Raw genomic sequence first — 57,671 nt, forward strand, 5'->3', positions numbered from 1 at the left:
TATTTCGATGAAAGGTACAACCATAACTATCCGTAAGTTCTTTGAAGAGAAACTAACAGAGAAAGATTTAATTGCATTTAAAAGCATAACACCAGAAGCGGCTCAATTTCTCGAAAAGGCTGTTAAAGCAAAAGCTAATATTATTGTTTCAGGAGGAACGAGCTCAGGGAAAACAACTATATTAAATATTGTTTCTAATTTTGTTCCTGGTGGAGAACGTATTCTTACAATTGAAGATTCAGCCGAACTAAAATTAAGTAATGCACATGTTGTAAAAATGGAAGCGAGAGTTGCGAATGCAGAAGGAAAAGGAGAAATCACTATTCGGGCTTTAGTGAAGGCTGCTCTTCGTATGGCACCAAAACGAATTGTTGTTGGTGAGGTTCGTGATGGAACTGCATTTGACTTATTACAAGCAATGAATACCGGTCATGATGGTTCGATGGCTACCGTTCATGCGAATGACCCAGATGCATGTATTAGTCGTTTGGAAGCATTAGTGTTAATGGCAGGAACAGATATGCCTTCTAGAGCAATTAGAAAAAATATTGCAAATGCTGTAGATATAATTGTGCAAACTACTAAATTAAGTGATGGTTCTCGTAAAATTACACATATTACAGAAGTGACAAATTATGATGAAGAAAAAGATATTGTTAGTACAAAAGATATTTATAAATTCAAAAAAACAGGTGTTGATAAAAACGGAAAGTTTGCTGGAAAAATTGAATTTACAGGACATATTGCGAGTAAATATTTGCAAGATAAATTTGAAATGAACAATTTAAATTTCTATGAAGCGGTTGGTTTAGAAAAACCTGAAGTATATTTTGAATAATCTAAATAAAAAACTTGATTTATTCAGATTTTGGATTATATTGTTAACAGTTAAAAGAAGGAGGGGAAATAAAAATGAAAAAATTATTTACTAAGTTTTTCAAAGAAGAAGATGGTGCGACTATCGTAGAGTATGTAATTATGCTTTCTATAGTAGCTGCAATAGTTTTATTTGCATTTCCAAGTTTACGAAAAAGTATTACAGATTGGATAGCTGGAGCATTCAAGGATACAGGAAAAGGAATAACCGGTGCTCATGAAGACTATATCTGTCCAGATGGAACAAAAACTGCTGATTTAGCTACATGTAAATAAGTCTAATTAATAAATAAAACTATCGTAAAGGGGAGGTTTGAAATGGAAAAAATATTATTTTTTTCCTTGCTCCCAATTCTCATCATTTCGAGCATTTGGGATATTTATAGAAATAAAAAAATCCCAAATGCTCTTATTTTGTTAGGAATAATTTTGGGGTATACCTATTCATTTGTTCATGAGGGTTGGAGAGGATTGTTAATTTCTATATTAACATCTTTAGTGGTGTTGATTCTCGGCGTATTTCTTTTATGGGGGACGATTGCTGCCGGAGATGTAAAGTTATTAATAGTCATAGCTACATATATTGGATTATTGGGTGCTGGAAAAGTGCTATTATGTTCGTTTTTTATTGGGTCGATATTTTTTATACTTTTCAAGTGGAAACGTTTAACGCAATCCTTGAAAATGGTTGTAAATTTTGCATTTTACTTTGTGCCAATACGAATGTATAGCAAAGAGAAAGCCGTTGCATTTTCCCCTTTCATAACAATTGCTTATATTTTAGTAGTATTTATTTGAATTTTATAAGAGAGGAGGAGTTTGAAATGAAAGCCACTAGTAGTGCCTTTAAAAAAATAACTAAATGGAAAATAGGTCAAGCTCGACAAAAGGGTTCTATATTAGTTGAATTCATAATGGCTGTACCAGTCTTCTTTATAATACTTTGGGGAATTTTAAATCTTATGACCTATTTATTAGCTGCATCCCAACTAAACCAAGCAGCATATGAAGGGGCTCGGTCAATATCGAAAGAACTGAGAGGATATGAAGGGAAAGATATAGAATCGCAAGCAGACATGAATAGAATTAAAAAAGAAATTAATTTAGTAGTAAGACAAAATAAATTTCTATTATCCGGTGTACCAGGAAAAGAACCTGTGATTGCTTATACAAAAAGTGAATGCAATAAATTATTTGCACCGAACGATTATAGTACACGAAATAAAAATATTTTTTGTGCATACATAGAAGGATATGATGCGGGTTCAGGAAAGAGTCATCAAAAAGTGGTAGTACAATTAAGAAGTGAATTTCAATTCATAGGTTCGTTTATTAAAAACATGGGAGACTTTATTCAAGTGAATGCGAGTTCGGTTGCGCCAATAGAATTATCAGATAGATTAAAGTATGTTGATTACTAAAGGGGGGAGAAGATGTTTAGAAATTTTGGGAAAGTGTATCGAAACGAAAAAGGTAATTTTACAATTTTTACATTGTTTATTATAGTGGGAATTGTAATATTGGCTGGATTATTTATAAATACTTCAATTACATTTTTAAATATCAATTTTTCTAAAAAAGCATTAGATGAAGCCACAAGAAGTAGAGCTATGGCAGTAGATATCCCTCTTAAAGAAGAGATTGGAGTAATTGAAGTCATACACTCTCCACATACTGGAAGCAGGGGTCTTTATAAAGAAACGGAAAGACCTACTGTTGATTATTTGGGAAAGGATATCCCTTGTAATGGAACAAAAGTATGTGGTGGATATGTTTCCACAGAATATGCAGATGCAGTAAATTATGCGGAAATCTATGCGAAAAATAATATGATTGATTCAGTAAATAACTATATTGGTAATAGTGTAAAAGACCAACCATTAGTATCTATCACACCTAAAAATATCTGTTTTGATGTGCAACCACTACCGAAAGATGAAGATTATGTGGAATTTGCTTGCCCCATAAAGACAAATAGCGGAAAAACCTATACAGTAACAAAAAAAGTGAAGGTCAAAGGGTATAATGACCCTGAACTCCTTAACAATTTTAATGATGACACCTTAACTGGGAACAATACAAAAGTAAGAGTTAATAATGTTGTTTTTGGAGCTGCTGTTATTGAACCTATTGAAAAGTATAGGAGTTATCTGTATAGATTAGGTTTTAAGCCGGATAAAACAGAAACATTTATTTATAGTATTGCATATCCACAAATTGATAGATGTTATGGTGATTTCTGTTAAAAAACGTCGTTTATTAAGGCGTTTTTTTTATTTTTTTAAAATAAATCCAGATTCTGAATTTGGTTGAAATGCAAATTCAGAAAATATATAATGAGAATACCAAAAGAGAGGTGGTTTGTTTAATGGAGATTAGAATTAAAAATCGACCTTTAACATACCATGAAAAAATGAAATTTCATGAAAATCATCAAGAGGTTATGAGAGCATATGAATACTATACAAAAAGAAGATTTATGCGTTTTGATGTAATAGTTTTAGAGGGACTAATTAAGGTGGCGGCTCCTGCCCAAATTATTTCTATTATAAAACAATATAGTGAACATCATAAATACTCAAAAAACTTCACGTTCTTTGGTTATATTGAACCTATTGTAAAGAACCAATTTAGAAACAAACGGGGAGGAAAGAAGCAGTGAGTGATAAAGAGGAAATACGCGGGGAAGTACGAAATATTTTTGATAAAATCTTTAAAACACCTTACCTTATGACAGAAGATGAAGAAGGAGAAGGTTTTGTACAAACTACATGCCCTTATAAGACTTGTGATGGTCGAGGAACACTTACGATATATGTAAATGGATATCGTAAAGCAAAAAATTGTCGTTGTTATGAAGATGAAATTTTGAGACGAAAACTAAAAAACTCTAACTTGGATGATTCGTTATGGAATCAAAAATTAAACCTTTCGAATTTAGAAGGAATCATTCTTCATCCAATCCAGAATCCTCCTGAACGTGAGCTACAATTAACTAAACAAGGTAAACCGAAAGCTGTACAAGAACCTGAAACTCCAGAAGAACATGTATATCGCGCCTATCAGCATATACAAATGCCAAATGGATTAGAAGCTTTTATACATACATACGTAAGAAAAACATTGGAATACATAAACGAAAATCCCATTCAACAGGTAAAAAACTTAATGTTATTAGGTGATACTGGACGTGGAAAAACCTTCACTGCAAGTATGATTGGAAAAGAGTATTTACTAAACAAGAAAAAAGCCTATTTTACTACTATGAAAACACTTGTAGCTGATGTAATGAAAAAAGAGAAAGACATTGAAAGCATTGTTTCTGATGTTGATTTGTTAATTATTGATGAATTAGGTTATGAGTACCATACTGATAGTGGTTGGGCAGTAACGCAAATTAAAGAATTCCTTCGAACTCGCTATAATAAAAAGCTTCCTGTTGTCTGTACCACAAACAAATATCCAATAGAAATTGAGAATTTATATGATAAATCTCTTATGAGTCTATTTCACGGAACATATTTTATGGTGTACGTTGATAACAAACAAGATGGAGATTATCGTTATCAAATCGCAGATAACTCTTTATCTGATTTCGGCTTAGAACTACCACAAGGGCAGCAGGGAGGTAACAACAATGACTAATGTGATAGATAATAATCAAGAGGTTAAGGAACAAAGTGCAGAAGAAATTACAGCTGCTGTATCGAATGTCCCACCTTTAAGTGTTAGTGAACAAATGAAGATTTATGAAAAAAAGGTTATCGCTTCTATTCTTCATAACAAAGAAGTAAAACAATATGTATTGGATAACAATATCGATTATCGTTTCTTTCCGGTTTATGAAAAAATAATGAAAATCTTTAATTCACTAGCGAATGGTACAGTGGAACCTAGTATAGAATTGGTTGTAACACAACTGAATCTCTCTACTGAACGTGAAAAAGAAATGTTGCTCGATATGTTGGAAGAATTAAAGAATTACATAATCGACTTAGAAGAAGTAAAAGTTTATTTGCAAATGCTGAAAAAACAATACAAAATTCGACGCTATTATTCTTTTGCATTAGACCTTCAAGAAATGGTTGAAAAAGAGAAAATTAACCCGTTAAATTCAGAATTTGATGAATTAGATAAAGAAATTGATTTTCGTTTTTCTAAACTATTAGAAGAATATTCAAAGTCGGACCGAATTGATATGGGTGCGTCCCAGGGTTATGAAATGCTCGTGGAAGATATGAATGATAGTTTGCATTCTGAAAGTAAGCAAGTAGTAACAACGGGTTACGAAGAAATTGACCGCATATATAATGGTGGAAACTTGAAAGGTACATATACTATCATTGCAGCAAGACCGGCAATGGGTAAGACGGTCTTTATGTTAAATGAAGCGATTGAAGCTGCAAAAGCAGGTACTAAGTGTATTTTTATCTCTATTGAGATGAACCAAATCCAATGTTTCCAACGTATAATTGCAAAAATTGCTGGAATTGATTCTGGGAAGTTACAACAACCAAAAGAAATGACTCCAGAAGATTGGAAAAGACTTCGCCAAGCTGCTACGGATATTGTGGAATTATTGGATGGAAAGCTGTGGATTATCGAAGTAACAGAACTAAACAATCAACGTATGCGTCGTATTATTCAAGAGTATAAGAAAAAGTATACGATAGATTCAGTATATGTAGACTATGTACAAATTATGAGTACAGATAAAGGTAATAAACCTGAACTTGAGAGTGAGTACGCAAATATCTCTGAAGGTATTCGTAAAGTTGCAAAATCTGAAAATGTTTCTATTACGGTAGGAAGTCAGTTAAGTCGTGGTATCGAAAGTCGTGAAGATAAACGACCAAAAATGAGTGATTTACGTAACTCAGGTGCATTCGAGCAAGATGCTGCTCGTGTAATTGGATTATATAGAGATGAATACTATTATCCAGAAACTACAGAAGAACCAGGAATTTTAGAATATATCATTCTAAAAAATCGTTTTGGTTCATCAAACACCAAGGTGAAGTTTAAATATAATATTCACCAACAAGATATTTTCCCTAGTGCAGCATAGTGTTTTATAAAAATATGATTTTTTACATGTTATGAAAAAATCAATAATAAGGAGAAAAAATATGGAGTTTAATAAAGAGTTACGAATGGAGATTATGGATGGGATGCTTAGTTATAATAATGTACCATCTCTAATGGAAACTTATAATATTGAAAAAGAAGCGGCTATAACTATGGTTCAAACGTCGAGAAAATTGGTAGGTCTTCCTATTGATGAAGATTGACTATGAATCTAATTGTATATAAACATAGGAGTTACGTTCAGTTGGTTTCTATGAAGTTAAAAAAGCGCCTTTATTAAGGTGCTTTTTTACATACTTTTAATTTCTTAAATCAATATTAAGGTAATTAAAGGCGTCTCCTAATGTCAAAAATTCTCCTGGTTCTTCGTTGCCGTTAATGAATACCCTGAATACTCGTTCTTCAATATCAAATAATCCTATTTCATCTTTGTGATATTTCATTTTAACAATAATATTCTCATTGTTCTTTTTGAAGGCATAACCAAAATGATGGGTATTGGATGGACAATAAACTATTTCTTGTTCTTCAAAGAAAAATGGTAGATTATCCATTTCGGGAGCTTCCAAGTAAATTTTAAAATTTACTTTTTCTACAGAACATTCAAGTAATGAAGCAATTTTTGTAGATAGGTAGGCACCTTTTTGGATTAAATCTGTTTTGATAGTAGTGTCAAAAGCAAAACTCATTGAAATTCCTCCTTGGCAATGCTGTATTTGTATGTATTATATCATAGTTACAAATTATTCCATGTTTTAAGATTAAAAATATTAAAAGTAGGTTTCGATGGACTTTTTCATAAATTATTATATGATAGAGACTGTAAACATTTTTTATTAACAGGAGTGTGTGTAAATTTTATGGTTGGTCTGAGGATGTTCTTTGTAGGTTTACTTATTTTAGCGACTGCCTTTTTCGTAGCAGCAGAATTTGCTTTTTTAAGGGTGAGAAGCAGTAAGATAGACCAGTTAATCCTTGAAGGAAACAAAAGAGCTTTGATGGTTCAGAAAGTACAGTCAAACTTAGATGGTTATTTATCTGCATGTCAATTAGGAATTACGGTTACAGCATTGGGATTAGGTTGGTTAGGTGAGCCTACTATGGCGCTAATATTGGACCCATTATTAAAACATTTTGGGTTATCAGGTGCTTTGTCTCATACGTTGTCAATCATTTTTGCGTTTTCATTTATTACATTCTTACATGTAGTAGCAGGAGAATTAGCGCCTAAGACATTAGCGATTCAAAAAGCAGAGAAAATCAGTTTACTTTTGGCGGCACCAATGATTGGATTTTATCGCATTATGTACCCATTTATTTGGGCATTGAACAGTTCATCTTCTTGGGTAATTGGATTATTTGGTTTAAAACCTACTAATGAACATGAAGAAGTGCATTCAGAAGAGGAATTAAGGATTATTCTTTCTGAAAGTTACCAAAGTGGTGAAATAAACCAAGCTGAATACAAATATGTAAATAGAATCTTTAATTTTGATGAATTATTAGCAAGAGAAATAATGGTTCCTCGCGTTGATATGAAAGTTATTGATGTGAATGACGATTTAGAAAAAATTATTAAGACAATAGGAGTGGAACAATATACAAGATATCCAGTCATAAATAATGACAAGGATGAAGTAATTGGGATGCTTCATGTAAAAGAATTATTCTTCCATTATGTGAAAAATAAAAATTTGGATTTAAAGAAAGTAATTCGTCCAGTTTTAACAGTTCAGGAAACCATTCCGGTAAAAGATTTGTTAAAGAAAATGCAGATTAAACGTATTCCTTTTGCTCTTTTAAAAGATGAGTATGGAGGTACTTCTGGATTAGTAACCATCGAAGATATATTAGAAGAAATCGTTGGGGAAATTCGTGATGAATTTGATAATGAAGAAAAACCTGAAGTGGTAATACATAATGAAACAGAAATAACGGTAGCGAATAATGTATTGATTTCACAAGTAAATGACCTGTTACACGTTTCTATAAACAATGAAGAAGTAGATACAATCGGTGGTTGGTTATATGTTCATAATTCAGGATTGTCGGTAAATAATAAATATGAATTTGAAAATATAACATTTACCGTTATAGAAAAAAGTAAGAATCGATATGAACGCATACGTATTAAGGTAGTTCATGAAGAATAGTTAAAAAATAAGAACAAGTAACCAAAAGTTACTTGTTCTTATTTTATTTACGTGTTAGTTGGAAATAATGAAAAGAGGTTATTTTAACAACAGAAATGAAATACCTATATACTTGAAAGAAAAAAAGTAATTTTCAAAGTAAACAAGGAGTGGATAAAATGAATAAAAAACATATCTTAATTGCGTCATTCGTAATGGTTAGTGTTACGTTTTCTGGTTGTTCTAAACAACAAAAAGATGCTTCCGAAAAAACAGAACAAACGCCTACTAAACAAGCTACAAAGGTATCGCAAGGAATAGTTGCTGGGAAAATTGAACCAAGTTTGAAAACATTAAAAAATGGTGGCTATAATTTTGAATATACATTGAAAAATCAAACCGAAAAGGTGAAAGAATTTACTTTCTCCAGTGGACAAAAAATTGATTACATTTTAAAAGATGAGAATGGAAATAAAATAAAACAATTCTCTGAAGGTATGATGTTTACGCAAGCCATAGAAAAAGTAAGTTTGGTGCAGGGGGAAGAAAAGGTGTTCGGCATTATAGAATTAGGAAACTTGAAAAAAGGGACATATCAGTTAGAAGTATGGTTAACAGCTCAAGGAAATGACGATTTTAAAATAGTTAAAACAATTAATGTGGATTAGTATTATAAAATAGAATAAAACATCTATTAAAGATAAAAAATTAAGGGAATCTTTTCAGAAATACCTTGTTTTAATTCAGAATATCATGTACGATAAAGATAGTTATTTTTGTACGTTATAATTCCAAAAAGAAGATAGTCTTCTATGGATTTTGAATCTTAAAGAATGTGTAACGCAAGAATAGTAATATAAATTGGATAATATCCACACAGGGGGAAAAGAGCATGTTAGAAGGTAAAGTAAAATGGTTTAATGCAGAAAAAGGTTTCGGTTTTATCGAAGTAGAAGGTCATGAAGATGTATTCGTTCACTTCTCTGCTATCCAAGGTGACGGTTTTAAATCATTAGAAGAAGGTCAAACAGTTACATTTGAAATCGTTGAAGGCGCTCGTGGAGCACAAGCAGCAAACGTTCAAAAGTAATAATATAAGGACTCCCCATAACAGGGAGTCTTTTTTTGTTGTCTTTTAATATATAAAGAAAAATATAAGTTCAATTCCTTTTTTGTTTTGATTCACCATTCATTAGGTTTTTCTATAATTTTTTTTAATATATATAATATTGTAAGGAAGCCATAGAGAAAATGAAAAAGTTAAAGGGATGAGTTAACCTAATAATGATATGGAAGGGAATTAAAACTTATGTTGACGCAAATAAGAGGGCAATATCTACAGTTAAATAGAAAAACAGCAGAAAAAGAACTAGAAGAACTGTTTAGAGAGATGTTTATTCAAAAATATCAATTCAATCTTCAATTCTCGATTAAAATAGAAGAAGTTATTGAAATTTTATCAACCAATATAGCTATTCATATACCTTATAATAATGAGTCCGTTCGCAAGGAGTGGGAACAGATTTGGGATTCCTTAATGGAAGATTATTATGATAAATTTGACCATGAAGTGTATGGATTTGAAATTGGTTTCGAAGAACTTAAATATGAATTACCAAAAATCTTGCTTGAAGAGATAACAGGTCTAAGATTTGAAAATATTAAAAGAGAAGACGAATACGTTAATATAGAGTTTATTTAGATAAATAATATTAAAAAGAACAAGTCATCGATGACTTGTTCTTTTTTGTAAACTTGGTTTGCTATGTAAAAATAAAATACTTCTTATTCAATAATGTGGTGGGAACAAGAGAAATCTAACAGCTTTCACCGCCTTTTGTAAGGCTACGGGTCTATCCCTTTCGGGCATCAGGGTCACTGGTTTATTTCTCGCCTAATCTAGCCCCTTGTTCAGCTCCCACTTGGGTATTATATCAAAAAAAGATAAAGAATTTTAGAAAATAACATTTATTATTTTGTTTCTTCATTATTTTTCAAACCAAAATAAAACAAATGAGCCTTCTCCAACATGTGCAGAAATAACAGGGCTTAAATCACCAATTTCAACTTGGATTGAACTATTAATGTCTAATACTTTCTCTTTGAATTCATTGGCTTTATTAATATGATTTGCATGACATATAGATACACCATATACGTTTTTAGAATCACAAGATTCTTTAAATATTTCTAAAATACGTTTTTCTGCTTTTTTTAAAGTTCTAACCTTTTCATAAGGAACCAATGAACCATCATCGAATCCTAAGATTGGTTTGATTTGAAGTAAATTTCCTAAAAGTAAGCCTAATCCAGAAACGCGACCACCTTTATTTAATTGTTCTAGACTTCCAACTATAGCGTAACCTTTCACTGTAGATGCCATAGTGTTCAAGTGATTTGTGATTTCATCTATTGTTTTACCTTCGTTTTCAAGGCGGATTCCTTCAAGCATCATGAATTCTAGTGCTTTTGCACCAATCTTTGAATCAATATGGACCATTGGGAATTCCGCCATCTCAGCTGCCATAATGGATGTATTAAATGTTCCGCTTACTTTAGAAGTAACATGAATGGCAATGCCCATTTCGTATTCTTCTTTCAATTTTGTATATAATTCTACAAACTCACCAATGGCAGGCTGACTGGTGGTTGGTGATTTATCACTTTTATTTAATAGGTCATAAAATTCGTCATATGTTAAGTCCTCACCATCTCTATATTGTTTGTTATCAAAAATAATAGAAAGGGGAACGATATGGATACCATATCGTTCAGACAGTTCGGGTGAAATACAAGAAACACTATCAGTAATCCATGCTATTTTCTTTTTTGTCATATTAATTTCCTCCAGGTAATGAAAAGGCAATGAGAATACGAAATGTATGTAAGTATTCTATTCTACTTTTCACTTTTAATTTGTTTAATTAGTTCTTTGTTCATAGAAAAAGTAACATCAATTACTGCTTCTTTTTCATCTTCGTTCTTTTCTACAATAAATCCAGCTAATTCTTTTTGTTCTAAAATATTTCTGAATTTCTTTTCATCTAATCCGCCTTGAACAACAGGATTATAGATAAATACTTGGTCATGTGTTGAACCTAAACGCTGTACACGCCCATTCCTTTGGTCATACTTAGAAAATGAATCTGGTAGTGTATAATTCATAAGGTGTTTTCCTGACTGTAAATTAACCCCATAATTTCCAGCATCAGTCATAATTATGACACGTGCATTATCATAGTTTTGGAAAAACCAAGCTGATTTTGTTCTTGAATTGCACTCTTTTAAAAAGGGGCAATTAATGCAGTCTAGTTTTCCAGATTCTTCTCCAGCTTTCTCAATTGCATTTTTCCATTTACAACCTTTAGGCGTTTCGCCTGTGTACATCATAATTCCAAAGTCCATTGGTTTTTGTGAATTTTTCTCTTTTGCAAGTTTCTTTGAAATTTCGGTTATCTCGCGTCTTAGGATTTGTGTCATACGCTCAAAGCGAGAAAAAATAACTATCTTTTGGTCCGTATCTCGCATAATTTCTTCTACTTTATCTAGTGACCATTTCAGTTTAGGTGGTGTACTGAATGCTTTGTTGTTTCCTAAACGTTTCATAGCTAATTGTTTAGCCCAAGGGGATTTACTCATTAAAAGTAGCTCCGGATGGTCGCATACTTCTAGCATGTAAAGAAGAATTTCATTCGTTTTATTATCAATTTTTTCTGCGTCTTCTGGTGTTTTAATCTTTTTCTTTTGTTCTTCTAAGGCTAACAGTTCCTTCTTTAAATCGTTGTATAATGCTTTTTGTTCCGGGCTCCAATCTAATACGGTACATGAAGCATGACCAACCATCTTCGGAAGTTCATCTGATACATCGTCTGTTGTTCTTCGTAACATATAAGGTGCAACCAATTGACGTAGTATCCCTATGTTTTTAACGCCTACGACCATTTTCTCTCGATTCCATTTCGTAAAAGGATTCCAACTAATAATCAAAAATCTATCTTCAAACAATTTTCTTCTAGTTTCAAAGTCTATGCTTTCGTGTGAAAAGATATTAGGAGAAATATAATCCATTAATTGAAAGATATTTTGAAGGTCTTTTTCAATAGGTGTACCTGTCATAAGAAGGCGATATTCAGGCTGTATATGACGTATAGCTATACTTGTTAGAGTATCCGGATTTTTCATTCTATGAGATTCATCGATGACTACCATGTCGTAATCATTTTCAAGTATGTATTTTAAATCTATATAATCTCCTTTTTCTTGCTTCGTTTTTTGTCTTTTCTTTTTATCAGTCTTTTTACTTGTTGCGTCATCGTCTGATGGTTGTGCTTTTTCTCTTTGTATTAATAATTCGTAATTAATTACAGTGTAAAAGGGCTGTTCCTCTTTAACTTTTTCGTACAATTTAAGTCTCTTTTTCTTAGTTCCTTCTATAATAACTGCTTTTTCTTTGGTGAATTTTTGTATCTCTTGTCCCCATTGCATTTTTAAAGTGGCAGGACAAATTACTAAACACTTTTTAACTTTTCCCATTTGTTTTAAATAACCACTTATCGCTAAAGCTTCAATTGTTTTTCCTAGACCCATTGTATCTGCTAATAATCCGCCATATATTTGAGCTCTTTTTCCTTTTGGAGTAACTGCCCAAGCTACTGCAACCTTTTGGAAATCATAAGGATTAATTGTCATATAGGGAGTTTCAATGTTAGAAGGGATACGAGATAAAACATCTTCAAGTGTTTCTTCTGTCACTTCTAGTTGTTGTTTATCTTCGTTCATTTCTTCGGGGCTTTTCCAAAGAATTTTTCCATGTAGGAGTTTATTTAATTCCTTTATTTGGCTGGCGGGAACAACCCATTTATATTCTACGATTTCTCCATATACGGCACCATCAATTTGATTAAGTGCATAGGATATTTGAGGTTCATGGATAAAGTCCAAAATAAAATAATTCTCTTCTTTATTAAACAAAATTTGAATTTCGGAATCAGATTGAGTTAATGTAAGTTCCATGATGATACAGGTAAACCCCGTAATCCCCCTTTCAAAAGGTTAAATTTAGTTATCCGTAATGTGTATATAATCAATGTATAATGTGTATTGAATCGTTATAGATTGCTTATATAAAACGTTTATACTTTTATATTTGATAATAGAAAAATGCTTGCATTTTTACTTAGTATTTAAAAAAAATATGGAATTTCCTTAGATGCTTAAAGGTTTTATAAGGTTTCATTGTAAATAAAAAGCAAAATATAATTGATGTTTTAATGGGGGAATTAAAGTGAAAAAGGTGGTAAAAAGATTAAAAAAACCATTGATTGGGGTTATGTCCCTAGTTGTGTTGGCAACAGCACCGTCTGCTGCTTTAGCAGAAAAGGCAGACACTCATGCTAAGAAAAAAGTAAAAGCAGCAGAAGTTGTTAAAAAACCTGAATTACCTATAGAATCAGGGGCAGCTTTTTTGTATGATATGAATTTGAAAAAAGTCATATATGAAAAAAATGCTGATGATGTTATAAAAACTGCAAGTTTAGCGAAAGTTATGACTTTATTTCTAGCAAGTGACGCTTTAGCTTCTGGAGAAGTAAAAGAGAACGATAAAGTCCTAGTTAGTGAGAAATCTTGGAAAACTGGCGGAAGTAGGATGTTTCTTGAAGTTGGAAGAGAAGTTCCTTTTGGAGAAGCTTTTAAAGGGGTTGCAGTTGTTAGTGGTAATGATGCTGCGGTAGCAATTGCTGAACATTTAGCTGGTTCTACGGATGAATTCGTAAAGAGAATGAATGAAAAAGCTAAAAAATTAAAAATGACACATACACATTTCCGTTCGGTAAATGGTCTACCTGATGGGGACGAAGATGATACTTCAACGCCAAGAGACTTAGGGAATATGACTATTAAGTATTTAACAAAATATCCAGGTAACTTAAAGATACATAGCTTACAAGAATTTTCTTTTGATACAGGTAGAGGCGTTATTACTCAAAAAAATAGAAATCCTTTGTTAGGTGAATACAAAGGTGCTGATGGTTTAAAAACGGGTTGGATTGATGAGCATTATAATTTAATTGGAACAGCGGAAAAAGGCGGAGTACGATTAGTTTTCGTAACCATGAAGGGCGCAAACGAAAAAATTAGAGCAAAAGATGCTAAAACTTTATTGGATTATGGATTTAATCAATACAAAAAATATGTATTAAACAAAAAAGGAGAAAAAGTTGCAACCTTACCTGTTTATAAGGCTAGTGAAGATAAAAAAGCAGAGGTTGTAATGAAAAATGATGATGAAGTTGTTATTCATAGCTCTCAATTAAAAGGGAAAAAAACGGTAAAAGAAAAATTAGTTCTACCTGATTATATTAACGCTGGAAAAGGTATGAAAGCAGGAGAGGTAATAGGTAAAAAACAATATTTCATTGGAAAGAAACTTATACATGAATCCGACATTGTGTTAAAAGAAGGTATAGAAAAAGGGAATTGGTGGCAAAAAGCACTAGACTCTATTCTCTTATCAGGAATGTGGATAGTAGGTCTTTTTAAATAATGATAATAGGAGAAGGTGATAATACGATTGCGTGTTATCACCTTTTTCGTTTGTTTTCTTGAGTCCAATCTTTGATTATGTTAAAATCTGCGAAACTTCCAAGGAGGTGAAATATAAAGGTTGAAAAGGTTAAATTTAAAAAATAAATTAATATATATATCTTTTTACTTAACAGTTTCTTATGTGTTTATTTTCTCCCTACTATTTAATTTCTTTAATTTTAAAGAAAAACCGGATGCAACTATAGGACTTGGCTTTATATTATTGTTATTTGTGAATATTTTATTTGTATTATTCATAAATGATTTAGTAATTAAAGATATCGATAAATTAAAAGACAAATTGCATAAAGTAGGAAAGGGGAAAATGAATGAGGTGTTCGACACAAAAAGAAAAGATGAAATTGGTGAAATTTTTTCTGAAGTAGAAAAGATTATGAAAAACCACTTAGAAATGATAGAAAAGGTAAAAAATAATTCGGACACAATTGATGAATCCTCTAAAAATGTTAAATTATTAATTATTGAAAACAAAGATATTATCGAACAATTATCTAAAAACATTGATGTTGTAAGAATAGGGACAAATGACCAAATTAGAGGGATAGAGGAGATAGAAGTCTCTATTGAAGAAATGGTTATGGGTATTAATCGCATTAACACTACTGTTGTTGAAGTATCTAATAACGCTGGGCAGTCAGTTAATGAAGCATTAAAAGGAAATAACGCATTAGAAAAGGTAGTTATACAAATGGATGATATTCGTAAAAACTCTGAAAAATCAATGACTACCATTACAGTTTTAGGAGACCAGATTAAAGAAATTCAAAAAATTGTAGATGTTATCCGTTCCATATCTTCTCGTACAAACCTACTGGCTTTAAATGCAACGATAGAAGCTGAAAGAGCAGGAGAAAATGGTGAAGGTTTTATAGTTGTTGCTGAAGAAATTAAGGACCTAGCTGTGAAATCTACAGAATCTACTGTTCAAATTGAAAAAATAGCAAGAAATATTATGGAGAGAAAAGAAAAAGCAATTGAAATTATTGAAAAGAGCGGAAAAGAAATTAGACAAGGAATCAATGTTGTAAATGAAGCAAGTCAGGCTTTCCATAGAATTTTAGCTTCAACAAACGATATAGGGAATCAATTAAATGAACTTTCGTCTTCTTCTGAACAATTAAGTAGCAATACTCATCAAATTGTACAAAGTATAGAAAAAACAAGTTCGATTTCTAAAGGTTTTGCTAAAAATACATCTAGACTGGAAAGCTTTGTTGAACAGCAAGGTAAGACTGTTGAAAATTTATTGAATTCTATTGATTCATTAGATGAAAATAACGAGGAAATAGGGGAGTTTTTAGAAAAACTCAATAAGTAAATGAAAAGGAGTCGAAGTGGCTCCTTTTGTTAAGAAGTTAAAAATGCACTTATAAATTGCAGGAGGTAAATTGGTAATGAAATTTGGTGCTAGGACTTTTAAAACAGGATTTGCAGTTGTGTTGGCTATCTATATAGCAGAGTTGTTTCACTTATCACCAGTTATTTATGCAGCTGTAGCAGCCAGTTTAACAATCATGCCTTCATTATACCGTTCGTGGAAGCATGTAGTTGAACAAGTCAAAGCTAATTTTATAGGAGCAACAATTGCATTAATTGCATTGCTTGTAGTAGATGATTATAAGCCGTGGATGATAGGACTTGTAATTGTCTTAGCGATTTCTATTAACATTAGATTAGGATTTGAAAAGAGTATTGGACTTGTTGTTTTAACTATAATAGCTATTTTAGAATCTCCACACGCAGATGTTTGGTTTGTGTTAAATCGATTTTTATTGATTCTCATCGGAATTGTTTCATCTGTTTTTGTAAATGCAGTATTTATTCCACCTAACTATGAAAAGAAATTATTAGATAGAATAAAGAAAACAAATGAAATGTCTACAAAATTTCTGAAAATGATTATGATAGGTGATATTGAGGAAAAAGCACATAAAGAAGAACGAGACAAACTTCGAGAAGATATTGAGAAAACGAAAGAATTATACGTATTATTTAAAGAAGATTTTAATAATAAGATAAGAAAACCGAAATACACAAATGCGAGGAAATTAGCTGTTTTGAGAAAATTAGTTAGTAATTTGGATAATATCTATTTATTAATTGAAACAATTGAAAATCATTATTTTCATAAATCTAGTTTATTCCCTGATGAAATGAGAAAAAATATAGAGAATCATTTGTATGAATTATTAGATTACAAAGAGAAAATATTGCTAAAATTAGATAGAAAAATTAAAAGTCCAAAGAAACATCAAATGGACGATAGTTTATTTTCAAATACATCTATCTTGATGAATCAAATCATAGAATTTTATAGAGTAGAAGAAATAACGAAATGGCACCATGCTTTTCCTATTGTGTCTTCGTTGATTGAAATTACTCATGAATTAAACGACCTAGAACAATTAATAGATAGTTTAAATTCAAAACACGTAGAAGATTAAGGTCGTCAATTCCATGTGAATTAGCTTTCAAGATAAGACCTTTGATACACAATACATAATAAAAAGGTTCCTACATAGTTAATTATGTAGGAACCTTTTGCGTTAAATGACAAAGTGAAGAGTATTAGTTAATTTTCTGTTTCTTTGAATCAATAATATCAAGGTTATCAGCATCAAATAATAATACTTCACGGTATTTCCTTTTAATACGTTGGATGGTATTATCAACTTCTTTAGCGCTACTAATCCCTAATTCTTCCATGATTTCAGGGTATTTTTTCTTTTCTACATAAAGTTTGTATACCGCCATTTCTTTTTCACTTAAAACTTCTTCTAAATGGTCTTTTTGCAGTTTTTGAGTTTCTCTTAAAATGAATATTTCTTCTGGGTCAAGATGGTCTAAACTAGAGCGGTCTAGAACTTCATCTTTGAAACCTATAATGTCCATCATCGTTAAATTATCATTGTCAGGGAGAGCTTTATCAAAACTGTACATTTCATTTAGAGGTTTATTTTTCAATCTTGTCGCTTTTTTAATTGCTGTAATTAAATGTCTTCTAATTACAACCTTCGCAAAGTTTTCGAAAGAACCATGCTCTGATTTATAATCTCTAATTGCTTTGTATAGACCTGTATAGCCCTCTTGAACTAAGTCTTCGCGTTCTCCGCCTTGAATATATAGATTGTTACGGTTAATGATTCCGTGAACCATTCCACCATATTTTTTTATAATATAGTTATAAGCAAATCCGGAGATGATTTTATTTCCGTTTTTAGCTATTTCTATAACTTCTGCTATATGTTTTTTTTCAAAATCGAACAAGTTTTCATTCCCCCTTTTACTTTTGTTTTTCATTTAAATCAAAAAAACCTTTTATCACTTCTAGCAAGAGCCTTCGGTACAAAGTGATAGGTGGGGTAGGGGATGAAAATATAAAAATAGCGGATATTTTAAGTATCCGCTATTTAATGGTTGAATTAACCTTTTGCAATAATATATTTGAAATTGCCTTTAAGTTCGTATGTTGTATTTGCAGGAACTTCGGCTAATGTTTCTTCTCTTAAAACATGGATTTTCCCATCAATTACTAGATTTCCCATTCCATTTAATACAAAGATTAAAGTAGAATCATTTCCTGATTTAGAAATTGTATTTTCTTCTTTTCTATTTTCAAGTACCTTAGCTTCGTCGCTGCTTTCAACAAGAGCGTAACGTAATTGTCCGTCCATTTTAAAAGATTGACCAGCAGGAACGCGAACTTCGACATCTTCTAGTAGGGTTGCGACCGTTTTATCTTCAGGTGTGTAAATAGCAGTACCGATTCCTCTTAAAACATAAGCGAAACGATTTTTATTATTTACACCATCGAAAGCTTCATATCCACCAACTACAGTATGGATTGAAAACTTGGTATTTTCTGTTTCTAAATGATAAGCTTCTAAATATCCAGCTTTGCTTGGATTTTTCATAGTAGGTTTTGCATATAACATTTTTCTTGCACCTCTTTGGTATATTTTTTTGAATCAATTACTGATTCTTTCTAAGGATTCATGTTGACTTTGTACTTCCCTTTTAAAAATAAAAAAGAAGCTAAGCTTTTATGCTTAGCCACTTACATCAGGAAGAGTATCGAATTCCATTCTTTCACGAATAGAATTAATAATTTCTTCTCTTGGAACACATATAGAAGCTCGGCTTCTACGTTTAACTAATTCTGGATTTGCTTCTGGTGAAGCTTTAACAGGAGGGAACGTTGTAGCAGAGAATGGGTCACTTTGAATACCTGCTTTTGTAATTACCCTCATAACGACTTCTCCCATCCCTAAGGATGATAAGTCATTTGCTTTAAATCCTAGTTTAATATCTGGGTCCCAATAAACCTTTTCATAGAACTGGGCATCGGTTTTCCCAACCCTAAATGTAATAGTGGTACCACAGTTATTAAAAATCGCTTCAAGTAGAAAATTACTTCCTGATTGTCTTAATTGTTCAACAAACTGATGGGCAATTCACATTGTTAACTTAAGAGCTTTTTATCTCTTAATTCTTATGTTTTTTCAATTCACATAAGGTCAGCATACTTTTTTACCATATCCATTCGGACTTAGGTAGTAAGGACTCTTGGAAACAATATATTCTGTCAATAAGACAGGTTCAGTTTCTATGCGTTACGGTGCTAGAGATTTTTTAATTTCTCTAGTTACCTCGGAATTGGCATTTCAGCTTTCTCCGATTTTCCTCACTCATAATCTAATAAGTTTCCTTACTAGACGGCAATTGATTTTACCAACCCAAGTTTGTATTTACGTGCTTCTGAAAGTATTTCAGCAAAGGATTTTGCGCCTGAGGCATCTCCAATGAAATTCTGAAATTCATCTACATATAAATATGTAGGAACACGTTGTGCTTGTGGAATATTTCATTTGTACCCTAGTTTTCACTATATTTGTATAGGGATTAGACTGTACCATTAGGTTGATTATAAACCTACTCTTCGGCAGTCGTTGAGGGGATTCCATATTTATTCAACTTAGGAATCAGCCCTGCGGATTGTCTCCATGTATTCTTCATTTTTAGATAGACTTATAGTTTCCCGTAAATCTTACTAGAAGAATCTTTAGAAGAGATTCCCGCATATTCAGAGTTTGCAAATAGATGTCACCATCTACTGGGGCAATCATTCACCCGTTGCATGGCTGCAATTTGGATTTTTGAGATTAGCATCGCACCTAATAAAGCGCTATTCTGGAAGCCCATATCCCCCCTGGAGAAACGAGCTAAGATAACTGCTCCAGAGTTAATTGCATCTGCAATATTTAATGTTGATTTCTTCTGACAAATAATATTAGCTACGATACCATTCGCGATAAAACGACGTAATTTATTCAAAGGAGCATTTAGGTTCTGTGTTTGGAAGCGAGTGTCACCCGCTAATGCTGGGAATGTTTTTGTCCAGTAATCTCTAACGATAGGGTCCTTAACGTAAGGTGTAACTCTATCTCGATAATCACTAGATGTTAACATTAAACACATTTCCATTAACCCTCCGCCTTCTGGGTGGTCTAGTATAGCACTGCATGACATCCTGAAGAGGTCATCTGTATTCGCACCTATACTTGCTTCCCCGAAGACCCTTTGCATGATTGTGATGTAAGCATCAATAACTAAAACCTTTTCTAACTCTCGTTTAAGAGGGTCAGGAGTTGTAATTTCTAAAAGGTTCATTCCGAACGGATAAGCTATATCTGAAGGGTCTAATATATAGATATCGTCACGTTTGGATGAAACCTTGGAAATAATTTCATCTACCAATTCACCGTGGGGGTCTATTCAACTGTGTTAACCTATTTGTTTTTTATCAAATAGTTCTACATCTTGAGTTTGATGCAGTTCAGCATATATTTTTACCATATCTGTTTAGTAGACTTAGGTAGCGAAGACTCGTGGGAACGTTATATTCTATCAAAGTGATAGGTTCAGTTCCTATGCGTTACGGTACTAAAGGTATTTTACATTCTTTAGTTACCTCGGAATTAGCATCTCAGCCTTTTCCGATTTTCCTCACTCATAATTCCATAGATTTCTCTATCGAACGGCAATTTTACTTACCACGACCCCGTTGCCGGATTCTATATCATTTACTAACATGTTCTCAAGAAGGGTGGATTTCATTTTGTTAACCCATTTGTTTTTTATCAAATGGCTCTAAATCTTGTTATTCGATTTAGTTCAGCATACTTTTTTACCATATCCATAAGGACTTAGGTAGCGGAGACTCGTGGAAACATTTTTGCTCTCTTAGCGCTCAGTTTCTATGCGTTACAAAGACTTGTGATACAAGCCCTCTCGGAATTAACATCTCAGCCTTTTCCGATTTTCCCCACTCATAATCTAATAAGTTTCCCTACTAGACGGCAAATCTATTACCAACACCCGTCATTCCCGTTACGTAAATGTGACGCATCCTAGCTTTTTCATCAAGTCCAATTGGTGTTCTTCCATCACGAAACTCTGCTACTGCAAATGAATTTTCATCGGATAGATTAATAGGAGCTTCTTGTTTTTTACTTAAAATCTTCTTCAATCCAGGTGTTTTCATGTTTTTATTAGGTAAATGAGCTAACCCAGCTAATTCCAATGTTGAAACAACATCATCATTATTTAAAAATTGAAGATGACGATTTCTCATACGAGATAAAGTTCTTTTTTTATTTATAATGAATTCTTTTTGTAGTCCATTATAAGGACCTTCAAAGTCATTAAACGAAGCAATCATATTTCTAACTCGCATTTGTGCTTCTTGTTTATCATAAGGAGTCGCAACCAAGATTCTTATTTGGAAACTGAAAGGAGGGCGTTTTGTTTTTTCACCCATTTCTTTTTGACGGTCTCCATCTAGTGAAGTCTTTGTATGCTTGGCATCTTTAAATTCTGGTTTTCTAAAGAAAATACCACTAATAATTTCATCAATTACAAAGAAAATAGTTCCTAAGAATCCAGAAAAGAAATTCGTCCATTCTGGCAAATGACTAGGTTTTCTTCCTGATTTTTCAAATCTTGTTAGTACACGTTCAGCTTTTTTCCTCCAACGGAAAGACATAGGACGAGCAACTAGTTGAACAATTGCAACTTCGCGATTATCCAAATCAGTCATTGCTGCTGTTACTGAGGATAGAGGGTCAACATCAAAATCTGTAAAAGTTTTGAGGCTAAAGGCACTATGTTCAGCTAAACCTAACTCAGCTGTTTCAATGCTGAGAAGTCCTCCGTTATCAATAAGCATTTCATCAGCTGGTATATAATCTTTCTTTAAAACCTTTATTTCCGCAGCTGGATAAATAGATAATACACGTTGTACTACGAACTTTTTATATTCTTCAGGAACCCAAATATTAAAGGTTATATTTTTTTGTTTGGTTTTCATTGTATTTTCAGATTTAATTTCAAAACTGAAAAATGGTTGAGATTTAAATATTCTCTTATGCCAAGGTAAATATAAACCGTGAAAAGATGTCCATAATTGCTCAATTGCAAATGGATTTTGTTCACTATCTTTCTCTAAACTAATTTCTAAAATAACGCCTGTTTTAGCTTCTTTTTTCATTAAGTAATTTTTATAAAATAAAAAACCTATATAAAAAATTGTATATAGAACAAGCAATACGGCTAGTATAACTACAACATCTTGAGTGCCTTGCGTTGCTCCACTTAAATTTTTATTCATATTTTCACCTCTCTTCAAAAAACTAGGTATTCACTAAACTTGGAAATATTTATTTTTTCTTTCCAAATAAAGAAAATTTGTTGCCGCCTCTATCATCAGAACCTTTTTTTGATTTTAAAGGTTTAAATAGCCCTGGGTGTATGAGGTTAGCTGTTTTGAAGAATGTTGTATAAGATTCATCAGTTGGTTGTTTTAGAATAGGAGAACCAGCCATAATACTTGCGTGAATTTGATTGCTTTCTTTGAAGACATTAACTGTTTTGTTCCCATCAATAATGGCATCTAGATTGTGTGTGAATTTATCGTAATGTTCTTCAGTAGCTCGATTCAATATTGGATATAATTTCTTTTTCTGAATTAAGTTCGGAACAAATTCGCCGTATTCAGGGTCAAACATATTTCTTACTGCAAATAATGCTCCAGGCGATTCGTTTACGTGAAGTAATACTTTAGTCGCCTTTCTTAAAATATAGATAGAAATAGGGTGCTGGAATCCAGAATCCATATCTATTAAGATTGTTGAGAAATTCATGGATTGAGCAATCTCTAGAATTTCTGCTAATAATCGAATATAAAACTCCGGCTCTTTTTCTGCACTTCTTAAAATTCTACCTGGTAATATTTTTAGATTTTGATAAACCGGATGTGTGATGAGATAATATTCAAGAACTTTATTATTTAAAACAAACTCCTCATCATCATCCATATCATCAATAAGTGCTCCTAAATTCTTATCGCCATCTTGAAATCCGTAATGTAAGTGACTTACGGGATTCTTAATACTAAAATCTAATAACAATACTTTTAAATCTGGATTAGCAGCTAGGAAAAGAGCTGTATTTGTTGCTGAAAAGGTTTTACCAGATTGGTCTAACACGGACCAGAAAGCAACAATTTCTTGATATAAAGAATCTTTGTTCGTTACTGCCGGTTTAATACGGGTGTAATCAACTCTTTCAATTCTATCAACTTCTTCAGGTTTTACGTTTGGCTTTTCATATTCGTTGATAAAAGGGTCAAGGTTCCCGATTTCTACAGAAATCTCTTCCCAAGATTTCGGACTAAAAAAGGCATTTCGCATTTCTTCTTCAGAAAATTTTTCATTCAAAATATCGAAGACATTGTATTTATAAAGGAAAGCTTTAAATTCAGGTGACATCTTTCTTCCTATATAAATGATACGTGCTTTTGCATGTCGAGCACGAAGCAATAGAATGAGTTCAGTCATTTCTGTTACACCCTCTAATTCATCACTTAAAATCACAACATCAGCATCACTTCTTGCAAGGGTTCCTTCAACTGCTTCGCGGAAAAGTGGCTTTCCTACTATTTCGATGTCCTTTTCGAATCTTTGTTCAATTTGCTTGTTAAGTCTGAGAACGCCCGTAGCTAAGATAACTTTCATGTATCCACCCCACTTTAAAAATAAAAAATATTTCTCACCTTATATAGCAGAAATATCGATAAGTCAATTTTTTCTCAAATACTTTTAATGGTAGATTTGCGTTTGAAAAATAAAAAAAGATGCTAATAAATTAGCATCTTATAGATGTTTGTATTTTGTTTTATTTGAATTTTAGTAATTTAACGGCTCGCCAGAAATAAGAACCATATTTCCTTTAGAATCTTTTGCTGTTAAATCCCATTTTTCACCTTTTTTAAATTTGTTGATATCACTCACTTCAAAAGCAACTTGTTTGCCGTTGATGTTGAAGATTACTGTATGATTATCAGCAAATGATACAACTGTACCATCGAATTTGTGTTGTCCCTTTGGAGGAATTACTAAGATAGCTCCAGGATAAATAACTGGTTTTAATCCTGGGTTAAATCCTTTTAAATCCTCAATAGAAATTCCGCTTCTTTGTGAAATCGATTGAAGCGTATCTCCTTTTTTTGTTTCATAAATGCCTGTGTTAAGAAGAGCTTGGTCTTCATTTGGCTTAGAAACAGGTTTAGTTTCTTTAGCAACTGGTTTAGTTTCTTTAGAAACTGAAGTTGAAGTTGATGTAGTTGGAGCTTTTTCGCTTAGAAATTCCATACCTACATAAGCAGTTTTTCCGTTGAAGGAAATTTCAGCCCAACCAAAGTGATTTTTAATCACGTTAACTTTTTCACCTTTTTTCAAATAGCCAAGAATTGCACTACTTTTTGATTTTTCCGCTCTTGCTCGTAAAGTTAATGTATCTACATACATTTCTTTTGTTTGAGAAGGAGTAGAAACAGTTTGGTTTTCAGTTGGTTTAGAAACAGGTTTTGTTGTTTCTTTAGATTCAACTGAAGTTGTTGTAGATGGAGCTGGTTTTGTTTCGCTTAATAGGTCCATACCTACATAAGCAGTTTTTCCATTATAGGAAATCTCAGCCCAACCATAGTGATTTTTAATCACGTTAATTTTTTCACCTTTTTTCAAGTAACCAAGAATTTGGCTGCTTTTAGATTGTTCCGCTCTTACTCTTAAAGATAATGTATTTACATACATCTCTTTTGTTTGAGAAGGAGTAGAAACAGTTTGGTTTCCAGTTGGTTTAGAAACAGGTTTTGTTGTTTCTTTAGAACCAGCTGAATTTTCACTTAGAAGTTCTGAACTTACATAAGCAAGTCGTCCATCATACATGATTCCAGACCATCCATCTTTTTGGAATGAAACGAAAACTTTGTTTCCTTTCTTCAAATGTCCAATGATTTCACTATCTGTTCCTGCTTGTGCACGAACATTTAGCGAGCTAACGGCAACTGTTTTTTGAGAAACTTTAGGAAGAAGTACATTAGTAACTCCAGATAAAGAATCTGAAGAAAGTCCGTTTGCACTTTTAATTTGTTCAGCAGTTACGCCGTGATTGTTAGCGATAGTTTGAATATTATCACTACCTTTAACTTGATAATTATACTCCGGTACACATGCAGAAGCATTGTTAGCAAGTAATGATAACAGGACTGTAAATAATCCTGTTACTAACACAGATTTTACAGGAGAACCGTTGATTTTAGAACGTACTTTTCGTGCATATGCAGTAAAGTTCTCTTTTATCGATTCAAGAATGGATTTGAAATTAAGAACGTTTATTACATTTCTTAAATCTAATTCAAAATTTAATCCATTGTTTTTTAACTCGCGTTTTTCCATACGAGTTGTATAACCTGGTGTTTCAAAAGAAACTGGTGTTTTAATTGAAGTGTTTTGTTTTGTTTCTGCTTTTACTTTTACTTCTTTAACAGCATGAGTTTCTTTTCTGCTTACTAGTAACTTTCCGTTTTCATCAATAATTTGGTTTGTCATTGTCATTGTCATTTTTAATTTCCTCCTTAGAGCAGTGCTCTATGTTTTTTTTATAAAAAATAACACAGTTTTGGAAAGTGTCAATTGATTTTTTGAATTAATTTACATTTTTAAATATAAGTTTTCAATTCGTGTTAAGAAGAATCCTTTTACTTTAAAAATAAAAAATACAAAAAAAATTGACATTTTATTCTAGATTGATATTATCGAGTCGATTTAAAAGTATGGCGACAAAGGAGGGATTTAGTGAACGGGATTATAGATTTGATAAAAAAGAAAATGCATAACATTTGGTTCTTCCACAGAATGAAGGTTTATGTAGGAATTGGAGTTATTTTGTTGTTTGTTATTTTATCTTTCTTTATAGATATCGGGTATATCTTAACCATTCTTGCTGTTTTTGGAATGATTCAATTCTCTAAGAATGTAAGTAAGCAAGACCCAGATGTATTGAAAATAGAAGCAAATAAGCGTGCAGAAGAACAGCGACAAATTGAAAACATAAAAACAGAACTAAATAAAGAACTTTCTTTTTTAGAATCCTATGTTGAAAAGAATCCAACTGATTTTGTCGCATGGAAAAGAAAGGCGGAAATCGAAGATATTTTAAAAGATTTTTAGTCTTTAAAACTTTTTTAACTTTTTTACACACAAAATTTTGATGCCTGCTAAAATAATTAAAATTTATGAAGAAGGTTGAACGAAATAGTGATTTCTATGTAATTGTATTGACTGGATTTAAATAGGATACAAATCAACGGAATCCAGAAAATATTAAATCAAAATTATTACAATCGAAATTAATATTAGTTTTGCTTTATTCAAAATGGTAATCATGAAGTCGTTTACTAGTTGAGTGATATCATGATGCAAGATTTAGTGTTTATTAAAGCTTACATTTCTTTTTAAAACAGAAAGGACATAAGAAATGACAAAAAATAGAGTTTTATCCGTATTAATGTTTATTGCACTTTTATTTGTAGGAATTGGTGCACAACATGCTGATTCTACAGTTTTCGCTGCTGATACAGCAAAAGTACCTTATAAAGATGCAACTTCTGTGGCAAATGATTTACAAACTAAAACTCAAGGTGATTCATCAGCTGTGGGAAGCTTAGTAAATAAAATGTATACGTTTGGACAAACCCTAGCAGGATTGATTTTCGGGGTGAGTGTAATCGTTATCGTTTGGGCAGGTTTTAAATATGCTACATCTCAAGGTGATACAAAAACAACAGAACAAGCTAAAATGCAAATTATTACAGCTGGAATCGGTATTGGTGTTGCGTTACTAGCAATGGTAATCGTAAAAGTATTCGCTGAGATTTATAATGTTCAAGGAAGCTAAATAACTAAATATTGTTTCCGAGAGCCAAACAGTGCCAATTCAATAGAATTGGCACTGTTTTTTTACGAGTATAAAAAAAATACAATTTTATTGGATTATTTCAAGTTTTTTTGGTAGAAGAGGTGAGAAAAATGAAAACTCTGAAAAGCTATATGATTTTTGGATTAATTGGTATTGGGGTTTTATTAGGATTTACAAATTCAGAAACTTTTATATATGCAGATAATGACGTTCCGTATTTAAATAAAAAAGCTGATAGTTCTGATGAAAAAACATATGGACAAACAAAAGAAGGCGCTCAAAAGACCATTGACGGAATAGCAGGTAAAAATAAAGATGAAATGATTCTGGATATGAATGGATTAGAAGTTTTCCATAAACAGGGTAATAATTTCGTTGAAATTATAGCGGGTCTTATGTGGGGATTCTGTTTCCTGGTAATAGTAGCTGCTGGTTTTAAAATTGCTTTATCAGAAGGAAATAAACAAGCAATGACTCATGCGAAAATGCAAATAATATTTGCAGGAATTGGAATTGGAGTATCTTCTTTAGTATTCGTAATAATAAAGTTATTCCAAGACGTATTAAGTTAAATTACTAATTTTATATTTTATTAATTAAGGAGGGGAATATGAAGAGAAAACTTTTATTGTTAGCAATTATTTCAGGTTTTTTCTCTTCCTCCTTTTTCATAGGAGAAGGAGAAGTAAAAGTAGATGCTAGGGCATGTAATGGTGGAAGTTATTGGGACCAGAAAACACAGAAATGTACATCTTTCTCGGAATCAGGAAAAGTAAATGAAAATACCTTAAAAACCGAATTCAAAAAAATGAGTGATGGTTCTGATTTGGGAACATCTTGGGCTCATAAATTCGGAAGATTGATGATTATATTTTCAGTCGGAGTTTCGTATGCTACACAAGTAGTTTCTATGATTACGATTGTATATAGTGCGTTTTTATATACTACTAGTGATGGAGATTTGAGAAAGGTGACCCAGGCGAAAAAATACATTCTTTATGCATTTTCTGGCATGTTTGTCGCATCATTCGCTTTAATTATTGTAAAAATGTTAGGAGGTGCAGTGTAAAGTGAAAACTGAAAAGAAAAAATTTCTAAAAAAAGCATTAACAACAGCATTTTTAACAACAGTTGTTCTTCCTTTGTTGTCTCCATTCAGCAATCTATCTAATAATAATGAGGTTGTGTTTGCTGACACTCCAGAAACTGAAAAAAAATTAATTACAGCTCCTGGTTTCTTTACAAAACAATATTCTGTTAATATGGGAAATTGTAAATATCATCAAAAAAAAGCAAAAGAATTTAAGGAAGCTGAAAAAGAAAAAATCAAAAAAGGTGATGGTTACAGTGAAAAGTTGGAAGATTCTTTCGATGAATCTGAGAAATCTAAGGGAAGAGAAACAAAAGCTGTGAATGAATTGATGGGTTCAGCGGCGGATTCGGTTGTTTCTTCAGAAGACAGCAAACAACCAGATAAAGGAATATTCGGTTTAGGTTGTGCTCAGTTCAACTTTATGCAGTTGTTGTCTAGAATAATTGAACCAGTAAACATTACACAATCCAGTGTTATTATGAGTTTGGTTTACAAATTCCAGATTGTTGCATTAGGCTTAGGTGTATTGTTGGTTGCTATTTTTGGTATGTATTATGCATTGGGTAATGAGACAACAGACCCTATCAGATTTCTAATTAGAGGATTCTTTACTTTATGGTTTGTATATTATTTGCCTTATTTTGCACAGGACATATTGAATGTTAATAATATGATAACATTTTGGATTTCAACAGATAATATTCCATCGGCTACGGATAGTGGACACGCAGTAGCTTCTGGTGTGTTGATAGCATTTGTAGGTGCTACCAATATTATTATTCAGGCTTGGGCAACCGCAATGGCTTTCGGCAGTATCCTTCCTGGTGTTTTGTTTGTCGGATTACTTATATTTATAATTGTAGTAGGTTTTCTTGTAAAACAGCTTGTGACAATAATGTTTTGGTGGTATTCAAGACTATTAATGTTAATATTCTTAGTTATGTTAGGACCATTGTTTATGATAATGATGATTTTACCTAAAACGGCAAGCTATGGACAAAAATGGATTAGATATTTTGTAGGTGAAACATTTACTCAAACATCTATGGTAATAGGATTTTATTTTGCATCTTATATTCTTGGCAACTTAGGAACACTTAATGCAGAAGTTGGTATGAATTTACTTGGAGATACCTTATTGCTATATGGCATTTATTTGTTGATGTCTAGAATTCCACACATATCCAAAAATCATATAGGTGGTGCGGATATAGGTGGTCTGAGCTTTGCAGATGCACGACATGTTGGGAATACAGTTGGTGATTTTATGCAAAAAGCTGGGTTTGCTATGGCAGGTAATTGGGCTCGTGGAAAGATGGCTAAAACAATTCAACCAGATAGAGATAGAAGAGCAGCGCTAGAAAGAAAAGCAAAACAAAATGACATAACTGATGAAGAAAAAGCAGAGTTGAATAATTTAACGGACAAACTAGCAAATATAGAAAGAAGAGAAGAGTTTGCAAATAGAATGGGAACAGCTATGTTAAATGGAAGTTTCAAACAAGCGATGGGAGATGTCAATGAAATAAGGAGAAAAGCAGATGAGAAAGCCAAAGCTAAATTTGGAGCAGATAACATATATGAAGATGGAAAATCTTACGGAAAAAAACTTTTAGGAGATTCAGATAATAGTCTGGAAGAAGCAAAAAATGACATAGAAAAAGCAAAAAATGAAGAATTTAATAAATACAAAAATGCAGTTTCAAGAATTAATAATAACGAACAAAGGGCTAAAGAACAAGGAGATAATTATAAACCGGAAGAATTTGAAGCTCAAAGAGAAGCCGAAGAAAGAAAATATAATAAAGCGCTGGGTGAAATAAACAGTAGGGACCCTGAAAATGAAGCTCGTAAAATAAGAGAAAAATCTAGAGAACATTTAGAAAAAATGGCAGAGGGAATGGTTGGAAATGGATTTGAGAATCAGATGGAAAGAAGAGCCGCTATCTCTAAAAAAGCTGATGAATTAGAAAAGATGCTTAGAGGTGAAATGAAAGAAGATGCTATTAAAAAAGCAGCAGAAAGAAAAGAAGCTCAAGGAAAGGTTGGCATAGGTGCAAATCAAGTTGTACAAGCCATGAATATGGGAGTAAATGAATTAAGTGAGAAACTTCAGGAGCAAGGAATGTCAAAAGAGCAAGCTGATGCCAATGCAGCTCAAGCATTGCAAAAAATGTCTCAATTGGATGAGATAAAGAAAGCAAACAGAAAACAGTTGAAGACGCACGAAGCAAATCCAAATGAAATAAAAGGAAAACAATTAGAAAAATTAACTGGAGTATTATCTGATATAGGAAAATTAGAATCTGAAATAAATGACCTAACTGGTAACATTCCTTCTCAAAAAGTTGCTGAAGCATTTAATGGAAGTGTTGGTGCAGTTTCGAATTTATTACAAGAAAAAGGTAATTTATCTGCTGAAGAAGCAACGAAACGAGCAAAAGAAATTGTTCCTCAACAACTTAAAGCAAATAGTTTAGCAAATCAATTACCTAAAAATGATGAAAATCTAACGGAAGAACAAAAACAAAATAAAGAAGAACTGGCAAAAACTATGTCGAAAATTAACGAATTAAGTGGAGGAATATCTAATGATGCAATCCAAAAAGCAACTAATAGTGGATTCCAAGGAATAACAGAATCTCTTAAAAAACAAGGGCATTCTCAAGAAACAGCTCAAGCACAAGCGACTAATTTAGGTCAATTGCATAATAAAATTGAATCACTTAAAAATGAAAATAGTGAAATCTTAAGCTTGAACAGTAGTGACTTAACTAGAGATGAACTAAACAAAAAACAAGCTGTAATATCAGAAATTTCAAATCTTAAATCTAGTATGGCAACTCAAGGAGGAGGTTTGAATACTAGTGATGTTCAAAAAACATTAGAACCTCACATGGGAAATATCAATAAAGCTAAGGAAGATTATAATAATTTAATTGAAAATAATAGGGAAGCATTGGGAAGCTCTGCAAAAACTTACGGTGAAAACGCAATAGCTGCTGCTGCAATTGCTAATAATGGAGGAATTAATTCTGTTATCAACAACACTAGCGGAAGTGGAACTCAAGCGGTTGCTCAATATTTAGAAGGAATGGGAGCAGGACAATCTTCAGTTAATATCGCAAAAGGAATCGAAACTTTAGGTCAAGTACAATCTATGGTTGGAAAAACTGGAGATGACAATTCTAAGGTATTTGCTCAACACTTAAGCTCTATAGAAAATGGAACAATTACACCAGAAGTTTTACAGGGTATACAAGAATTAGGTGGAGGTATAAGAGAAGAAATGGATTATTTACATTCTCCATCTGTATCAGGTTCCGGGGCTACCAAGTCTGCTATTGTGAATAACTTTGTTGATGCTGCAAAGAGTAGTATTAACTCTCCAAATATGTCTATGCAAGCCAAAGAAGAATTCGGTCGTGTTATTGGTGAAGCTGTATTTGAAGACTATAAACAAACAGGTTCGGTATCTAAAAAATTCGAGGGAGCATCTACTAGTGTAGGTTCAGGAATTAATTTTGTGGAATCAGTGGCAAATAAAGAGTTAAATATTCCACAAGTAACTCATATGTTTGAAGAAGCTGGATTTGATAATCCAAAAGAAGCTGCTCAGCAATTTGTTAATCATTCTCCTGAAATCCAAAATGTAATTGCTGATACAATGCAATCAGGAAATACAAATAGTGCTAATTTCCAAGCTAGTTTTGAAAAAGCAACACAAGGTATGGACTCATCTATTCAAAATGGAGTGAAAACAGCAGTTTGGAAAGAAATTTCTAAAGGTCATTCTATGGAAACAAGAACAGGTCATGCATTCGAAGTAGGACAAACACCTGTTCAAACAATTAGTGGAATGAGTTCAGGAACAATTGGACAAGAAGAGTTTGTAGAATCACTTGTTAACAATAGTGTTCCGAATGCGCCAGAAGTTGGGGCAGCTATTTATGAAAATGCACCACAATTTGAAGCAGCAATGAATACAGTGTTGCAAACAACGACGCCAAATAAAGCACAATTTACAGAAACTGTAGCGCCACTACTAAATAATGTGGAAGCTCCAGTAGCACAATCTATTGTTTCAACTTTATGGGATGGAGTATCTAAAGATTCTTCTATGAATGCGACAGTAGCATCTAGAACTACACAAGCCTTAGGAAGTTCTCCTGTATCTTATGTACAAGAAATTGCTTCTGGAAATATTAATAGTGAAGTAGTAATTGAATCATTTGAAAACAGTGCGGTTCCAAATGCAGGTGAAGCAGGGCGAGTTCTGGTAGAATCTGCTCCAGAAATAGCAGAAACTTTAACATTTACTTTGAATTCTGAATCTCCTAATGGAAATCTATTCCGTGAGGATGTAGCGGCTACGTTAGTAACTGGCGGTATGGATTCCAAAGTAGCTAATTCTGTTGCGGGTAGCATGTGGACGGATGCAGCTAGTAATATTAGTATGGATAGCAGATTTGATAATTCATGGGAATCAACTTCTACGGTGATTGAACAATTAGCATCTCCTGAAGTCGAGATGGAAGTTATTGTGAATGCGATGACAGAAAGCATGGAACAAAATGCTATTCCAGATGCTAAAGGAACAGCAATTGCTATGCGTGATAATGCTGAAAAAATTAAAGAAGTAATTGAGGTTACTATGGCGGCGGATAAACCATCTATGGAAACCGCAAAAACAGAATTAACAGGTATTTTAAGTGGAGTTAAAAATAAAGAAACTAAACAATCCCTAATTAATTCAATATTAAAAGATATAACTCAGAAAATGACTGGAAATAAAAATCAAACTCAAAACACAACTTCAGGAAAGGATAAAGAAAATCAGTAAGGGCTTTGCTCCTTGAACTAAATAGAAAGTTATATAGACAAGAGCCCTTAGCATCTAAGGTGCTCTTGTCTTATTTTTGTTACAAAAAGAAAGGAGATTATATACATGCATCATGTAATACCACAACAATTTAATCAATCTGATAAGATAGGTCGATTTACGATATCGCAGATTATTATTTTAGGAGCTGTCGCAGTAATTTTTATCTTAATAGTCATGTCGAGTAATTTTTGGGTAAGTATTATTGCTCTATTTCCATTATCTATTCTTGCGTTTGTATTAATGTATTTTAGAGTAAATAAAATACCAATTTATGAGTTTTTGTTCATTTATTTAATATATATGGGGTCTCCTAAACTTTTAGTCTATCGTTCCGATAACTTAAAAAGCATTGAGGAAAAAGAAGAAGGAATTGGATTTATTGATGTAGAGAAAACTGCTACAAATAAATCTAATAAAAATTCGGAATTAAAGAAAAATGCTCCGGATTCTAAAGTCAAATCCAAAAAAAATCAAAAGAAACCGGTAACTGCTCCGAGACCAAATGAAAAAGTACCGACACGTAATCAAACCCAAACAAAACGTGTTACTCAAAAAGTTCAGAAAAATAAAGGAGTGAAAAAATGATTGGATTTATAATATTAATTTTATTTATGGGAATTGTAGGCGTTTTGGGGATTGTGGGTTATAACTATATTAAAAAAACCATGCAAACAGATGACGAAAAGGAAGACTTTATACCTACAACACAAGATAATCTACCGATAGATTGGGTTAGAAAAGGAATTGTGAAGATGAAAAACGGAACATATGCAATTGTTATACATTTACCTTCCATTAACATAGATTTAATGGAAGCTAATGAAAGAGAAGTTGTATTTTCACAATACAGGTCTATTCTTACTGCGATAGATTTCCCATTTCAATTTTTACAACAATCTAGAGTTGTGGATATTGATGAGTATATGAAAAAACTAGATAAAATTCAGAAAGGAACAGAAAATGAATTTGTTAGATTGCAGTTGGAGCATTACAAGAGATATATGAATGGCTTGGTTAACAGTCGCGCGATTTTGACTAGAAAATTTTATCTTATTATTCCATTTGATGAGTTACAAGAGAAAAAATCAAAAGCAAATCAAAGTGGTTCGATTTTCGACTTAAGTTTTAAAAAGAAACAGAAGGAAGCGGAAAAAACAGAAAGAGAGACGGTAATCGAAGAAGAGAAAAAATTTGAAGTTGCATACAAACATTTAACAGGACGTGCAGATATTGTTATGCGCTCATTTACAAGGTTTGATATTAAACCAACTTTATTAAATGATGAAAAGTTAACAGAACTATTCTATACATCTTATAACAAAAATAAATCTGTTTACCAACCGTTAAGAGCTAACGAATTAAAAGACAGAGAATACTATAATCTTTACGTAAAGAGAGGTGATACAAATGAAGTTTAATGATATGGTCAAAGACGGAAAACATAACTATGACAAAAGAACAAGAGATACGCTAGATAAAGGTCGTTTGAGAGTAAATGATTTAATTGCTCCAGATGCAATTAAAATTGAGCCAAACCATATGCAAGTAGGGGACCGACTAGTAAGAACTATATTTATTACAGGTTATCCAAGAACAGCTTCAATTGGATGGCTAAATCGTTTATATTCATATGGAGAAAATATTGATATATCAATACATATAGAGCCGCTTCCTACTGAAAAAGTAATCAAAGATTTAACTAAAAAGATAACACAATTCCAGACAGCTCAATTTATGGATTATAAAAAAGGGAAAATTGAAGATATTGCTATATCCTCTGCGCGTTCAGATGCTGAAGAATTACGCGGAGCCCTTCATACGGGTGTTGAAAAACTATATTATCAGGCTATTTATATATCCGTTTCTGGTAAGAAAGAAGAAGAGTTAGATAGAATCACTGAAGAAATAGAAACGCTTTGCAGTAGTATTGGTCTTGTGACAAGACAAGCTATTTTCCAACAAGAACAAGGATTTACAACGTGTTTGCCACTTGGTCAGGATAGAATTCGTTTTAAACGTAACTTTTCTACATCAAGTTTAGCAACATGTATTCCTTTTGTTTCTTCTGAATTAACAATGACAGACGGAACGCCTGTACTTTATGGAATTAATATGCTTAATGGTTCCTTAGTAATGTTTGATAGATTTAGTTTGAATAACTATAACAGCGTGACTCTTGCGACATCAGGTGCAGGTAAATCATTCTTTGTAAAACTAGAATCTATTCGCTATATGGGATTAGGCGCAAATGTTATTATTGTAGACCCTAATGGTGAGTATCGTAGATTAGTAGATACTTATGGTGGACAATATATTCGCTTAGCTTCCGGAAGTAGGAATAAAGTAAATCCTCTAGATGTAGAAATTGTGGAGGAAGAAGAAGGAAAGAACTTCTTAGTAGAAAAAATTCTTGGCGTTGTATCTATTATTGAAGTTATGATAGGTAGAAAATTAAACGCTCGTCAAAAGAAAATTTTGCTAGATGCAACAGAAGAAACATATAAAAAATTCGGGATTACAAGAAATAAAGAAAGTTTATTCAAAGAAGATGTTGATGATGAATATGTTTCAGCTCCTCTCTTCGAGTTAGACGCTGGAACTAAAAAAATGCCTACTTTATCAGATTTAGAAGGAACATTACGTCAAAGAGGCGAGGATGCTGTTAATTTAGCGGATGAACTTGAACCATATACGAGTGGGGTATTATCTCTGTTTAATGGAGAAACAAATGTAGATTTGGAATCAAATTTAATTGTATTTGACATTAAGGATATGGAAAAAGAACTTGCGGATTTGGCGATGTTCATTACATTAGAATTCATTTGGAATAAAATTAAGAGAAATGATGGAAAAAGACGCTTACTCATAGTGGATGAAGCGTGGCAATTAATGAGAAATGAACAATCTGCAACCTACCTAATTGGCGTAGCGAAAATTGCTCGTAAGTTCAATGCAGGTTTATCTATTATTTCTCAAAACGTAGAAGATTTCTTGAAAAATAATGGTGAAGGTATTATTACGAATGCTGAAATGAAGGTATTATTACGGCAATCGAATGCAGATATAAATAAACTTGCTCAGTTATTTGGTATGTCTGCAAGTGAGCAAGGATTTGTAAGGTCAGCAGGAAAAGGGGAAGCGTTACTTTTCCTTGGTGGAAATCGAACCGCTGTTCAAGTAATTGCTGACGAGCTAGAGTTTTTACTCTGTGATACAAGTCCCGAAAATCGAGATATTATTGAGCAAATGTTAGGTCGTTATTAATCGACCTAACATTTCATCCTTTCATTTTATGAGAAAGGAGGTTTGATATGAATAAAATATTGAAGAGATTGATAGGGTTAGCAGTAGCAGCTCCTATTTTAATTATTGCTTTCCTAGCGGGTTCCATACTCTTTACGATTTACATACTTATTAGTAACTATGGGTATTGTACACTTCCCTTTCAACAAGAATGTTGGAATCCGGATGCCGTCTACTTTGACGACCCTATCCGTGATGAAGAAATATTATCAGCGAGTCGACATATGGACGAGGTTCGAAAAAACTTGGGGACAAAAGGTGTAACTACTTTTAACAATTATTATGATGTTGTACCAGTCTATGACTCTGAAGATATTCAGAAAAAAGATTCAGCAGAATATTTAAGAAATGGAAAAAAGAAAGAGGAAAAGAAAGAAGATAAAAAGGATGAGAATAAAGATAAAAAACCTGAGGAATCTAAGCCAACAGCCATGAACAAAGGTACGGTGGTTGCAGCTGACGCAACAAGTGGAGGTAATTCCGGAGCTTTATACAATGTAACCAAGGTTCCGCCTGACGACCCTGTATTAAGGGATATGATTACAAAGGTATTGGGAAGAGATATTACTGCAAATGGAAGAACAAATGCATTCCGTAGTAACATCACACAATACGTAAATGATGTAATTACTGCGGCTTCAGGGCAAGGAATTGACCCTCGATTCTTGACAGCAATCATTGTTCATGAAACTTGGTACGGAACAGCCGCTGGGGTACATAATAGGAACAATACGGGTGGTATTGTCTGTGTAAATAAACCACAATTCCATACAACTGGTTGTTCGAACGGTATGACTCACTTTGCTACTCTAGGGGACTCTATCAGGTATCAAGCGGATATCCTGAAACGTTTGTATGTAAATGAAGGTCGTGTAACAGTTCCTCAAATTGGAGCGAAATATGCACCTATCGGCGCTGACAATGACCCAGGTGACTTGAATAAATACTGGGTTCCGAATATAGGTAAAACACTAAAATCTATGGGTATTACAGAAGACATTGGTGTTCCTATTTCAGGGATTATTGACTTCGGAGATTCTAATGGTGGCGGTAGTGCCGTTACACCTTTCCCTGATGCTAGTAAATACAAGCAGATGGAAGTATTTAAGATGAAACTTGAAAAAGACAGCTCTTTGACTAAAAACATATCTGTTAGAGACATGAAGAAAAATTCAAAAGAATTCGTTCTAAAATGGTTCCCTAATGCGGATAAAGATGCCGTAGATAAGATGTTTAAAATGATGGGTGCACAGCCAGCCACCATGAATGAAGCTGAAGTTCATCTTAGAACTTTAATTCAGCTGGATATGGAAGGTACACTCGGACTTGATATGCAAAAATATGAGATTGCTCATGCATTATTACGAGCGAAACGCGATGTGGGTGCAAAAGAAAAAGGAGAAGACAACGATTGGAATGCGTTCAAAAAGGTATCTATCGAAAACCATAAAAAAGAGTTTTTAAAATGGCTGGGTGAGGTAGGTTATGCGAAAGATATAAAAGCAAAGTCATTGGATGACTTAATAGAAAAAGTAATGTTGACGGAAGAATTCCAAAATAAAAATCTATTATTATCAGAAGCAGCTAAAGATGAATTAATATATCCATTTCTTGTGTTCGAAATGAAGAAAGTGCCTAAAAAGAAAGACTTAACCGCGGATAACCTACAAAAAGTTTACGATAAATATGTAGAGGAAAATAAAATAAATGAACAGGTTCTTTCTGTATTAGCGATTGGTCACTATATGAAACGTTCAGGTTATGAAGAATTTGTAAAACAATATGAAGATGATTTAGGCGTGTTCTCTTTCGGAAAAGAAACTGTAAAAGAAGCTTTTAAAAAGTATGTAAATGGAGAAAGAGAAAAAGCCTTGAGTGCTGATTTTGAAGCAAAAGCCAATAAGGAACATGCAAATCTAGGATTCTTTGGAAAAGTTGGAGAACAAATTAAAGGTCTCGGAGGGATGCCAGCAGCTTGGGCAAAAGGCACATACTTCGATATGAAGGTAAAAGGAAATACCTTTGTAAGGTTCGCTATATATAATAAATCTAGGGAGCTAGTAGAAATAGGTTCTTATTCTAGGAACATGTGTTTCTTATCAGAGAGATATGGAAAAGAAGATAAAGGAATGATATCTAGCGCAATAGATAAAGCAAAAGCTGGATTAGACAGTATTTTGCCGGGAGACTGGTTCTCCAAGCCAAAAGCTTACGGAGACATAGATTCAGTAGAAAACTTCTGTATTAAAGTAAATAAACTTGCAGTCGGGGATGGTAAATTAACATGGGAAGAAAGCCAGGTACTGGATAAAACTCGTGTGACTCAAAACATCACCTTTACTTGTGAAGCAAAACCAGAAGAAGATGTCCGTCAATTAATTGAAGCGGAGAAACGACGAAGGGCAGAAGAAGAAGCTCATAAAAAAGCATCCTCTGGTGGAGGAAGTGGTCCATATAAGGATACTGTGAAAGACTTGTTCCCTAAGGACCCAAATGACCCGTTTAATTTAAAGAAAAATTCTAAAATCGACTACAAAGTCAAAGTGTTGGGGCAATTTCAAGATGAAGATGAATTGGCACCTCGTTCACCTTACAAATTAGAAAGCAGTACACATACTATCGATATCGACGACATACCTGATGCATTAACTGAAAAAGCAGGATACATTGATGAAGGTAAAGCTGAAAAGATTTTTGATAAAATCAAAGATAAATTCAAAGGCGGAACGGCACGCATTGATAAAGATGGGGTGACTGTGGGTAAAGTAACAGGCGGAAGCGGTTCTTACCATGTGGAATTGGTTGATATGGAGAGAAATGAATTGAGAATTATGGACATCAGTGAACCAGTTGATTGTTCTGATAAAAAAGACCCAACGTACGGTGTACCTACACATGAAAGAAAGATGAGTTCACAAAAAACTGTAGAAGCATTTTATCCATCTACTTATCAAGCATATGCGGTTGCTGAAAGATTTAATTTATCTGGTACTGGTGGAGCAGCAAAACCTTCATCAGGAGGTCAAGCAGGAGGGAACGCTTCTGGTGGACTTCCAACTGATGGCGGTATGACAGGAGTTTCCACGGGTAAGGTGTTAGACATGGAAGCGACAGCATACGGACCGGATTGTCAGGGTTGTATAGGGATTACAGCTTACGGAATCAACATCAAAGGTAAGCCGACACCAAAAGTAATTGCTGTTGACCCAAAAACCATCCCATTGGGTACATATGTATATGTTGAAGGATACGGAGAAGCAATTGCAGGTGATACAGGTAGTGCGATTAAAGGAAACATTATTGACTTACTGTATCCATCAGAAGCGGCTTCTGAAGCTTGGGGTAGAAGAAAGGTAAAAGTAACAATTCTATCAGGGAAACCTTCAGGGTACGGAAACGAGGGTAAAACACCAGCTCCAACAACTCCTTCTGCTGGTACAGGAGCAACTCCACCTCCAACAGGAACACCTGCGACAGGGAATCCGTTTGGGACAAAAGGTAAATCAACTGGATATCCGAACGGTGTTGAGTGGGAGAAAATCACAAATGATAAACTGGTTGGAGATACGGATATTCACCCAACCTTAGCAGCTCGTTTAATTAAGCTCGCTGAAGAAAAAGGACAGACGAAAATAACTATCACAGATGGTGGTAGAAGCCGTGCTGAACAAGAAGAATTGAAAAAGAGAAAACCAGATTTAGCAGCTGAAGCTGGTAAAAGTAAACATGAAGCTGGATTAGCAGCCGATATAACAGAGCAATGGTTGAAAGACTTAAGAGACCCTGAACTACAGAAATATGGATTGCATAAGCCTGTTATGTTCAAAGGAGAAGACTGGCACATTGAGGTTCTAGAAACTGGTTCTTCTGTAGGAAAAAGTGATAAATCGAATGATGAAGTAATTAAAACATTGGGTGGTTTAGACCCATCTGTTCAAGTAAATGGTGGAGCAGCCAAAGATGGCAAGAAATCCTTCAAGGATGCTAGCATTGAACAATTCTTCACTTACACAAACGTTGACTACTCAAATGATGCGGATTGGAAGAAAAAAGTTGGAGAATGGTTCACAGATAGAAGTGTTGCAGGTGGACCTGTAAGTGGTGGTTCTGGAGGTTCAGGTGCTGGTGCTGATGCATCTAAGATACTTGACCCACAAGCGTATGATGGCGTTCAGTTCCAATTCCCGCTTGCTCCAAACCCGAATGGAAAATACCTGATAAGTTCAGGTTTCGGAAATCGAGACGGTGGACCACATACAGGTATGGACTTTAAAGGCGCGATGGGAACACCTATCTATTCGGCAACTGACGGTACGGTTCAAGCCGCTGGTGTTGGACAAGGTTACGGAAATCGTGTAAGGGTTATGATAAAAACACCAAAAGGCGACACTTTATATATGACCTATGGTCATTTAAGTGAAGTTCTTGCTAAGGAAGGACAAACTGTAAAACGCGGAGACTTAATCGGAAAAATGGGTAACACAGGACAAAGCACGGGTGTACATTTACACTTTGACGTAGGATTCAATGGATATGCCGCTGACCAGCGTGTAAATCCAGTACCAATACTGGGAATGAATGCATCAAATACAGAATGTCAATCTGCGGCAGAAAACTGTCCAGCAAAATAAAGAAGGGAGGCAATGCCTCTCTTTTTTATTTTTAGTTTTTTCTATTTTTAATCTTTTTTTCTGAAAAAGGTTTTATAATATATGAGAATTAAATAAAAACAAAAACGAAAAGGAGAATTACCATGACATTGATTTTTTCTTATGAAAACTATTTAAACTTGAAACAGAAAATAAACAAATTGAATCACGCTTATTACACTTTGGATAAACCTATCGCAACAGATAATGAATGGGATGTGTTATATGCAGAATTGCTTAAAATGGAAGAGTTAAATCCAAGTTGGATTACAGCAGATTCTCCATCTCAACGTGTTGGTGGTGATATTTTAGATGGTTTTATAAAAGCGCCTCACACAATCCTGCCGTTAAGCTTGGATAAAGCACAGAACCATGAAAGATTACAAAAATTCTTTGCAGATATTTTTAAAGAGCTAGGTAGAGCTTTTAAAGTAACTTTAGAATTAAAGTTTGATGGATTATCTATTTTCATTCGTTACGAAAACGGTGTATATGTACAAGCTAGAACCCGTGGTAAAGATGGTGTAGGGGAAGATGTAACTGAACAAGTAAGAACAATTAAAAGTATTCCAATGACTATATCATTTACGGGCGTGTTAGAGACTCAAGCCGAAATTTTTATGCCAAAGCATAGATTAAATGAACTAAATGAAGAATTACAAGTTAAGTTTGATAAAGAAATCGCTGCTATTAAATCAACAGGAAGAGAACCTTCAAAAGAAGAAATTGAGAAATTACAAAACGTATATAAATTATTCAATGAACGAAATGTAGCATCAGGTTCTGTTCGTCAGCTGGACCCTAAAGTAACAGCTTCTAGAAAACTAGATGCGTTCTTCTATAATGTTGTAATTTCAGAAGGTAAAGAATTTAAAACACAAGAAGAAATGCGTCAATTTTTAATAGAGCAGCAATTCAAAGTGAATGAATACTTCTATGTTTTAGATTCTTATGAGGAAGCAATTGAAAAACTAGAAGAAATAAAAGAACTAAGACCTAATTTAAACTTTGCTATTGATGGAGCTGTGTTCAAAGTAAATGAAGTTGATATACGAGAAGATATTGGATATACGGCTAAATTCCCAAAATACGCTATTGCATATAAGTTTGATGCTTTGGAAGCAACCACTACTTTAGAAGAAATTATTAATGAAGTTGGTAGAACGGGTAAAATTACACCAAAAGGAATTGTAACAGAAACTGATTTTGAAGGTGTAATGGTAAAGAGAGTTACGTTAAATAACTACGGAGATATTTTAAGAAAAGGTTTACTTTTAGGTGGGGAACTATTCCTTAGAAGAAGTAATGATGTAATTCCTGAAGCATTAGGTGCAGTTCCTGGAACGATTGGGGAAGAAATTATACAACCAACTCATTGTCCGTCTTGTAATTCGACTTTAGTTGAAATCGGAGCACTATTATATTGTAAAAATCACTCCGAGTGTCCAGCGCAATCAGTGCGTAAGTTTTCGCATTTTGTTTCCAGAGAAGCTATGAATATAGAAGGTTTAAGTGAGCAAACCTTAATTAAATTGCTAGATGCAGAATTAATCAATAAATTCTCAGATTTATATTTCCTTAAAAAAGAGGATATCGCTCAATTAGAAGGTTTTGGAGATAAAAGTGCACAGAATTTATTAGATTCAATTGAAGAGTCTAAAAAGCGCCCAGTAAAGTCATTTTTAACTGCGTTAGGAATTAAAAATGTTGGTAAGTCAAAGTCTGAAGATTTAATTTCAAACTTTAAATCTATTGATGCATTATCCGAAGCTTCATTTGAAGAAATACAATCTATTGATGGTTTTGGAGATAAGGTTTCTCAAAACGTAGTAGACTTCTTCCATAATGAAGAAAATCAAAAAGAGTTAGAAATTTTCCATTCCCTAGGAATTGAATTTGAATCCAAGGAAGAAGCTCCAAAAGAAGGATTAAAATATTCCGGATTAACGTTTGTAATTACGGGCACATTGACGAAATTGAATATGTCTAGAAATGAAGTTGCTGCGTATATTGTTGAAAATGGTGGAGAAGTGGACAAAGATATTACCCAACGAACAGATTATCTTGTAATAGGAGAAAAAGCTGGTTCTAAAAAGGCTAAAGCTGAAAAGAAAAACATTAAAATTCTAACTGAAGAAGAATTAATGAATTTTGGACAATAAATAGAAAAAATGTCACCTTTTAAGGTGACATTTTTTAAAAACGTTTGCTCGAAGAAGCTACTGTTCTAATTTGAATTGTTGGAGCATCAATAGAATCATACATATGTTCATGAATTTTTTCTATTTCGTTCTGTTTCCAACTACTAATAAATTCTTCTTCGGATTTTTTAGGAACCCATTGACCTAATTTAAAACGAGTTAATTCAACTTTCTTTATTAAGTCAGATGAAGAATCTACTTCATAAAAGTCTGTGTGTAGTTTTAAACGTCCTAAAAATCCACTATAAGGAAATGTATTTTCTTTAACTCTAATTCTTTGAAAATAAGAAACCGTATTTATGATAAAAAGAGAATAAGCATAGATAGGTTCTTTACAAACAGTAGTAAGAAATTCATTGTCAATTTCATTAATGTTATCAGGTCTATTATTGAATACATTTTTTAAGTAAATTTTTTCATTTTTTCTAAATAAGGAAAGAAATGAAATCCATAATAAGCCCATCCATCTAAGCGGTAATTTATAAAAATTGATTCGAAGAAAAGTGCTTGTATAAATACCTATTTTCGAATTTTCTATTTGATTTTTAAAAAGAATAGGGAACAAAAATATGATTGTGATAAGTAGCCCTAATCCAAATAAGAAAGATAATAAAACTAAATTGTTAGATAGTGTGAAATTTTCGATGATATGCATTTGTTCTAATATTTTTTTCATGTTTTTTCCTCCTTTTCGATATTATAGCAAAAACAAATAGAAAACTGTATAAAAAAACCTTGGAATTCCTCCTTATTTGGAAAAAATTATTTATAATGTATACAGTTTTGCTTATTTGAACAATAGGAGGATTATGATGAAAGGCTTTATATCCAGAAAGGGAAGAGTAGTAGTTAAAGGACAATTGGTGGGTGTGCATTGGAATTCTCATCAAAATGTATTTAGCGTTGTGGAATTTAAAAGTCGTAGAACAGCCGGAAAAGTTTTAGGTTATGTAGATAGAATTACGCTTACTGATTGCACAGTAAAAATTGATAAATCTAAACAAAAATCAGTTCGGGAAAATAACCGAAAAGACCGCCACGCATTTATTGTAGGATACGTACAAGATATTGGCGTTATTCAAAAGTTTGAAAATGGTATTTATTATAACCCATATAAACTTGATAGTTTTGTAGATATAAGTACATTTTTATGTGGGAATTTGGAATACATTGAACAAATGGAAATTGTGAATTTAGATTATGATTTTCAAAATAATCGTCCTAATGTAACGTATTGTTAATGACTGCATACAGAATTGGAAATAAATATAGATAGGAATTAGGAATTTGCAAATGGTTTTTGCATTAGGTTTTTTTCGTTTTAAAAAAAATACATATGAGAAAAAGGTATCTAATTAAAGTTGAATGGTTTAAAAACTACAAAACTATTTTAAAAATAAATAGATGAAAGGGGGAATATTGTTGATAAAGCGTAATTTGATTCGTGTATTAGGAGCATCCTTATTGCTGGGTGCTGTACTTTATCCTGCATTAACAGAAGCTAAAAAAGAAGAAGTAAAAGTATATATTGATGGAAAGAAAGTTGCTTTTACTGATGTAAATCCAACAAAAATTGATAACAGGGTAATGGTTCCAGTAAGAACGTTGCAAAATAACTTAAAAACAAAAGTAGTATGGGATAATAAAAACAAAAGAGTTACGTCAACCAAAAAAGTAGGGAACAAAACGACAAAAGTAGTGTATGTTTTGAATTCAAAATATATATTCCATGAATATCAAAATGGTTCTGCTAAAACAACGAAAGTTGAAAAGATAGATATCCCAATTAAAATAAAAAATAATCATGTATTGGTTCCTCTTAGAGCAGCTACAGAATCATTGGGATATACGGTTTATTGGTCTGAAACGAAAAATAAAGTATCAATTCAAGCGAGTAAAGATATTAAGCCAAAGATAAATAAATATCAATATACGGTTTATGGTGATTATTTCAAAATAAAACCTATTGAATTAGATATATTCTATTTAACAAATAAAGAAAGAGAAAAATTCAATCTTCGTTCACTTGCGTATGATGTGAAAAATGGAGAAGTAGCAAGAATAAAATCAAAAGACTTGCACGATAATAAATATTTTGCACATAAATCACCTACATATGGTTCTCCTTTTGAGATGATGGAACGCTTTGGTATTACATATTCATCTGCTGGAGAAAATTTAGCTGCTGGTTATAAAACACCAGAAGAAACCGTAAAAGGGTGGATGAATAGCAAAGGGCATAGAGAAAATCTTTTGAGAAAAGAGTTTGAGCGTATTGGTATTGGTTATTACGAAGGACCAAATGAATATAAACGTTATTACACACAAACGTTCACTGCAAAGTAAAATATTTTAAGATTCTACTTTGTTTTTAATTCATATTTAACAGTTACTTAAAGTAAGTTGCTTTTGAAAAGGAACTTAAATAGTGAAGGGAAAAATCAATCAATAAGGAATTAGACTATGGAGGTGTATATAATGAAATCTAATAAAAGTAATGTCACTTTTATGTTAGTTGTTGTAGGAATTATTGTAGCTATACTAGCAAGTTTAGCGTTTCTAACTAAACATGAGGAAAAACAAGTGGCTTCAAAATTACCAACGACTAAAGAATACGAAAATGCTTATAAAGGGGAAGTAAAAGATTTTGATTATGAGAATCAACCTGTTATAGGGGAAAAAGATGCTCCTGTAAAAATAGTTGAATTTGGAGATTTTAAATGCCCATCGTGTGCTATGTGGGAAAAAACAGTATTCCCTCAAATTTATACAGACTATGTGCATACAGGTAAAGTACAATTTTACTTTATCAATTGGCAATTCTTAGATGTTGATTCTATTTTAGCGGGAGTTGCTGGTGAAGCTCTATATCATCAAAATCCAGATGCATTCTGGCAATTTTATTCAAAGATTTACGAAAACCAAGGTCCAGAAAGTAAAAAGTGGGCAACAGAAAAGTTCCTGCTAGGCTTTGTTAAAGACAATATTACAGGAATTGATTATAAACAGTTCGAAAAAGATTTAAAAGAACGTAAATACATGGATTTAGTTCGTAAAGACTTTTTAATTGGTCAAAAATATGGTGTAGGTGGAACTCCAGCAATCTATGTAAATGGTAAACAAGTTAAAGATAACTCTTATGAAGAAATTCGTAATGCTATTGAAAATGCAATGGGGGAGAAAAAGTAATATGAATCATATTAGAATTTCATGGTTAGTAGCTCTTGTTGCTACCTTAGGAAGTTTATTCTTTTCTGAAATCATGCATTTTATACCGTGTACATTATGTTGGTATCAACGTATTCTAATGTATCCATTAGTTATCTTTTTGGGCGTTGCTATGATACGTAATAATGAAGACGTTCCGTATTATGTTCTGCCAATGTCTATTTTGGGAATGATAATATCAGGATATCATTATTCGATTCAAAAAATTATTTCTATGCCAAAATTAACTACTTGTACAACGGGTACTCCTTGTACAGGACAATATGTTAATTGGTTAGATTTTATTACTATTCCATTTTTAGCATTTGTTGCTTTTACAATCATTACGGTTTCACTAGTTTTATTAGTAAGAAAACAAAAAAAGTCCCACGAAAATTAATTCGTTGGGGCTTTTTTTAATTTTCTTCAAGAATCTTCGAAATTGAAATGACATGAAAATCAAAATAATCAATTTCAAAATTAAACTCATTCATTTAAAATCCTGTTGAAACAACATACTGTAACAATCTTTAGGTTTTTTTGTTTTTTGTGAAAATGGTAGATGGATAGGTTAACCAATTAGAAATGGGGTCGTTAAATATGCGTAATAGTTTCGTAGAAAGACTAAAAACTTTAATTCAGAACAGTAAATTCAAACCGCGAACAATCACTGAACTGAAAGAGTTTTTAGAAATAAGAAATGTAAAAAAAGAACGAGAACTTATCGATGCTTTACATTATTTATGTTCAGAAGGAATATTAATAGAGCACAAAAAGAAATATGTAGTACCAGATGAATTTGGTTTCATTAAAGGAGAAGTTGTCAGAAGTTCGAATGGATACGTATTTGTTAAAGATATTAAAACAGAAAAAGAATACTTTGTACCACCTTCCCATACTAAAAATGCGATTGTGGAAGACATTGTATTGATTCAAGTTATAGAAGAACCAGGTCAGGATTCAAATAAAAATGCTGTGGCGCACGTAAAAGCTATCTTAAAAAGAGAAAAAGAATTTTTGGTAGGTACATACGTAGTAGAAGCAGGGATTGCATACGTTGAAGTTGATACAAAACATACAAAGCTAAAGTTGAAAGTTCTTGCGTCAGAAAAGGCTGTAGAAGGTCATGAAGTTTTATTGAAAACGGATGAAGAGGGGAAATGGATTGTTCATGATGTGTTAGGACATAAAGATGAACCAACTACAGAAATACTCACACTGCTTTACAATTTCGGAATTAAAAGCGAATTTGACCAAGAAACACTTGATGAAGCTGATAATATTCCAAATGAAATTCCAGAACATGAATATTATATGAGACGGGATTTACGTGAAGACGTTATTGTAACAATCGATGGTGCAGATGCAAAAGACTTAGATGATGCAGTACAACTTCGAATCAATGAACAAGGAAATTATCTATTGGGTGTTCATATTGCTGATGTAAGTTATTATGTAGAAAAAGATAGTTATCTAGATATAGAAGCATTAGAAAGAGGGACAAGTGTATATTTAACGAATAAAGTGGTTCCTATGTTGCCACAAAGACTTTCTAATGGTATTTGCAGCTTGCTGCCGAATGTAGAAAGATTAACATTAAGTTGTGAAATGGAAATCGACAACGAAGGAAATGTTGTTTCTTATGAGATTTTTGATAGTGTTATCAAAACAACTGCTCGTTTGACATATGATGAAGTGAATTTAATGATTAAAGGCGACCTGGATACAATAAACAAATATGGTGATATAAAAGATATGTTGTTCCAAATGAGCCAATTAAGTAAATTGCTTCGTCAAAAGAGGTTTCAAAAAGGTTCTGTTGATTTTGATGCAAAAGAACCTAAAATTATTGTAGATAAAGACAATGTTCCAGTCGAAATTCGAATTAGAGAACGTGGTGATGCAGAAAAATTAATTGAAGAATTCATGCTTATTGCAAATGAAACAGTAGCCAAACACTTTTCTGAAGCGAAATTACCATTTGTTTATCGTATTCATGACTTACCTAGTGAAGCAAAGGTGGCGTTGGTGTCTGGTCTGGTAGCGAGATTAGGTTATCCAGAATTAGTTGTGAGAAATATAGAAGACCCTAAAGAAATTCAAAAAATGATTGAAGGTGTAAAAGGGTCAACAATTGATAAGACAATCCAAACTTTAGCGATTCGAATGATGAGCAAGGCTGTGTATTCAGAAGAAAACATTGGTCATTATGGATTAGCAAAAGAGTGCTATACACATTTTACTTCGCCTATTCGTCGTTATCCGGATTTAATCGTTCATCGTTTAATTCGTGAATTTTTCTTAGAGCATAATATTACGAAAAAAACTAGAGATTACTGGACGAGAACATTACCAAAAATAACAGAGCACTCATCCCGAAAAGAACAAAAAGCTGCGGAGGCTGAACGAGAGTTATTAGAAATTAAAAAAGCAGAATATATGAAGCCATTCGAAGGTTGTGAATTTGAAGGTGTTATATCAAATGTAACCGAGTATGGATTCTACGTGGAATTAGAAAATACAGTACAAGGTTTAGTGTCAGTGGAAAGCTTAGAAGACTTTACTCGTTTTGAAGAAGAGAGTTATATGATTTTAGGAACGAAAAACACATTTACAATTGGAGATAAAGTTTTAGTTGAATTAGTAAGAGCTGATAAATATTCTAAGAAAATCGATTTTAAATTCCTAAAAAAGACCGGTAATTAGAAATAAATCCAAAATTATCCGGAAAATTAATTATGAAAACAAGATATGTATAGCATCTTTTTTGGAATGATTTCTTTTGTTTGCGGCGAATAACCTGATGTTGTTCGCCTTTTTTATTATGCTTTTTTTATCATCCCTAGCGAGATAATCGTATTAAATGTGAGATGGAAGATAGGAGGAATGCATTTTGACACTCTATCCCAACTTGTATATTTTGTTTTTTGGATTTGTTTTTTAAAATTTAAATTTTGTCGTAAATTCAAAATTAGTTATTGAAAACATTGTTGTAATGTGTTAAATATATAGATATACGGTTTGGATGTGTAACGCGCTAGAAAAAGGCATTTCCTTAAATTGTCATTTGAAAATGCACATATTTAGTTATATAATTTATATACCGTTAATATGTTGTTGACGCTTAATTCATAAAAATCGACTTATAAATTTAAGTCTTTATTATAAATTAAATAAAACAAAACCCAAAAAAACAAAAAAATGATTACATTACGGAGGATACAAAATGAAAAACTTTGAAACTACTACTCAAATTTTCGAGGAGAGCGCTGAATTAATTAAGGTGATTGCTCATCCGGTTCGTTTGCATGTTATTAAAAACTTAATGGAAAAAGGACCATCAAACGTATCAACAATCCATACTACTTTGAATTTACCACAGTCTACGGTATCTCAGCACTTAGCTAAATTAAAGAGTATGAAAGTGGTTTCTGGAGAACGAAAAGGATTAGAAATTTATTATAGTGTAGCAAGTGACACAATACAGAATGTAATGAAACAGCTATTTGCATAATTCCTTTCTGAATAATCGAATGGGAATGTTCAAATACAGAATTAAATTCATTTGAATAAGATTTAGTAAAAAAGCAAGGTTGATTCCTTATATTAAGGGTAACAACCTTGCTTTTTAATATCTATATTTCATGATTTTCTAGAAGTTGTTTTAAATTCGGACTTTCTTCTAAGTTATATAAAACAAATTTAAAACACTGTATGAGAAATTCAGAAAAATAAAGAAAATCATCCCATAAAACTTAAAATATATTACAATTTGAGAAGTTATATATTTATAAGGGGGAACATTAATGTCTCAACATCAAGAATATCAATATTTAAATTTAATGAAAGATATACTGGAAAACGGTATACGTAAAGATGACCGTACAGGAACTGGAACAATTAGTGTGTTTGGTCGTCAAATACGATTTGATTTAAGTAAGGGGTTTCCACTGTTAACAACCAAGCGTGTATCGATGAAATTAATTGCTAGTGAACTTCTTTGGTTTATCAAAGGGGATACGAATATACGCTACTTGCTTCAACATAATAATCATATTTGGGATGAATGGGCTTTTAAACAGTGGGTAGAAAGTGATGAATACACTGGTCCAGATATGACTGATTTCGGTAAAAGAGCGACTGTTGACCCGGAATTCAATGAAGTATATCAAGAAGAGTTAAAACAATTTTGCAATAGAATTCTTGAAGATGATGAATTTGCAACGAAATACGGCTCTATTGGAGAGGGAGCTTATGGTGCACAATGGAGAAGTTATAGTGGACCAAATGGAAAAAAGGTAGACCAACTAAAGCAAGTGATTGAAACACTGAAAACAAATCCGGATTCCAGAAGAATGTTAGTAAATGCATGGAATGCTGCTACAGTTGATTTAGCTCTGTTGCCGCCGTGTCACTATGCATTTCAGTTTTATGTAGCAGAAGGTAAATTATCTTGTATGTTTTCAATGCGTTCAAATGACATATTTTTGGGGCTCCCATTCAACATTGCGTCTTATGCTCTTTTAACTCATATGATTGCACAGGAGTGTGGTTTGGAAGTAGGAGAGTTAGTTTATACAGGTGCTGATGTACATATTTATTCGAATCATATCGAGCAAGTACATACTCAATTAGAGCGTGAACCGAAAGAGTTTTCAAAATTAGTGTTAAATCCGGAAAAGAAATCTATATTTGATTTTGAAATGGAAGATATCCAAATCGAAGGATATGACCCACATCCTACAATTAAAGCTCCTGTAGCTGTTTAAAATATAGTTTGTTGGTATAGGGTATATACACTTAAGAAAATAAAAAGCAGGGCTGTATGCACCTGCTTTTTATTTGTTTTCTATTGTTTCAATGTGGAGTCTACAGACAAATTATAAAAATGTTCGCCTTTACTATAGAACTGCTCTATTCGTTCAAAAAACTTCAGAGAACAAAGTAAAGGATTTAAAGAAGCATTATCTGTAGGATTTAGAAGGGACGAATCAATACAACTATAAAAATCATAATAGTCATATTGTTCTTCATCATCTCCGTCTGGGTCTCCTGGTATATGTGTTCCTTGTATAATAATTTTTTTATCTTTATAAAAACAATGAACAGAAAAATCCCTTTCATCCATGTGATTATAAGAATCAAAACGTATAGAGATTGAGGTAACATCGAGTAAAGTTAGAAAGCTTAATACTTCTTCTCTAATATCAAGAACAGCATACAGTAATCGATTTTCACCATTTAATTCTTCGTGTAAGTCCTTTTTAAATTGTTGATTCCATTTTTCTTTAAAAGTAATCCATTCCTCGGACAATTTTTTTTGTGTTTCATCCATTATCTAACACCTCTGTTTTTAGTTATATTGTAAGTCAAAAAATAAGATTAGGGAAAAACAATATTTTCTGTGAATTTATCTTTGAATCCAAAAACAAAAATTGATTATTGCTATAAGCATTTTGGAACGTATCTGTTTTAAAATAGAAAGGGGAATGTATATGAGTTTTTCAATTATTGTTGCTACTAGTAAAAATGGGGTTATCGGAGTAGATAATCAGTTGCCTTGGCACTTGCCCCAAGATTTAAAGTATTTCAAGAAACAAACAACAGGAAAAACAGTTATTATGGGGAGAAAAACATTTGAATCTATAGGTAAACCACTTCCAAACAGACATAATATAATTTTGACCAGGGACCAAAATTATAAGCCGGAAGGAGTAACAGTGTTTACAGATATTCATAAATTAATAGCAAGTCTATCAAATAAAGAAGAACACATGGTCATGGGTGGAGGAGAAATTTATAAATTATTTTTACCATTTGTAGATAAAATTTATCAAACTTTAATTGATGTTGAATTAGAAGGAGATACAAGATTTTTTGTACCTGAAAATTTTAAGCCGCTTGATGAAGAAATACATAAAGATGGGAAGATAAACAATTTAGAAGGTGTTCAATACTCATTCAATACATTGATTAGAATGTAATAAAAATAAAAAAGTTAAACAGGTGTGTTATTAGAATGCATCTGTTTAACTTTAATAGTTATTAATTAAATTTTCTCTTTGATAGTAACGGGAATATCATGCTCATTCTTGATATTCAGACCACCTTTTATGAATAACTTAGCATAAAGAAGTGAAAATCTTCCGTTTAGTTTAATGTTACCTGAAGGGGAAGGTGTTCCTGTTATATCTATATTTACGAGATAATCGTTTGGAATCTCGATTGAAAAATGTATCACTGTTTTTTCATTGGCGTTTAATACTGTATTTACTGGTATTGTTACAGAATGCTCCATCAATTTTACAGGGAAGTTTGCTACTTTCCACGTAAAGGCACCTAAAAATAACTTCGCCTCTTTTAAATAAATATCTTCATCTTCTTTACAAGTTATATGTAATTGACCGTGTATTGTTTCACCTAATGAATATATACCTTTTATAGATTCAATGCGGACTTCAGCCTTTTTAGATAAACACTTATTTATTGTTTTTATCATTTTTATTCCTCCTGAAAATAACCTAGTTTGTTGATGTAAGTCATTTTCATTTTTTATTTATAAAGTCCTACATTTGGGATTTTTATATGAACATATTGGTTTATACCATTTGAGAAAAAATATTGAATCAATTCCGAAGTAATAGATAATAAGGGCTGGTAATTTAAATTGGAAACATAAAAATCATTGTCTTAAATCACAAGTAATTAGTATACAAGTTCTTAATTACATAGATTAGTATCAAGGTGAATTAGGATATCATTTCTTAAGTTCCTATAGATATTGTATTTATGACATATGATATATTGAATTATGTTTTATATAAGGGGTATTTAATTTAAATGTTACTTATTCAAGAAGTAATATTTAAATTTTGTATATGATTTTTCGAATTGGTTACAAGTTAACTATGTTTTATTTTATTATTTGTAAATGGTTTTATGGTGCGAAGGGAGAGAGTTGCCCCTTGTATAAAGGACAAACTGAAATATGTTTTTAAAACTTAATTTACTATATTTTTCATATATAAATATCTTTATTTTAGTGCTTTGGTCGTTATTAACTAGATGCTGTGTGCATAATTATCCTTATGCTCCAATCTCTCCAGGTCCAGCTTTACGAGATACTTCACCACAAAGTTACACCTAGCCTTGCCTCGCTTTCGCGACTGGGACGGTCTTTTTAACATCTGGAATGATTGTAAGGTCCTTCTAACGGACGACACAACGATGGTTAATCGCTGCCGGAGTGGACGGGACACTCAGCGGAAAGCTTTTACGTCAAAATACAATCTATGATTTGCCTACCAAATCACACAAGGAGCGCTTCGCTACATAAGATTATCAGGGCGTTTTTTTTGATTTTGATTATTGTGAGGTTATTTTCCTCTTCATACTTTTGTATGTATTCTTAATTTCTTTTCGATGTAGTGTTGTAAGTGGATTCCCTTTTCAGAGGTACCATTGATTATGAATAACATCGAAGTTATTGTATGCTCTATAAGGTTTAGTGGATAATTCGTACTCAGTATACACAGATTTAAAAACCAATTGTGTGTTTTTTAAATTTAATTTTGAATTAAACTGTAACAAGATATATTCAATTGAAAATAAACATAAAAATTGAGGGTGTTTTATGTGTAATTCAAATATTTTTTTGAATTAAATTAGGAATAGCAGGATTTTTAATAAAAAATTATAGTACGATGAAAAAAGAATACTAGAAAGGTAGTGGACATCATAAATACTAAAAAGTTATTTTCAGTTATAAAAATAAAAGAGGTTTATGGAAATATTCCAAGTGAAATTACAACATTAGCAGCTGATTCAAGAAAAGTAAAAGAAGGTTCAGTGTTTGTTTGTATTAGAGGAAATACAGTAGATGGGCATAATTTTTTGGATTCGGCAATTGAGAAGGGTGCAAAAGTTGTTGTTGTGGAAGAATTTCCTGAAAAAATGAGAGAAGATATTGCTTATGTGAAAGTTCCTAATACAGACAGAGCGTTGGCATATTTGGCAAATTGTTATTATGATTATCCTTCTGAAAAATTGAGAATTATTGGTGTTACAGGAACAAACGGAAAAACGACTATTTCAACTGCAATTAATGATATTTTGCGAGGACAAGGTTACAAAACAGGTGTCACAGGTACAATTGTAGTTGATATTAATGGGAACATATTCCCAAGTAAAAATACAACAAGTGATGTTTTGACTGTTCAAGAAACATTACACAAAATGGTTGATGAAGGTGTAACAGATGTTGTAATGGAAGTTTCTTCTCATGGATTATCATTAGGGAGACTATGGGGTGTAGATTTCCAAACAGGTATTTTTACAAATCTAACACAGGACCACTTAGACTTTCACGGTACAATGGAGAATTACAAACAAGCAAAAGGTTTGTTGTTCGCTCAAATGGGGCAAGACATTAAGAAAGAAAAAGTGGCGATTTTAAATGCTGATGATAAAACTTCTGAATACTATCAAACAATTACAAGTGCTAGTGTTATAACTTATGGAATTGATAATAAAGCAGATTTTCAAGCTATTAACATCGTGTATAGAGAAGATAAAACTGAATTTGATTTAGTATATCCAAGTGGAACACAACATATTGAGATGCCATTTGTAGGGAAATTTAACGTTTCAAATATGTTGTCTGTGATTGTTGCTTTGTTTGAAAAAGGAATCCCTATGGAACGCATAGCAGAAGGGCTTCAAAAAATTAAACCAGCCAACGGTAGAATGGAACGAGTGGTTGAAGATGAGAAACGATTCGTATTTATTGATTACGCACACACACCAGATGGAGTAGAAAAAGTCCTAGATAGTGTTAAACTTTTTGCTAATCCGAAACGTAGAGTGTTTTTCGTAATTGGAACGGGTGGAAATAGAGATAAATTGAAACGACCAATTATGGGCAAGTTAGCAAGTGAAAGAGCGGATTTTGTTATTTTCACAACAGATAATCCTCGTTTTGAACCTTGGGAAGAGATTATGGAGCAATTAGCAGGAGGAGCTATCGATGATAACTTTGAATGTATTGGCGATAGAGAAAAAGCTATTTTTAGAGCCATTGAGTTAGCTCAAGAAGGTGACACAGTTGTTATTGCGGGGAAAGGGCACGAAACATATCAAATTATAGGCTCAAAAAAACACCCATTTAATGATAAAGAGGTAGTATTAAGAGCTATGCAAAAATACCATTTATAAAAAATAAGGTTTATTAAAAGTTTTTAATACCATTTTTCTGAATTATGTTTTATAATTAATCCATATTTCAAAAATCCAGAAAAAAGGTGATATGAATGGCTGTAAAAATAGACCTGAAGGAGAAGTACAAAAATTTAAGTGAGTCGAATCGACAAACTATTTTTTATATGGCTAAGTTGATTCAAGAAAATGGTGCCCCTAATTCTAAAAATGGTGGAACAGGCGATTTTATTGAGAAAGTTACAAACGATTTGAAGTCAGCAAAACCAACAAAACCAACTGTGCAACGTTTATACTATACATACATAACTAAACATAGCTCTGAAGAATTAGCAGAATTAAGTACATACTTCGATGCGACATACAATAAAGATTCACAAGAAAAAACAATTCAATTAAATGACGGTGAAGATAAAAAGAGAATGCTACTATACAAAAATAAAATGATTCCGGTATATGAAGAAGAGGGGAAATTCTACTTTGTTGTTGATGAGTTACTAGAAACTTTGCCGGTTTCTCGTAGTAATAAAGCACTTAAAAATTCCCTATCGGTAAAGGGAAGAAAGATACTTGAAATTGAGGGACAGAGCCAACAATGTATTGATGCAGAGAAGGTTAAAGCTTTCTTACAGTCGTTTCTTCGTCAAGTACAAGAAGGGCAGCAAAAAGAAGAAATACGTTACTTTGTAGATAGAGTGCATCAACTTTCTTTGAAAAATGGTGAAATGTATGCGGAGCCTGTCGTTCAAGAATTACGACCAATTCCGAAAGAAGTAAAAGCTGAAATTCAGAATCCTTCTAAAGTGAAAATTTTTAAAGCAGAAGTGAACATTCAAACAGTAAAGGCTGAAGAATCAAAGCCTATGGTGACTAAGGTTGAAGCGAAAAAGAAATCTGCACAACCAACCATAAAAGAAAGTACCTCTGTTTCTGGAAAAGACTTCAGTATTCTTAAAGAGTTAAAGACAGAGATTGTAAAACCCGAAGTTGCAAAGCCGCAAGAGAAAAATGAATTAACTTTTAACATTGATGAAACAGAAGAAATGAAGTCTTTGACTAAAATTCTGAATAACAGTATTGGATATCTTTCCCCAGAAGCTAAGGAGAAGCTTTATAACTTAACCTTGCAAAATGGATTGGTTAATACAGTTGTTGCTACGATGGGTATGTTAGATTCAATTCAGAAAGATACAAGTCTATACTTTGTTAAAAAGATAGAAGAACAACTAAAGGAGTGTCTTTGACGAAGTTACATATAAATTAACTGGTCATGGAATTCAAAGAGCAAAAGAAAGAGCAAATGTTTCACCGAAGAAATTGATTCAAATGGCTAAGGAAGCTGTTTTTTTTGCTGAAACTCAAGCTAAAAAATATGTACAATACGAAGACTATATTATAGTTTTAGGTAAAGAAGGGAACAATGTTTATACGATTGTTACCGTGCTTTTAGCAGAATGGTTTAAAAATGGATTGGCGATGCAAGAGCAAATAGACCGTCACTTATAATCAATAAAAATATAAATACATAACTTAAAAAAGACTCTGATATAATCAGAGTCTTTTATTTTATTGCTTCTTCTAGTGCTAAATTGTGTTTATATATGTGGGTAGCATGTGGGACGCCTACATAACGTATATGCCAAGGTTCATATGAGTATCCTGTAATTTTAGTTTTATCCTTTGGATAACGGATAATAAATCCAAATTTATGAGCATTTTCTTTTAACCATTTACCTTCAGGTGTTAATCCGAAGCCTGTAGTTAATCGGAATTTAGCGCTTTGGGAAGATACGTCTATTGAAAGTCCAGTTTGATGTTCGCTGCTACCAGGAATAGCGCTAACCTTTTTAGCTTCCGCTTCTCCTAATTCTTTAACGTGTCCTTGGAATACAGATACTTGCCTTTTGTAAGAACGATAGCCAGAAACGGCAAATAAATTAATTCCCTCTTTTTCGCCTTGTTTAAATAGTTTCTCTAAAGCTGTTGCTGCTGTTTGAGTCATGTGTTTTTTTTCATCAGCACCATTAAAACTAAAGTGAACATTAGGAATAACTAATTTAGGTGGTATGTAGTTATCCGGTAGTTTGCGTTGTTTGTTAA

The 57,671-nt window shown here is 32.7% G+C and carries 51 protein-coding genes (2 of these 51 only partly in view); 37 read left to right on the forward strand and 14 right to left on the reverse strand.

The window, feature by feature from the left end:
* The 9 genes from PDL00_RS01760 to PDL00_RS01800 form a co-directional block, all read left to right on the forward strand.
* On the forward strand, positions 1-838 hold the 3' portion of the coding sequence (locus tag PDL00_RS01760) for a CpaF family protein (RefSeq protein ID WP_270725775.1). The gene continues 620 nt to the left of window position 1, outside the view; the window shows 838 of its 1,458 coding nt (coding positions 621-1,458); the start codon falls outside the window, past its left edge; its stop codon occupies positions 836-838.
* Positions 839-912: 74 nt separating this feature from the next.
* Positions 913-1,152, forward strand: coding sequence for a Flp family type IVb pilin (locus PDL00_RS01765; protein WP_270725778.1), 240 nt, complete (start codon positions 913-915; stop codon positions 1,150-1,152).
* A gap of 42 nt (positions 1,153-1,194) precedes the next feature.
* Positions 1,195-1,674, forward strand: a complete 480-nt coding sequence (locus PDL00_RS01770; protein ID WP_270725780.1) for a prepilin peptidase — start codon at positions 1,195-1,197, stop codon at positions 1,672-1,674.
* Positions 1,675-1,700: 26 nt separating this feature from the next.
* Positions 1,701-2,297 (forward strand): TadE/TadG family type IV pilus assembly protein, encoded by a 597-nt coding sequence (locus PDL00_RS01775; RefSeq protein WP_270725782.1) that lies wholly within the window; start codon positions 1,701-1,703, stop codon positions 2,295-2,297.
* A gap of 12 nt (positions 2,298-2,309) precedes the next feature.
* The gene (locus PDL00_RS01780) at positions 2,310-3,122 is read left to right on the forward strand and encodes a hypothetical protein (protein WP_270725785.1); all 813 of its coding nucleotides are present in this window, start codon (positions 2,310-2,312) and stop codon (positions 3,120-3,122) included.
* A 122-nt stretch (positions 3,123-3,244) separates the two neighbouring features.
* The gene (locus PDL00_RS01785) at positions 3,245-3,538 is read left to right on the forward strand and encodes a hypothetical protein (protein WP_270725787.1); all 294 of its coding nucleotides are present in this window, start codon (positions 3,245-3,247) and stop codon (positions 3,536-3,538) included.
* Entirely contained in the window at positions 3,535-4,521 is a 987-nt protein-coding gene (locus PDL00_RS01790) for an ATP-binding protein (protein WP_270725789.1), read from the forward strand. The genes PDL00_RS01785 and PDL00_RS01790 overlap by 4 nt, the downstream gene beginning before the upstream one ends.
* Entirely contained in the window at positions 4,514-5,944 is a 1,431-nt protein-coding gene (locus PDL00_RS01795; RefSeq protein WP_098007204.1) for a replicative DNA helicase, read from the forward strand. The genes PDL00_RS01790 and PDL00_RS01795 overlap by 8 nt, the downstream gene beginning before the upstream one ends.
* A 61-nt stretch (positions 5,945-6,005) precedes the next feature.
* Complete coding sequence (locus tag PDL00_RS01800) at positions 6,006-6,167, forward strand: hypothetical protein (protein ID WP_270725792.1); 162 nt, start codon at positions 6,006-6,008, stop codon at positions 6,165-6,167.
* A gap of 96 nt (positions 6,168-6,263) precedes the next feature.
* Here the strand turns inward: PDL00_RS01800 and PDL00_RS01805 are convergent, their stop codons facing one another.
* A complete protein-coding gene (locus tag PDL00_RS01805; RefSeq protein ID WP_270725794.1) occupies positions 6,264-6,653 on the reverse strand; it encodes a hypothetical protein in 390 nt (129 codons plus the stop codon).
* Between the two features lie 171 nt (positions 6,654-6,824).
* On the opposite strand from PDL00_RS01805, the gene PDL00_RS01810 reads away from it, so the two are divergent.
* The 4 genes from PDL00_RS01810 to PDL00_RS01825 all read left to right on the forward strand — a co-directional run bounded on the left by PDL00_RS01810 (position 6,825) and on the right by PDL00_RS01825 (position 9,798).
* Complete coding sequence (locus PDL00_RS01810; RefSeq protein ID WP_098007209.1) at positions 6,825-8,117, forward strand: hemolysin family protein; 1,293 nt, start codon at positions 6,825-6,827, stop codon at positions 8,115-8,117.
* Between the two features lie 158 nt (positions 8,118-8,275).
* Positions 8,276-8,764, forward strand: coding sequence for a BsuPI-related putative proteinase inhibitor (locus PDL00_RS01815; protein ID WP_270725797.1), 489 nt, complete (start codon positions 8,276-8,278; stop codon positions 8,762-8,764).
* A gap of 224 nt (positions 8,765-8,988) precedes the next feature.
* Positions 8,989-9,186, forward strand: coding sequence for a cold-shock protein (locus PDL00_RS01820; protein ID WP_270725799.1), 198 nt, complete (start codon positions 8,989-8,991; stop codon positions 9,184-9,186).
* Between the two features lie 219 nt (positions 9,187-9,405).
* Positions 9,406-9,798 (forward strand): hypothetical protein, encoded by a 393-nt coding sequence (locus tag PDL00_RS01825; protein WP_270725801.1) that lies wholly within the window; start codon positions 9,406-9,408, stop codon positions 9,796-9,798.
* A 285-nt stretch (positions 9,799-10,083) separates the two neighbouring features.
* Here PDL00_RS01825 and PDL00_RS01830 read toward each other — a convergent pair whose 3' ends face one another.
* Together PDL00_RS01830 and PDL00_RS01835 are read right to left on the reverse strand one after the other, a co-directional pair.
* A complete protein-coding gene (locus PDL00_RS01830; protein ID WP_270725803.1) occupies positions 10,084-10,932 on the reverse strand; it encodes a DegV family protein in 849 nt (282 codons plus the stop codon).
* Between the two features lie 62 nt (positions 10,933-10,994).
* Positions 10,995-13,109 carry a DEAD/DEAH box helicase gene (locus PDL00_RS01835; protein WP_270725805.1) on the reverse strand — a complete coding sequence of 705 codons (2,115 nt, stop codon included), beginning with the start codon at positions 13,107-13,109 and terminating at the stop codon, positions 10,995-10,997.
* 271 nt (positions 13,110-13,380) lie between these two features.
* Here PDL00_RS01835 and PDL00_RS01840 point away from each other — a divergent pair, with 271 nt between their 5' ends.
* The 3 genes from PDL00_RS01840 to PDL00_RS01850 all read left to right on the forward strand — a co-directional run bounded on the left by PDL00_RS01840 (position 13,381) and on the right by PDL00_RS01850 (position 17,146).
* Complete coding sequence (locus PDL00_RS01840; protein ID WP_270725808.1) at positions 13,381-14,640, forward strand: D-alanyl-D-alanine carboxypeptidase family protein; 1,260 nt, start codon at positions 13,381-13,383, stop codon at positions 14,638-14,640.
* Between the two features lie 120 nt (positions 14,641-14,760).
* Positions 14,761-16,020 (forward strand): methyl-accepting chemotaxis protein, encoded by a 1,260-nt coding sequence (locus PDL00_RS01845; protein ID WP_270725809.1) that lies wholly within the window; start codon positions 14,761-14,763, stop codon positions 16,018-16,020.
* 76 nt (positions 16,021-16,096) lie between these two features.
* Positions 16,097-17,146, forward strand: coding sequence for an FUSC family protein (locus tag PDL00_RS01850; protein WP_270725812.1), 1,050 nt, complete (start codon positions 16,097-16,099; stop codon positions 17,144-17,146).
* 124 nt (positions 17,147-17,270) lie between these two features.
* Here the strand turns inward: PDL00_RS01850 and PDL00_RS01855 are convergent, their stop codons facing one another.
* From PDL00_RS01855 to PDL00_RS01885, 7 genes are all read right to left on the reverse strand, one after another.
* Positions 17,271-17,969, reverse strand: coding sequence for a sigma-70 family RNA polymerase sigma factor (locus PDL00_RS01855; protein ID WP_170953058.1), 699 nt, complete (start codon positions 17,967-17,969; stop codon positions 17,271-17,273).
* A gap of 155 nt (positions 17,970-18,124) precedes the next feature.
* Positions 18,125-18,637: a hypothetical protein gene (locus PDL00_RS01860; RefSeq protein WP_098006540.1), complete on the reverse strand. Its 513-nt coding sequence runs from the start codon at positions 18,635-18,637 to the stop codon at positions 18,125-18,127.
* Between the two features lie 114 nt (positions 18,638-18,751).
* Positions 18,752-18,952 (reverse strand): hypothetical protein, encoded by a 201-nt coding sequence (locus tag PDL00_RS01865; RefSeq protein ID WP_098006538.1) that lies wholly within the window; start codon positions 18,950-18,952, stop codon positions 18,752-18,754.
* Between the two features lie 853 nt (positions 18,953-19,805).
* On the reverse strand, positions 19,806-20,372 hold the full coding sequence (locus PDL00_RS01870; protein ID WP_270725814.1) for a hypothetical protein: 567 nt from the start codon (positions 20,370-20,372) through the stop codon (positions 19,806-19,808).
* A gap of 682 nt (positions 20,373-21,054) precedes the next feature.
* Positions 21,055-22,371 carry a hypothetical protein gene (locus tag PDL00_RS01875; protein ID WP_270725815.1) on the reverse strand — a complete coding sequence of 439 codons (1,317 nt, stop codon included), beginning with the start codon at positions 22,369-22,371 and terminating at the stop codon, positions 21,055-21,057.
* Between the two features lie 49 nt (positions 22,372-22,420).
* Entirely contained in the window at positions 22,421-23,776 is a 1,356-nt protein-coding gene (locus PDL00_RS01880) for a hypothetical protein (protein WP_098006532.1), read from the reverse strand.
* Positions 23,777-23,947: 171 nt separating this feature from the next.
* A complete protein-coding gene (locus tag PDL00_RS01885; protein WP_270725818.1) occupies positions 23,948-25,663 on the reverse strand; it encodes a LysM peptidoglycan-binding domain-containing protein in 1,716 nt (571 codons plus the stop codon).
* Positions 25,664-25,897: 234 nt separating this feature from the next.
* Between PDL00_RS01885 and PDL00_RS01890 the strand changes: the two genes are divergently transcribed.
* The 10 genes from PDL00_RS01890 to ligA all read left to right on the forward strand — a co-directional run bounded on the left by PDL00_RS01890 (position 25,898) and on the right by ligA (position 43,112).
* Positions 25,898-26,272, forward strand: a complete 375-nt coding sequence (locus PDL00_RS01890; protein ID WP_270725819.1) for a hypothetical protein — start codon at positions 25,898-25,900, stop codon at positions 26,270-26,272.
* Positions 26,273-26,579: 307 nt separating this feature from the next.
* A complete protein-coding gene (locus PDL00_RS01895) occupies positions 26,580-26,999 on the forward strand; it encodes a pilin (RefSeq protein WP_270725821.1) in 420 nt (139 codons plus the stop codon).
* Positions 27,000-27,130: 131 nt separating this feature from the next.
* Positions 27,131-27,592 carry a hypothetical protein gene (locus PDL00_RS01900; RefSeq protein ID WP_270725824.1) on the forward strand — a complete coding sequence of 154 codons (462 nt, stop codon included), beginning with the start codon at positions 27,131-27,133 and terminating at the stop codon, positions 27,590-27,592.
* Between the two features lie 38 nt (positions 27,593-27,630).
* Complete coding sequence (locus tag PDL00_RS01905) at positions 27,631-28,089, forward strand: hypothetical protein (RefSeq protein WP_270725826.1); 459 nt, start codon at positions 27,631-27,633, stop codon at positions 28,087-28,089.
* Position 28,090: 1 nt separating this feature from the next.
* The gene (locus PDL00_RS01910) at positions 28,091-32,956 is read left to right on the forward strand and encodes a hypothetical protein (RefSeq protein WP_270725828.1); all 4,866 of its coding nucleotides are present in this window, start codon (positions 28,091-28,093) and stop codon (positions 32,954-32,956) included.
* 105 nt (positions 32,957-33,061) lie between these two features.
* A complete protein-coding gene (locus tag PDL00_RS01915) occupies positions 33,062-33,583 on the forward strand; it encodes a hypothetical protein (protein WP_270725829.1) in 522 nt (173 codons plus the stop codon).
* The gene (locus PDL00_RS01920; RefSeq protein WP_270725831.1) at positions 33,580-34,416 is read left to right on the forward strand and encodes a hypothetical protein; all 837 of its coding nucleotides are present in this window, start codon (positions 33,580-33,582) and stop codon (positions 34,414-34,416) included. Before PDL00_RS01915 ends, PDL00_RS01920 begins: the two co-directional genes overlap by 4 nt.
* Positions 34,406-36,262, forward strand: a complete 1,857-nt coding sequence (locus PDL00_RS01925; protein ID WP_270725832.1) for a VirB4-like conjugal transfer ATPase, CD1110 family — start codon at positions 34,406-34,408, stop codon at positions 36,260-36,262. The genes PDL00_RS01920 and PDL00_RS01925 overlap by 11 nt, the downstream gene beginning before the upstream one ends.
* Positions 36,263-36,309: 47 nt before the next feature.
* On the forward strand, positions 36,310-40,932 hold the full coding sequence (locus PDL00_RS01930) for a peptidoglycan DD-metalloendopeptidase family protein (RefSeq protein WP_270725833.1): 4,623 nt from the start codon (positions 36,310-36,312) through the stop codon (positions 40,930-40,932).
* A gap of 122 nt (positions 40,933-41,054) precedes the next feature.
* The gene (gene ligA, locus PDL00_RS01935) at positions 41,055-43,112 is read left to right on the forward strand and encodes an NAD-dependent DNA ligase LigA (protein WP_270725835.1); all 2,058 of its coding nucleotides are present in this window, start codon (positions 41,055-41,057) and stop codon (positions 43,110-43,112) included.
* Positions 43,113-43,146: 34 nt separating this feature from the next.
* Here ligA and PDL00_RS01940 read toward each other — a convergent pair whose 3' ends face one another.
* The gene (locus PDL00_RS01940) at positions 43,147-43,827 is read right to left on the reverse strand and encodes a hypothetical protein (RefSeq protein WP_270725838.1); all 681 of its coding nucleotides are present in this window, start codon (positions 43,825-43,827) and stop codon (positions 43,147-43,149) included.
* Between the two features lie 136 nt (positions 43,828-43,963).
* On the opposite strand from PDL00_RS01940, the gene PDL00_RS01945 reads away from it, so the two are divergent.
* From PDL00_RS01945 to PDL00_RS01975, 7 genes are all read left to right on the forward strand, one after another.
* Positions 43,964-44,392 (forward strand): hypothetical protein, encoded by a 429-nt coding sequence (locus PDL00_RS01945; RefSeq protein ID WP_270725840.1) that lies wholly within the window; start codon positions 43,964-43,966, stop codon positions 44,390-44,392.
* Between the two features lie 181 nt (positions 44,393-44,573).
* Positions 44,574-45,497, forward strand: coding sequence for a stalk domain-containing protein (locus PDL00_RS01950; protein ID WP_270725841.1), 924 nt, complete (start codon positions 44,574-44,576; stop codon positions 45,495-45,497).
* A gap of 132 nt (positions 45,498-45,629) precedes the next feature.
* Complete coding sequence (locus tag PDL00_RS01955) at positions 45,630-46,340, forward strand: DsbA family protein (protein ID WP_270725844.1); 711 nt, start codon at positions 45,630-45,632, stop codon at positions 46,338-46,340.
* Position 46,341: 1 nt separating this feature from the next.
* Positions 46,342-46,758, forward strand: a complete 417-nt coding sequence (locus PDL00_RS01960) for a disulfide oxidoreductase (protein ID WP_270725847.1) — start codon at positions 46,342-46,344, stop codon at positions 46,756-46,758.
* Positions 46,759-46,958: 200 nt separating this feature from the next.
* Positions 46,959-49,064 carry a ribonuclease R gene (gene rnr, locus PDL00_RS01965; RefSeq protein ID WP_270725849.1) on the forward strand — a complete coding sequence of 702 codons (2,106 nt, stop codon included), beginning with the start codon at positions 46,959-46,961 and terminating at the stop codon, positions 49,062-49,064.
* A 520-nt stretch (positions 49,065-49,584) separates the two neighbouring features.
* The gene (locus PDL00_RS01970; protein ID WP_270725851.1) at positions 49,585-49,872 is read left to right on the forward strand and encodes an ArsR/SmtB family transcription factor; all 288 of its coding nucleotides are present in this window, start codon (positions 49,585-49,587) and stop codon (positions 49,870-49,872) included.
* Positions 49,873-50,164: 292 nt separating this feature from the next.
* Positions 50,165-51,127, forward strand: coding sequence for a thymidylate synthase (locus PDL00_RS01975; protein ID WP_270725853.1), 963 nt, complete (start codon positions 50,165-50,167; stop codon positions 51,125-51,127).
* An 80-nt stretch (positions 51,128-51,207) separates the two neighbouring features.
* Here the strand turns inward: PDL00_RS01975 and PDL00_RS01980 are convergent, their stop codons facing one another.
* The gene (locus PDL00_RS01980) at positions 51,208-51,693 is read right to left on the reverse strand and encodes a hypothetical protein (protein ID WP_270725856.1); all 486 of its coding nucleotides are present in this window, start codon (positions 51,691-51,693) and stop codon (positions 51,208-51,210) included.
* A 160-nt stretch (positions 51,694-51,853) separates the two neighbouring features.
* Between PDL00_RS01980 and PDL00_RS01985 the strand changes: the two genes are divergently transcribed.
* The gene (locus tag PDL00_RS01985) at positions 51,854-52,342 is read left to right on the forward strand and encodes a dihydrofolate reductase (RefSeq protein WP_270725858.1); all 489 of its coding nucleotides are present in this window, start codon (positions 51,854-51,856) and stop codon (positions 52,340-52,342) included.
* Positions 52,343-52,407: 65 nt separating this feature from the next.
* Here PDL00_RS01985 and PDL00_RS01990 read toward each other — a convergent pair whose 3' ends face one another.
* On the reverse strand, positions 52,408-52,857 hold the full coding sequence (locus PDL00_RS01990) for a hypothetical protein (RefSeq protein WP_270725861.1): 450 nt from the start codon (positions 52,855-52,857) through the stop codon (positions 52,408-52,410).
* A 1,229-nt stretch (positions 52,858-54,086) separates the two neighbouring features.
* On the opposite strand from PDL00_RS01990, the gene PDL00_RS01995 reads away from it, so the two are divergent.
* The 3 genes from PDL00_RS01995 to PDL00_RS02005 all read left to right on the forward strand — a co-directional run bounded on the left by PDL00_RS01995 (position 54,087) and on the right by PDL00_RS02005 (position 57,077).
* Positions 54,087-55,571 (forward strand): UDP-N-acetylmuramoyl-L-alanyl-D-glutamate--2,6-diaminopimelate ligase, encoded by a 1,485-nt coding sequence (locus tag PDL00_RS01995; RefSeq protein ID WP_270725864.1) that lies wholly within the window; start codon positions 54,087-54,089, stop codon positions 55,569-55,571.
* Between the two features lie 95 nt (positions 55,572-55,666).
* Positions 55,667-56,815: a hypothetical protein gene (locus tag PDL00_RS02000; RefSeq protein ID WP_270725866.1), complete on the forward strand. Its 1,149-nt coding sequence runs from the start codon at positions 55,667-55,669 to the stop codon at positions 56,813-56,815.
* 82 nt (positions 56,816-56,897) lie between these two features.
* Positions 56,898-57,077 carry a hypothetical protein gene (locus tag PDL00_RS02005; RefSeq protein ID WP_098006071.1) on the forward strand — a complete coding sequence of 60 codons (180 nt, stop codon included), beginning with the start codon at positions 56,898-56,900 and terminating at the stop codon, positions 57,075-57,077.
* A 55-nt stretch (positions 57,078-57,132) separates the two neighbouring features.
* Here the strand turns inward: PDL00_RS02005 and PDL00_RS02010 are convergent, their stop codons facing one another.
* Positions 57,133-57,671 carry the 3' portion of a M15 family metallopeptidase gene (locus PDL00_RS02010; RefSeq protein WP_270725867.1) on the reverse strand. It continues 310 nt past the right edge of the window, so the window shows 539 of its 849 coding nt (coding positions 311-849); its start codon lies beyond the right edge, outside the window — the gene reads right to left on this strand; its stop codon occupies positions 57,133-57,135.

Source organism: Bacillus cereus group sp. TH152-1LC (assembly GCF_027710505.1).
In the GTDB taxonomy this organism is placed as follows: Bacteria; Bacillota; Bacilli; order Bacillales; family Bacillaceae_G; genus Bacillus_A; species Bacillus_A mobilis.

Excerpts from the sequence above, each read along its gene's own strand:
- PDL00_RS01780 (WP_270725785.1), top strand. The coding sequence starts at position 2,310 with ATGTTTAGAAATTTTGGGAAAGTGTATCGAAACGAAAAAGGTAATTTT.
- PDL00_RS01820 (WP_270725799.1), top strand. The coding sequence starts at position 8,989 with ATGTTAGAAGGTAAAGTAAAATGGTTTAATGCAGAAAAAGGTTTCGGT.
- ligA (WP_270725835.1), top strand. The coding sequence starts at position 41,055 with ATGACATTGATTTTTTCTTATGAAAACTATTTAAACTTGAAACAGAAA.
- PDL00_RS01795 (WP_098007204.1), top strand. The coding sequence starts at position 4,514 with ATGACTAATGTGATAGATAATAATCAAGAGGTTAAGGAACAAAGTGCA.
- PDL00_RS01860 (WP_098006540.1), bottom strand. The coding sequence starts at position 18,637 with ATGTTATATGCAAAACCTACTATGAAAAATCCAAGCAAAGCTGGATAT.
- PDL00_RS01980 (WP_270725856.1), bottom strand. The coding sequence starts at position 51,693 with ATGGATGAAACACAAAAAAAATTGTCCGAGGAATGGATTACTTTTAAA.
- PDL00_RS01915 (WP_270725829.1), top strand. The coding sequence starts at position 33,062 with ATGCATCATGTAATACCACAACAATTTAATCAATCTGATAAGATAGGT.
- PDL00_RS01925 (WP_270725832.1), top strand. The coding sequence starts at position 34,406 with ATGAAGTTTAATGATATGGTCAAAGACGGAAAACATAACTATGACAAA.
- PDL00_RS01805 (WP_270725794.1), bottom strand. The coding sequence starts at position 6,653 with ATGAGTTTTGCTTTTGACACTACTATCAAAACAGATTTAATCCAAAAA.
- PDL00_RS01985 (WP_270725858.1), top strand. The coding sequence starts at position 51,854 with ATGAGTTTTTCAATTATTGTTGCTACTAGTAAAAATGGGGTTATCGGA.
- PDL00_RS01900 (WP_270725824.1), top strand. The coding sequence starts at position 27,131 with ATGAAAACTCTGAAAAGCTATATGATTTTTGGATTAATTGGTATTGGG.
- PDL00_RS01775 (WP_270725782.1), top strand. The coding sequence starts at position 1,701 with ATGAAAGCCACTAGTAGTGCCTTTAAAAAAATAACTAAATGGAAAATA.
- PDL00_RS01835 (WP_270725805.1), bottom strand. The coding sequence starts at position 13,109 with ATGGAACTTACATTAACTCAATCTGATTCCGAAATTCAAATTTTGTTT.
- PDL00_RS01875 (WP_270725815.1), bottom strand. The coding sequence starts at position 22,371 with ATGAATAAAAATTTAAGTGGAGCAACGCAAGGCACTCAAGATGTTGTA.
- PDL00_RS01765 (WP_270725778.1), top strand. The coding sequence starts at position 913 with ATGAAAAAATTATTTACTAAGTTTTTCAAAGAAGAAGATGGTGCGACT.
- PDL00_RS01990 (WP_270725861.1), bottom strand. The coding sequence starts at position 52,857 with ATGATAAAAACAATAAATAAGTGTTTATCTAAAAAGGCTGAAGTCCGC.
- PDL00_RS01975 (WP_270725853.1), top strand. The coding sequence starts at position 50,165 with ATGTCTCAACATCAAGAATATCAATATTTAAATTTAATGAAAGATATA.
- PDL00_RS01940 (WP_270725838.1), bottom strand. The coding sequence starts at position 43,827 with ATGAAAAAAATATTAGAACAAATGCATATCATCGAAAATTTCACACTA.
- PDL00_RS01945 (WP_270725840.1), top strand. The coding sequence starts at position 43,964 with ATGAAAGGCTTTATATCCAGAAAGGGAAGAGTAGTAGTTAAAGGACAA.
- rnr (WP_270725849.1), top strand. The coding sequence starts at position 46,959 with ATGCGTAATAGTTTCGTAGAAAGACTAAAAACTTTAATTCAGAACAGT.
- PDL00_RS01810 (WP_098007209.1), top strand. The coding sequence starts at position 6,825 with ATGGTTGGTCTGAGGATGTTCTTTGTAGGTTTACTTATTTTAGCGACT.
- PDL00_RS01815 (WP_270725797.1), top strand. The coding sequence starts at position 8,276 with ATGAATAAAAAACATATCTTAATTGCGTCATTCGTAATGGTTAGTGTT.
- PDL00_RS01895 (WP_270725821.1), top strand. The coding sequence starts at position 26,580 with ATGACAAAAAATAGAGTTTTATCCGTATTAATGTTTATTGCACTTTTA.
- PDL00_RS01825 (WP_270725801.1), top strand. The coding sequence starts at position 9,406 with ATGTTGACGCAAATAAGAGGGCAATATCTACAGTTAAATAGAAAAACA.
- PDL00_RS01885 (WP_270725818.1), bottom strand. The coding sequence starts at position 25,663 with ATGACAATGACAATGACAAACCAAATTATTGATGAAAACGGAAAGTTA.
- PDL00_RS01920 (WP_270725831.1), top strand. The coding sequence starts at position 33,580 with ATGATTGGATTTATAATATTAATTTTATTTATGGGAATTGTAGGCGTT.
- PDL00_RS02000 (WP_270725866.1), top strand. The coding sequence starts at position 55,667 with ATGGCTGTAAAAATAGACCTGAAGGAGAAGTACAAAAATTTAAGTGAG.
- PDL00_RS01960 (WP_270725847.1), top strand. The coding sequence starts at position 46,342 with ATGAATCATATTAGAATTTCATGGTTAGTAGCTCTTGTTGCTACCTTA.
- PDL00_RS01800 (WP_270725792.1), top strand. The coding sequence starts at position 6,006 with ATGGAGTTTAATAAAGAGTTACGAATGGAGATTATGGATGGGATGCTT.
- PDL00_RS01785 (WP_270725787.1), top strand. The coding sequence starts at position 3,245 with ATGGAGATTAGAATTAAAAATCGACCTTTAACATACCATGAAAAAATG.
- PDL00_RS01850 (WP_270725812.1), top strand. The coding sequence starts at position 16,097 with ATGAAATTTGGTGCTAGGACTTTTAAAACAGGATTTGCAGTTGTGTTG.
- PDL00_RS01905 (WP_270725826.1), top strand. The coding sequence starts at position 27,631 with ATGAAGAGAAAACTTTTATTGTTAGCAATTATTTCAGGTTTTTTCTCT.
- PDL00_RS01870 (WP_270725814.1), bottom strand. The coding sequence starts at position 20,372 with ATGAACCTTTTAGAAATTACAACTCCTGACCCTCTTAAACGAGAGTTA.
- PDL00_RS01865 (WP_098006538.1), bottom strand. The coding sequence starts at position 18,952 with ATGAGGGTAATTACAAAAGCAGGTATTCAAAGTGACCCATTCTCTGCT.
- PDL00_RS01770 (WP_270725780.1), top strand. The coding sequence starts at position 1,195 with ATGGAAAAAATATTATTTTTTTCCTTGCTCCCAATTCTCATCATTTCG.
- PDL00_RS02005 (WP_098006071.1), top strand. The coding sequence starts at position 56,898 with ATGGCTAAGGAAGCTGTTTTTTTTGCTGAAACTCAAGCTAAAAAATAT.
- PDL00_RS01970 (WP_270725851.1), top strand. The coding sequence starts at position 49,585 with ATGAAAAACTTTGAAACTACTACTCAAATTTTCGAGGAGAGCGCTGAA.
- PDL00_RS01930 (WP_270725833.1), top strand. The coding sequence starts at position 36,310 with ATGAATAAAATATTGAAGAGATTGATAGGGTTAGCAGTAGCAGCTCCT.
- PDL00_RS01880 (WP_098006532.1), bottom strand. The coding sequence starts at position 23,776 with ATGAAAGTTATCTTAGCTACGGGCGTTCTCAGACTTAACAAGCAAATT.
- PDL00_RS01955 (WP_270725844.1), top strand. The coding sequence starts at position 45,630 with ATGAAATCTAATAAAAGTAATGTCACTTTTATGTTAGTTGTTGTAGGA.
- PDL00_RS01830 (WP_270725803.1), bottom strand. The coding sequence starts at position 10,932 with ATGACAAAAAAGAAAATAGCATGGATTACTGATAGTGTTTCTTGTATT.